Genomic DNA, 54,763 nt, shown 5'->3' with positions numbered 1-54,763 from the left:
GCCGACGCTGCAAGCGGGAAACTCTGGTCGGGCTACGCCCTCCCGACGTTCCCCGCTTGCAGCGCAAAGTGGACTACTTTTGCGCCGCCCAATGGCCGACTTTTACTCCGCCGTTGACAATCATGCAGGACTTCGCACCGGACGGGAAACAGATCCGTCCGGACACCAGTGTCGGCATGCTGTTTTCGAAGTGGCTTCGTGCCGAACACCCTTCTGTATCCGACAACTACAGTATGTATGTTCATGTTACGGAAGAGTGGGAGGGCGAAGTCAGGCAATATCCCAATAGTATGTTGCCGCTGTTTATCGAGTTTGTTGATACCGTCTGGATTCCAGAACACTCTGAAAGATACTTCAACACCCGGGATCCCGCCGCGCTTCCCTACCTTCCCCGCCTGATTGCAAATACCAACCACAAAGCAATTTCGGCAGCGTAACCTAATAGGGCGGCGATGAATAAGATCGCCGCCCTCCATCCTTCACATAGAATTGAAAACGCCTGTGCGTGGTAAAGCGCTAGTAAATTACGGACTCCGCAAACGAATTAGCACGCGTGTTCTGCATCTCAGCGAGAACTGCCGCGCAATACCGCGAGCAATTCGGCATTACTGGAGCGGATCGCGGCTAGATGCTCCACAATTGCGCCGAAACAATACAACACGGCACCAGATAAGATCACAGACAATCCAAATCCTAGCACCATTACAGACCCCGGACCGGCATCGGCCACAACCATGATGCCGAAGACCAAAGCCGCGAGACCTACAAGAACCGTAAGCCCACCAGCGAATTTCACTATGCCGTGCATGATTTCCCTCCCATTTTGCAAGGAAGGTGCAGCAACGGTCGAGGGCGGGTCAATTGCTCCAATGTATGCAAAGATCAGCGCACCAGCCGAGAGAGGCTCTGGCGAAAGCGCGCCGAGAAGCGGAAGAGTGCAAATTTGCCTACTTGAGGATCGGCAAAATTTTTCCTACCTCAAGCGCGCCACCGTTAGGCTCATTCCCATTTCAACTGCTGCTGCAATACTTGACGAGCGGTTTGGAATGCGGCGACTCGTAGTGCTCCCGACTTAACCAAATCGCTGCATCGTAAACTGGGTTACCAGAAAATGCTTGTTTAGCTTTTTTATTATTTTTCAGATCAAAATCACACGGGCCTGAGCCACCCTGTTGCTGTCTTCCTTTCTGGAACCTAGCAAAAAACCCCTCCCTACCCAGATAGAATGGGGTCCCATCAGCGTACTCTCGGTTGTCTGATTGCTTATTTTTTTCATCGCAAGCTGGCTCTATCGTAAGCAGCCAATCTGTGCCTAGCGAATTACATTCTTGTTGATTGGATAAACGTCGCCAACAAAACCCTCCATCCTCTCCTCCTTTCAGGAATCCGACAATGGAAGCCCCATCTGGTTCGTCTTCGATCTTTAAAATAAGCCCCCCTTCGAATATCGCGATCCCACCGACTTTTAGATCAGAGTGACTGACCAGCTCTTGAGAAAATAAAACTTCCATTTCTTTACCCATCAGTTGATTCGATCAACTAACGGTAGAAGAATCACGGGACAGCACAAAGTGATAAAAAGTGGTCTAAAATGCCCCACATGTTGCATCCATGTCGCGTGGAATAGCCGGGCATGACGGAAAATCCTTGAAAATCAAGGATAGTCAGTTGCAACATGACGCAACGTGAAATCGGAAGAAGAAAGCTCTAAGTCGTTGACTTTGCTGGCGATCCCGGCAGGATTCGAACCTGCGACCATCGGCTTAGAAGGCCGGTGCTCTATCCAACTGAGCTACGGGACCACGATGTGGAAGCAGAAATCAGTGCGTCCACGGGGTCTTGCGGTCATAGCGGAAATTGTCAGAGTAGGAAACCTGACGGCGCTTGGGCTGATGCGGTTCTTCCACACGGAAAGGAATGCCGTTACGCTCCGCATAGGCGACCGCCTCTTCCCGGCTCTCGAAAGTCAGGCGAACCTGGCTCTTCATGTCGGACGAAGAAGTATAGCCCATCAGCGGATCGATCTTGCGCGGTACTGCCGGATCGAATTCGAGAACCCAACGGCCGGTTTTGGCCTTGCCGGACTGCATGGCCGTCTTGGCCGGGCTGAAAATGCGCGCAGACACGTCTTGAACCTCGTTCCCTGCAGGCGTCGAAACGCCGAAACAAGCAACATGCCACACAGGGCAGCATGCGAAAAGATGGTCGGAGCGGCAGGATTCGAACCTGCGACCCTCTGGTCCCAAACCAGATGCGCTACCAGGCTGCGCTACGCTCCGAACGTTCGGCTTCATTAGGGTCTGCAGATATCGAAAGCAAGGGGGTGCAGCGCAAAATCGATAATTTGCCTCAGGTCAATGCGCCCTGCCCCCGAACTGTCAGGGTTCAGACATTCGAAGTGTTGGAGAAACCGGGCGTCTTGCCCTGAAACGAGGAGGAAAATCGATGTTCAAGAGAATCATGGTTCCCGTCGACCTCGCACATGCCGACAAGCTGGACAAAGCGCTTGATGCCGCATCCGGCCTCGCAAAACTCTACGGCGCGTCGCTGTGCTATGTGGGTGTGACGACCGCGCTGCCCAGCTCGGTGGCCCATGGCGAAGCGGATTTCGCGGCCAAGCTCACCCAATTTGCAGAAGCCCGCAGCAATGACGATGGCGTTGGCATAGAGGTCAAGACAGCGGTTAGCCACGATCCCGTGCGCGATCTCGATGACGTTCTGGGGCGCACCGTGGGAGAAATTGGCGCCGACCTTGTCGTGATGGCGTCGCACGTGCCGACATTTGCAGATCACATATTCGCGTCAAACGCCGGTTATCTTGCCTCCCACACGCCGGTTTCGGTCTTTATCGTGCGCTGAGCCTCTGGAGAGCGGGCAGCTCCGGGGCAAGCCCCGGGCGCCGCCCGCGCGCAGTTCATCATTCGGCAGGCTTGGGCGTCTCGATGGTCACCTTTTCGGGCACATCAATGTTGATGCCGCCATTTCCGCCGCCGCCGACAAAGCCGCCGAAGAAGAGGAAACCGCCCAGAATCAGCGCCACGATCAGGCCGCCGGCGATAAACCAGCCTGCCCCGCCGCCACCGCCGCTTCCGGTGGTCACAACGGTCGTGCGTTCTTTCTGTTCATGGTCCATCTGGCGCTCCTTCGCGTGTTGGTTCGCTTCGGGGAAACAAACCGACAGAGACGCAAATGGTTCCGACGCTGGCTGCGCGGCGCGCAAAGCCATTGATGGAACAGCGCTGTCACCAGGAGGCCGATTTTCACGTGGGGCGCAAATGGTCCGGCTTCAGGAAGCCTTTGCCTCAAGCGCGTTGATCACCTCGGCTGCCAGCGGCCTTGTGATGCGCGTCTTGCGCTCCAGTGCGGCGCGGTCGATGGCGTCGACGGCGCTGATCGCGCTCGACAGAGAGCGCTCGATGCGGCGCACCAGAAACTGCACCACATGCGGCTCCACATCCACCTGCCGGTCGGCGAAGAGCTTGGTGATGACGCCGGCAAGCAGCATGTCGTCGGGCTCGTCGATCTCGACGGTCGCAGCCGCCTTCAAACGCGACAGAAGATCCGGCAGCTTCACGCCCCACGCGCCAGGAAAGCTGCGCGCGGTGAGAAGCATGGGCTGTCCGCCGGCGCGCGCCGCATTGATCAGGTGAAAAAGACCGTTCTCGTCCACCGGGCCACGATCGGCGTTGTCGATCAGGATCGGCCGCTCCCCGGCCAGCTCGATGGCCTCCGCGCCAATGCCATCGGGCGCGATGACGGCGGCATCCGCCTCCTCGCACCAGATGGCCGCCAGATGCGATTTTCCGCTGCCGGCGGGGCCTGCAAGGATCACCACCGGCGCGGGCCAGGACGGCCAGTTCTCGATCAGCGCCGCCGCGCGCGCATTGGCGGGCGTCACCACGAGATCATCGCGTGTCAGCGCTTCTCCGGAAGGCAGGTCTAGCGGAAGCTGGCGGGAAGGCATTTCTTGTCGTCCTAGGATTCGGGCGTATTGCCCGGCTTCTGATGCCCGCTATAGAGCGGCGAAGCGAGATATTGCTTGATCGCAAAACGCACGAGCACGGCCACCGCCGCAGCCGCAGGAACGGCGATCAGAAGGCCTGCAAAGCCGAACAGATAACCAAAGGCGAACAGCGCGAACATCAGCCAGACAGGATGCAGGCCCACGCTCTTGCCCACCAGTTTGGGCTGCAGGATGTTGCCTTCGAGAAACTGGCCGGAGAAGAAGATTGCGGCCACCGCCAGCACCCACCACCATTCCGGCCAGAACTGCACCACGGCAATGCCGATGGACAGGCCGAAGCCGACCAGCGAGCCGACATAGGGAATGAAGCTGATAAGGCCGGCGAACAGACCGATCAGCAGGCCGAAATTGAGCCCGACCAGCGAAAGGCCGACCGCATAGAAGACGCCGAGGATAAGGCACAGCGTGCCCTGCCCGCGCACGAACCCTGCCGTCGCCACATTGATGTCGCGGGCGATCTGGCGCACCGTCTCCACATGGTCGCGCGGCACCCAGCTGTCCACCTTTTCCACCATGCGGTCCCAGTCGAGCAGCATGTAGAAGGCAACCACCGGCGTGACCACGAAAAGGCTCGCCACGTTGACGATGGCGACACCCGAACTCCATACGGATTTGAACAGCGTGCCCAGGAAGCTTGTGCCCTGCGCCAGGATGGAGGTCAGGTTTTCGCGCAGCGCTTCCGTCTCGCCGTTCAGCAGGCTGTCGACCCATTTCGGCTCCAGCCGGATCATCAGCTCATGAAGGCGTGTGAGATACTCCGGCAGGCGGCTGGCGAAATCCGCAAGCTGCTTGCCAAGCACCGGCACCACAATCATCAGCCCGACCGCCAAAACGACCACGAAGCCGATCAGGATCACCACCGTGGCCGAGGTGCGCGACAGGCCCATGCGCTCCAGCCGGTCGGCGACCGGGTCCAGAAAATAGGCCAGAACCATGCCGGCGAGGAAAGGCAGCAGGATCGAGCTGAACACGTAGAGGAACAGCACAAGCGCCAGCGCCGCCAACAGCCAGAAGGCAATGTTGCGTATCAATGGCGGGCGTTGGGGCGAGCGGGCGACCGCAGGCCCAGCGTTGCTGTCAGTGTCCTTCGGCGTCACTTTCTGCGTATCCACTCATGTGCTTGATCCAGGCGATGAGATAGGCCGCTCCGGAAGCCACGGTCAAGAGGCCGGTGGCCACGATCAGCCACAGTCGCACGGCACCGGAACTATATCCAAAGGCAAGTTCGGCCAGCACGAGAAGCGCCAGCAATATCTGCGCCAGCGTGTTGGCCTTGGAGACGAACAGCGGCTTCATGGCCACGGGATGCCCCATCACATTGGCCAACAGCACGCCGCCAATGATGAGCGCATCGCGCGACACCACGGCGATCACCAGCCACAGGGGCAGCTCCATCATGTAGCCCAGCACGACAAAGACGCTGACCAGCAGCAGCTTGTCGGCAATCGGGTCCAGATAAGCGCCCAGTTCCGTGCGCTGGTTGAAATGGCGCGCAATGAAACCGTCCACGCCATCGGAAATGCCGGCGATCAGGAACCCGGCAAACGCCCAGCCATTGTCACCGGTCAGAAGCGCAAACACCACACCCGGCACCAGAATAAAGCGCATCAATGTTATGACGTTGGGTATCGTCATGGTTCCTACTCCAGCCTCGCGCCCGTCTCGCGCCTCCTATCGGACCATTGCGGCCAGACCACGTTTCGGCGCACACTTATCGCAGGCTTTCTCAGATTGTGGGAGAGCCCCGCGCTTTCAATAGGCCAGCTTGTTGATATCTCGCGCCTTGCGGAAGCGCCGCCTTCATGCAAGAAGCCCAGAAAAACGCGGCGGCGAGAACGATATGGCTCAGGAACCCAAGAACGGCCTTACCTACGCGGATGCGGGCGTCGACATCGATGCGGGCAGCCGGCTGGTGGACAAGATCAAGCCCATGGTGCGCGCGACGCGCCGTCCGGGCGCTGACAGCGAGATCGGCGGCTTTGGCGGCCTGTTCGACCTCAAGGCGGCGGGCTTCACCGACCCGGTGCTGGTGGCTGCCAATGATGGCGTCGGCACCAAGCTCAAGATTGCCATCGAAGCGGACAAGCACGATACGGTCGGCATCGACCTTGTGGCCATGTGCGTGAACGATCTGGTCGTTCAGGGCGCAGAACCCCTCTTCTTCCTCGACTATTTCGCCACCGGCAAGCTCGATCCCGATCAGGGCGCGGCCATCGTTTCGGGCATTGCGGAAGGCTGCAAGCAGGCAGGCTGTGCGCTGATCGGCGGCGAAACGGCGGAAATGCCCGGCATGTATCACGGTGATGATTACGATCTCGCCGGCTTCGCCGTGGGCGCGGCCGAGCGTGGCAGGCTTCTGCCCACCGGCGACATTGCCGAGGGCGACGTTCTGCTCGGCCTCGCCTCCTCCGGCGTCCATTCCAACGGTTTCTCGCTTGTGCGCCGCATCGTTTCCGATGCCGGGCTCGAATGGAGCGACAAGGCTCCCTTCGCCCCCGGGCAGACGCTCGGCGAGGCGCTGCTGGAGCCGACGCGCATCTACGTCAAATCCCTGCTCGCGACGCTGAAAGCCGCCTGGGGCATCAAGGCGCTTGCCCATATCACCGGTGGCGGTTTCCCTGAAAACCTGCCGCGCGTTCTGCCTGATCATCTGGCAGCGGAGATCGACCTCGATGCGATCGACGTGCCGCCGGTCTTCTCCTGGCTTGCCGGGACGGGCGGCGTTGCCGAGCGCGAGATGCTTTCCACCTTCAACTGCGGCATCGGCATGGTTGTTGCCGTGGCTGCCGATGAGGCCGCGCAGATCGCAGCCCTGCTTCAGGAAGCGGGCGAGAGCGTCACCATGCTCGGCCAGATCGTGCCGCGTCAGGCAGCCGGCGTCACCTATCGCGGTGAACTCGACCTATGACCAGGCGCGCGCGCAAACGGGTTGCGATCCTCATCTCCGGCCGTGGTTCGAACATGGCGGCGCTGGTTGCCGCTGCCATCGACCCTGCCTTTCCCGCCGAGATCGTTGGTGTCATCTCCAACCGCGCCGATGCGCGCGGCCTCGAGATCGCCGAAACCCACAGCATCCCCACCAGGGTTGTGCCTTCGCGCGAGTATGACGGTCGTGCAGCGCATGACGCGGCAATCCACGAGGCGCTGACCGAACTGAAGGCCGAAATCGTCTGCCTTGCCGGTTACATGCGCCTTCTGACACCGGAATTCGTTCAGAAGTGGAAAGGCCGGATGATCAACATCCACCCGGCCCTTCTGCCCAGTTTCCGCGGGCTCGACACCCATGCCCGGGCGCTCGCAAATGGCGTGCGCGTTCATGGCTGCACCGTTCATTTCGTCACGCCGGAAATGGATGAGGGACCGATCATCGCGCAGGCAGCCGTGCCGGTTCTGAGCAACGACACCGAGGAAACGCTGGGCGCGCGCGTACTCAAGGTGGAGCACCGTCTCTATCCGCTGGCGCTTCGCTACCTCGTTGAAGGCAAGGTGCGCATGTCCGGCGGCGCAGCCGTATTCTCCGGCGTCGACGAGGAACGCGGCGATCTTGCCATCGTTTCACCCGGCCAGCGCCGGGACTAAGGGCGGCAGGTTGAGCGCAACCGAACCGCCCTTCCCTTCGCCTGCCATCGCGGCTGCCTTTGCAGCCTTTCCCGATGCCGTTCGGCCGCAATTGCTTCGCGTCCGTGAACTGATCTTCGAGACGGCCCGCCGCACCGCAGGCATTGGCCGGATCGAGGAAACGCTGAAATGGGGCCAGCCCGCCTATCTGACGCCGGAGACCAGGTCCGGCAGCACGATCCGGCTGGGCATTCCCAAATCTCCGTCAGATGGCTGGGCGCTTTTCGTCCACTGCCAGACATCGCTCATCCGGCAATTCCGCGAGCACTATCCCGACCGCTTCACTTTCGAAGGCAACCGCGCACTGCTCTTCCGGCCTGACGAAGTGATTCCGGAAGACGCCCTAAGCCATTGTCTTGCCTTGGCATTGACCTATCACCAGAAGCGCTCCTGACGTTCAAGCTGTGCGTGGTTCGACAGGCTCACCATGAGGGTGGCCGTGGCTGGCGAGAAGCTCTGAACAAAGGCACTGCGCCGCGTTTGACGACCAACGCCCTCCCTCATGGTGAGCCTGTCGAACCACGCACCGCGTTAATGCAATGCGGTGTCATGCATCGTCGCGTCTGGGCAGGCGCTGCCACCCAGAAACACGGACGAAGCCAGTGCATTGAGCGGCTTCGTCCTTTCTGACAGGTCTGAAAAACGCTTCAGACGGCCCGCACCCAGACCTTCGTGTCATGGAACGCTGCGCCGCCGTAAGGTGCGATGGAATCGGCTCCCGTCAGCACGTTGATGCCCTCACCGCGTTCATGAGCGGTGTTCGGCCAGATGCCTTCGGCGATCACCACGCCGCGCCGCACGCCATCGAACAGCTTGACGTGAAGCACCACCTCGCCGCGCTGATTGCCGATTTCCACGCGGTCTCCGACAGAAAGCCCAAGCCCGGCGGCGTCGTCGGGATGCAGCATCAGTTCCGGGCGTCCTTCCCGTTTGATCGAGCCCGGCGTCTCCGTAAAGCTCGAATTCAGGAAGGTGCGCGCGGGCGAAGTGGCGAGCCTGAAGGGATGCTCGGGATCGGCCGTCTCGATGAAATCCATATGGTCGGGGAATTCCGGCATACGCTGATGCGGCCCCTGCAATCCGATGGATGCGGGTGGACGATTGGGCGCGGGCGTGCCGGTCCAGTCCGGGCGGAAACGGAACTTGCCATCCGGATGACCGAACCCGTTGACGAAATGGGCTGTGTCGAAATCCGGCTGCACATCGGCCCAGCGCTCTTCCTTGAGACTGTCGAAATCACCGAGGCCACGGCGCTCCAGCATCCAGTCCACATGCGCACGCGCGGAGAGCCCGAAGCCGGGCTGATCGGCAACGCCGAGGCGTTTTGCCAGTTCTTCGATGACAAAGATGTTCTCGCGCGCCTCGCCCGGCGCATCCACCAGTTTGGGGCCGAGCACGATGTGCTGGTGGCCGCCGCCGCGATAGATGTCGTCATGCTCCAGGAACATGGTGGCCGGCAGAACCACATCGGCAAGCTTCGCCGTGTCGGTCATGAACTGCTCGTGCACACAGGTGAAGAGATCTTCGCGCAGGAAGCCCTCTTTCACCAGCCGTTGCTCCGGCGCGATGTTGGCCGGATTGGTGTTCTGGATCAGAAGCGCGGTGACCGGCGGGCCGCCACGCAGCGCCTCTTCATCATTGGTGAGAATGCGGCCGATCTGCGATTGATCGAGCGAGCGGATCGCGGGATCGCGCAGCGCCTCGCCCTCGATCAGTGACTTGTCCAGCCGAAAGATCGATGAATTGGAGTGGAACGCGCCACCACCCTCATATTGCCAGCAGCCGGTGACGGCGGCGACAGACAGGGCCGCGTGCATGTTCACCACGCCGTTGCGATTGCGCGTAAAGCCGTAGCCGAGGCGGAAGAAGGTGCGCTTCGTCTCGCCCACCAGCCGTGCGAAGGTCTCGATTTCCGCCACCGAAAGGCCGGTGATGGCAGACGCCCATTCGGGCGTGCGCGTTGCAAGATGCGCCTCGAGCCCGGCGGGGTCATCCGTGTATTTTGCGAGAAATGCCCGGTCCGCCAGCCCTTCACGGAAGAGAACATGCATCGTCGCGCAGGCCAGCGCGGCGTCCGTTCCCGGCTTAAGGACGAGGCCGATATCCGCCTGTTTCATGGTGGCGTTGTCGTAGACGTCGATCACCACGATCTTCGCGCCGCGCTCCTTGCGCGCGCGGATCGCGTGCGTCATCACATTGACCTGTGTGGCAACCGCGTTGGTGCCCCAGATCACCACGCAGTCGGATTTGGCCATCTCGCGCGGATCGGGACCGCGCAGATCGCCCGCCCCCATCACGAAACCCGTCCATGCCGCATTGGTGCAGACCGTGCCGAAGAAGCCCGAATAGCGCTTGGCGTGGCGCAGCCTGTCGATGGAGTCGCGCTGCACAAGCCCCATCGTCCCGGCATAGTAGTAAGGCCAGATGGCCTCGCTTCCATGCTTTTCCTCGGCCTTGAGGAAGGCTTCCGCCACCAGATCGAGCGCGGCGTCCCAGCTCGCTTCCTTCCAGTTGCCCTCACCCTTCGCGCCCGAACGCACCCGTGGCTTCAAAAGCCGGTCCGGGTGATGGATACGCTCCGAATAGCGCGCCACCTTGGCGCAGATCACGCCGGCGGTGTAGCTATTGTCCTTCGCGCCATAAACGCGACCGATGCGACCGTCCTTCACCTCAACGTCGAGCGCACAGGTCGAGGGGCAGTCATGCGGGCAGGCCGAATGTCCGATATGGATGTTTGCGTGTGTGTTCATGGCGGGGACACTAGCGATTTTCTCTGCACACGCGTAGAGCCAGTTTTCAGAAAATCAGGTGCAAACGCCACCGAAGTGGGTAACATGAACTATCGTCACGTCTATCACGCCGGAAACTTTGCGGATGTGGTCAAACACGCAGTGCTGGCGCGCATCGTCGAATATCTGAAGCGCAAGGACAAAGCCTTTCGCGTCATCGACACCCATGCCGGCATCGGCCTCTATGACCTTTCTTCCGAGGAGGCGCAGAAGACGGGTGAATGGCAGGGCGGCATCGGACGGCTGATGGAGGCTTCGCTCGACGCTGAAACCGCCAGCCTTTTGAATCCCTTGCTCGATGCCGTTCACGCAGTGAATCAGGAAGGCGGCATCCAGCGCTATCCGGGCTCGCCCCGCGTCACACGCCACCTCCTGCGCAAACAGGACCGCCTGACCGCCGTCGAGCTGCACCCGCAGGACGCCGCCCGTCTGAAAGAGGAATTCGCCGGCGATTTCCAGACACGCGTGATCGAGCTAGACGGCTGGCTGGCGCTCGGCGCGCATCTGCCGCCGAAGGAAAAGCGTGGACTGGTCCTCATTGACCCGCCCTTCGAGCAGGAAGGCGAGTTCACACGCATCGCGGCCAGGCTTCAGAAAGCACATGCGCGTTGGCCGGGCGGCATCTATGCCATCTGGTACCCGATCAAGGACCACAGGGCGGTCGACGCCTTCCGCAAGACGCTTGCCGACAGCGGCATCGCCGATGTGATCGACATCCGGCTGCAGCTGCGCGCGCCCTCATCCGAACCGCGCCTCGACGGCACGGGAATGATCATCGTCAACCCGCCCTTCGTGCTGCAGAAGGAAATGGAAACCGTCCTGCCGCCGCTCGCCAGCATACTCGGCGACAATGGCAAGGGACGCTGGAGCATCGAAAGGCTGGCGGCAGAATGACCCGCCCGCGCTTGACCCCGAAGACGGGCTGGCGCAAAACTCTACGCATTACACGGTAACACTCATCCGGGAGACAGTCTCATGGCGCGCTTCAAGGCTCTGGCAGCCAGCCTCGCCGCAATTTTCGCCACCGCATTCATTCCAATGCAGGCGCAAGCGGCCGATCCGGTTGGCGCCTATGGCGCGACCGGTGATGTCTGCGCGGATGCAGGCGTCCAGTCGACGATCCAGAAGCGTTTTCGCTATCAGGTCACCCACGTACCGAATCTGCCGAATGTCGACATCGTCGATTTCCACGGCGCCTATCAGACCCGCTACAACCCGTCTTCGGCAGACAGCCCCATCGAGCGGCGCTATTGCCGTGCGACGGCACGCCTCTCCGACGGACGCGACCGCGCCATCTGGTATCTGGTCGAATACGGTCAGGGCTTTGCCGGCCTCGGCAACAATGTGGAGTTTTGCGTTTCCGGCTTCGACCGCTGGAACGTCTATGACGGCGGCTGCCGCGTTCTGCGATAGGCAATTCAGTTCCGGGGCAATCCATGCGCATTGGCAAACGGCTGCGGGCCGCAGCTTTCGCCTGTCTGATTCTGTCAGGGGCTGCGCCGGCGCTTGCCGGCGAGCGCGGCGCGCCGACTGGGGTGTTCGACTTCTACGTCTTGTCTCTGAGCTGGTCGCCCAGCTATTGCGCCGCTGAAGGCGCAGACGCGAACCGGCAGCAATGCGGGCGCGAACGTCCCTATGCCTTCGTTGTCCACGGTCTGTGGCCGCAATATGAGGATGGCTATCCGGAGTATTGCCGCTCCAAACGCCCGCAGCGCGTGCCCAACGCGCTGGTAGACCGCTATCGCGACATCATGCCATCCGCCGGCCTGATGGGGCACCAGTGGCGCAAGCACGGCATGTGCACGGGCGTTGCGCAGGAAGACTATTTCGCCCTCACCCGCAAGGCGCGTGAGCGCGTAGAGACGCCGCCCGCATTCAGAAACCTGGAAAAACCGGTGATGGTCTCGCCTGAGGCCGTGGAGGAGGCTTTCCTTGCCGCCAATCCGGGGCTGGAGAAGGATGCGATCGCGGTCACCTGCGACAGGCGCTATCTGCGCGAGGTGCGCATCTGCATGACGAAGGACATGGAATTCCGCGCCTGCGAAGCGGTGGACCGCAAGGACTGCCGCAGCAAACGCGTTCTCCTGCCTCCGGCCCGCAGCAGATAAAGAAGCGGCAGATAAAGAAAAAGCCGGGCGCATGGCCCGGCTTTTCCCGATTGCTCTTCAGTTCGATTAGAACTGCATACCAAGGCCGAACATGACCTTGTTGGAGCTGTCGCTGACGTCCTGTGCACCGCTACCGGTGTTGAACGTCTCGCTGCCGAACTTCGTGTAGCGATACTCGACGCGACCGAAGACGCGCTCGGTCAGCTTGGCGTCGACACCTGCGCCGGCCGTCCAGCCGAGCATGGTGTTGGTGTCGGAACCGGCTGCATCGGAAACCTTCAGGCGCTCTGCAGCACCACCGGCCGTACCGTAGATCAGGATGTTGTCGGTCGCGGCAACACCAAGACGTGCGCGCAGCGTACCGTCGACGCCACCCTTGGATTCGACACCGGCATTGGTGCCCTTCATGCCGTTGTAACCGACATCACCTTCAACACCGTAGACAAAGCTACCGGACTGGAAGTTCCAACCGGCAAAACCGTTGCCGACGAAGCCATCGGTGCCGATGTCGTTGCCGACGACCGGCTGGTTGGCGGAGGTTTCGCCAGAGAAGCCGTAGCCGAGTGCGATACCGGCGTAGCCGCCTTCCCAATTGTTGATCGGGGTGGAGATCACCGGCGCTGCGGGCGGTGCCGGCGGCTGCTCGATGACCGCATCGGCTGCATTGGCAACGCCTGCGACTGCGACAAAACCAACGGCTGCGGCCGTCGACAGAATGACGTTCTTATGGGCTTTCATGGTCCATACTCCTTAAGCCACTAGCATTTTCAAAGCTGTGGTCGTCCCTCTTGAGCATCATGCCCGTAAAACGCACCACGCTGGCGAGGCCAGGAACCTTGGGAGGAAGCTATCCCGACGTCGCATGCCCTTATCTGGGCGTGAAATGAGGCTGAACGTGCCCCAAAAATAGGTCTTTCGGGGGCGCCAATGAGGCGGAAAATTGACGTTGCAATTTGGCAACAGAATTATTTCCGGGCCTTGGGGGCCGACAGGTGAGCACCTATATACCGCGAGAAATCGCGGATCACATGGGGACATTCATGCTTTTCAGTCTGCTTATGCTGGCAGTCGGCGTCACGCTTCTATTCTTCGCAGGCGACATCTTTGTGAAGGGCGCCGTCGGCCTTGCCGAGAATCTCGGAATTTCCCCTCTCATCATCGGCTTGACCGTGGTGGCGTTCGGAACCTCCGCACCTGAACTTTTCACATCCGTGCAGGCTGCGCTTTCCGGCGCGCCTGGCCTTGCCGTCGGCAACGTGGTTGGCTCCAACATCGCCAATGTGCTTCTGGTGCTGGGCGTGCCAGCGCTCATCTACCCCGTCATCTCCAATGAGAAGGGGCTGCGCCGCAATCTGGTCGCCATGCTGGGTACGACGGCAGTTTTCATGTGGATGCTTGCGGGGGGCGTCATCACCCGGCTTGAAGGCGCTGCACTCTTCGCAGGTCTTTGCGCCTTCATCGCCTGGCAGATTTACGATGCGAGAAGCAGCGGGGCTCCGGAAAACCACGACTTCCATGACGATATCGGGGAAGCACCGCATGACCGCAAACGGGTCATCATCTATCTTGTTGCCGGCGTCGTCGGCCTCCCCATCGCCGCGCAGCTGACTGTTGCCGGCGCCGTGCGGATTGCTGAGAGCTTCGGTGTCAGCGACGCCGCCATCGGCCTGACCATTGTCGCCATTGGCACTTCGCTGCCCGAGCTCGCAACCAGCGTGGCCGCAGCAATCAAGCGTCAGTCGACGATGGCGCTGGGCAACATTGTCGGCTCGAACATCTTCAACATCGCATGCATCATGGGACTGACGGCGCTGATCACACCGGTCGCAGTCGATCCGCGCATCATTTCCGTCGACATGTGGGTAATGCTGGGCGCGAGCCTTGCGCTGGCGCTTCTGGGTTTCCTGCGCCTGCCCGCCGGAAAGGCGGTTGGCGGCGCAATGCTGGCGGCGTTCGCCGGATACATCGCCACGGTGTTCTAGATCGCGGTCTTCTGGTTCGCGGCCTTCCGGATCGCGGCATTCCGGATCGCGGCCTTCTGGATCGCGCATGTCCAGCGACGAAAAGAAAATGATGAAGCCGGCCTCGCGCCGGCTTCATCTCTATTTAAGGACCAGATCAGTACATCTGGCCTGACTTTGATCGGGTGATCAGAAGCGCACGCCGAGACCGATGCGAAACTCGTTCATGCCGCCAGAGAGCTTTGCGGGGCCGCCTGCCGTCTCGAAGGTGTTGCTCCCGATGCTGCCGATATTCGTGTAGCGATACTCGCCACGGGCAAACACCTTGTCCGTCAGCGCCACGTCAGCGCCGACACCTGCCGTCCAGCCGGTAAGCATCCTGGAATCCGACACACTGCCGTCCTTTACGCTGTAGCGCCCGGCAGCCAGACCGGCGGCCGTGTAGATCAGCAGGCGGTCATTGACCGCGTAACCAAGGCGTCCGCGAACCGCACCATTGGCACCGCCCTTGATGTCAGCGCCCAAGCTGGAAGCCTTCAGGCCGTTATAGCCGAGCTCGCCCTCGACACCGTAAACAACTTTGCCTGTCTGGGCATTGTAGCCAGCGAACACGCCACCGATATAATCAGTGCTCGTCTTTGCGTCCCCGTCCTCATCGCCACGTGTGCGAACCACGCCGGACGTGGCGCCCAGATAGGTGCCTTCCCAACCGGGAAGCTGAATGACGGGATCCGGTGCTGCATTCGAACCCGAAAGGTCAGCAGCCAGGGCCGGACCAATGCCCATGGCGACTGCCAACACGGCAACCATGGTGCTCAAGCGAAGGATAAAACTCGATTTCATGAAATTTTCCCGTTTATAAAACAAAACATACGTAAACAATCTTCTTAACCCGAAGACAGCCCTCCATCATTTCCAATCTTGTCCGAATTTTGGCACTCTTCGGAAATTTCAGTTACATGTACGAATACGTAAACAACAGAAAATCAGCCTTATAATTCTTAGTCATCAAAACCAAAATCCCTGGCCTTTGCCCTCTCTGTCAGGAGAATACGCATGTCGCGGCTACGGGGTTGGAGACGCGCCTCATTCGGCCTAAATGACATCATGGAAATTCAGCTTTCAGACGCACAGGATTCGCGGCTGACTGACATGGACGGGAGCGACATGGCACAGACCAATGGAACGGCACTGATTACCGGCGGCGCAAAACGCATCGGCGCGGCCATCGCGCGCGATCTGGGCCGTCACGGCTTTTCCGTCGCCATCCATTGCAGCCATTCGCGCGACGCTGCCGACCGGCTCGCTGCCGAAATCATCGAGGCAGGCGGACGGGCCGCCGTTCTGCAGGCCGACCTGCGCGACGGCAAGGCGACACGGGCGCTGATCGGCCAGACAGAAGAGGCGCTGGGCCTGCCGTCCATCGTGATCAACAATGCCTCGATCTTCGAGGATGATGCAGTCTCCGACTTTACCGACGAAGGCTGGGACGCCCATTTCGACCTTCACGTCAAAGCCCCTGCGCTGATCGCGCAGGCGCTGACACAGGCTTTGCCCGACGATGCGCAGGCCCTGATCGTCAACATGATCGACCAGCGCGTATGGCGACTGAACCCGCGCTTCTTCAGCTACACGCTTTCCAAATCCGCGCTCTGGACCGCGACACGCACCATGGCGCAGGCGCTTGGCCCGAACATCCGCGTCAACGCCATCGGCCCCGGCCCCACCCTGCCCAACCAGCGCCAGCAGCAGGAAGATTTCGACCGTCAGACCGATGGCCTCATTCTGGGGCGCGCGCCGGATCTGGACGATTTCGGCCGCACGGTGCGCTATCTCTGGGAGACGCGCTCGATCACCGGCCAGATGATCGCGCTCGACGGCGGCCAGCACCTGGCCTGGGAAACGCCTGACGTGGCGGGAGTGCCCGAGTGAACGCCAAAACCGTCCTCAAGGAGACTGCCCTCAAGGAACCGGCAAACCTCGCCCTCGACTGGGACAGCGGCGAGACCACCGATGGCGTGGTCGGCATCGAGGTCATCCAGTCTGCGGTAAAGCGGCTACCGAACGCACCCGGCGTCTACCGGATGATGAACGCCGAGGGCGATGTTCTCTATGTGGGCAAGGCCCGCAGCCTGAAGAAGCGCGTCACCAACTACGCGCAGGGGCGCGGCCACACCAACCGCATTGGCCGGATGGTGCGCGAAACGGCGTCGATGGAGTTCGTGGTCACGCGAACGGAAACCGAAGCGCTGCTTCTGGAAGCCAATCTGATCAAGCGTCTGCGCCCGCGTTTCAACGTGCTGCTGCGCGACGACAAATCGTTTCCCTATATCCTTCTGACCGGCGACCATTCCGCACCCGGCATCTTCAAGCATCGCGGCGCGCGCTCCAAGAAGGGCGATTATTTCGGCCCCTTCGCCTCCGCCGGCGCCGTCAGCCGCACCATCAACTCGCTGCAACGCGCCTTTTTGCTGCGCACCTGCACGGATTCCGTGTTCGAAAGCCGTACCCGCCCCTGCCTGCTCTATCAGATCAAGCGTTGCTCCGGCCCCTGCACCGGCGAAATCAGCGAAGACGATTACGGCGATCTTGTTTCGGAAGCGAAGGCTTTCCTCTCCGGTCGCTCCAGCAGGGTGAAGGCGGAGATCGCCAAATCCATGCAGGAAGCCTCCGAGGCGCTCGATTTCGAGCGTGCCGCGATCTATCGCGACCGGCTTTCCGCCCTTAGCCACGTGCAGAGCCATCAGGGCATCAACCCGCAGGGTGTTGAGGAAGCCGATGTGTTCGCCATCCATCAGGAAGGCGGGCAGAACTGCATTCAGGTCTTCTTCTTCCGCACCGGGCAGAACTGGGGCAACCGCGCCTATTTCCCCAAGGCGGACCCGGCGCTTGAGGCCAATGAGGTGCTCGGCGCGTTCCTCGCCCAGTTCTATGACGACAAGCCCTGCCCGCGCATGGTGCTTCTGTCGCATGAAGTCGAAGAGCAGGAACTTCTCACCGAGGCGCTTTCCACCCGCGCCGGCCGCAAGGTTCAGGTGCTGTGCCCGCAGCGCGGCGAGAAGAAGGACCTGACCGACCACGCGCTTCAAAACGCCCGCGAGGCGCTTGGACGGCGACTGGCGGAAACCTCTTCGCAGGCGCGCCTGATGGAGGGGTTTGCCGAAACCTTCGGACTGGAAGAAGCCCCGCGCCGCATCGAGGTCTACGACAACTCGCACATCATGGGCACCAACGCGGTGGGCGGCATGATCGTCGCCGGAGCGGAAGGCTTCGCCAAGAACCAGTATCGCAAGTTCAACATCCGTTCGACCGACATCACCCCCGGCGATGACTACGGCATGATGCGCGAGGTGATGCAGAGGCGCTTCTCCCGCCTCATCAAGGAGAACGGTCTCCCGATTGCCGGGGACGCACAGAAGACCGGTGATGACGAGGCCGACGCTCCCGAGATGGCGGACATCCCCGCCTGGCCCGATGTCATTCTGATCGATGGTGGTCAGGGACAGCTGGCGGCCGCCGCGCAGATCCTCGAGGAACTCGGCATCACGGAAATGGTGACAGCCATCGGCGTCGCCAAGGGCGTCGACCGCGATGCCGGACGCGAGCGCTTCTTCATGGCCGGCAAAAGCTCGTTCACCCTGCCGGTGCGTGATCCCGTGCTTTATTTCATCCAGCGGCTGCGCGACGAGGCGCACCGTTTCGCCATCGGCTCGCACCGGGCGCGCCGCAAGAAGGAGATGGTGAAGAACCCGCTTGATGAGATCAGCGGCATCGGCCCCGGCCGCAAGCGCGCATTGCTGCATCACTTCGGCACGGCCAAGGCTGTCAGCCGCGCCGGCATTGATGACCTGATCGCCGTGGACGGCATCTCCGAGGCAATTGCCCGCCAGATCTACAATCATTTCCACGAAAACGGCTGAAGCGGCGTTCTTTCGTCGCGGTTACCCCGGTTGGCGCTTGCCGTTCGCTCCCGGTTCTGATTTGACAGGTAACGATTGGTATTTGCCAGTCGAGCCCGACGGGCGTGTGTTCGTCGTGTCCTCGCGCTTGGGACGCGGTGATTTTAAAATCAATGGGTTGGAATGTGTCCGCACATTCCGGGGCAGACCTGAGCAGGATTGCGCTTCATGGCCAGACGCAGAACGCCGGCATTCAACATCCCGAACCTCCTGACCTATGGCCGCATTCTTGCGGTGCCGGCAATCGTGCTGTGCTTTTTCCTGGAGGGGCGGCTGCAATCGAGCGACTTCGCCCGCTGGTCGGCGCTGGCGCTCTTCATCCTCGCCAGCATTACCGATTACTTCGATGGCTACCTGGCGCGCATCTGGAAGCAGACCTCGAATATCGGCAAGATGCTTGATCCCATCGCCGACAAGCTCCTCGTTTCCACCTGCCTTCTGCTTCTGGCAGCCGACACGGACCGCACCATCGCCGGATGGTCGCTCTGGGCGGCGATCATCATCCTGTGCCGCGAAATTCTCGTTTCTGGCCTGCGCGAATATCTCGCCGCACTCAAGGTCAGCGTTCCCGTGACGCAGCTCGCCAAATGGAAGACGACGATCCAGATGGTCGCCATCGCCTTCCTGCTGGCCGGCCCCGCCGGTGACAAGATCCTGCCCTACACCACCGAGATGGGCATTGTGCTTCTTTGGATCTCGGCCGTCGTGACGCTTTACACCGGTTATGACTATTTCCGCGCCGGGCTGAAGCATATTGTGGAGGAATGACCGTGAAACTCGTCTATTTCGCCTGGGTTCGTGAGCGCATCGGCCTGCCGGAAGAGACCGTTGACCTGCCCGCCGACGTCAAGACAGTGACGGACCTGCTCGCCTGGCTGAAAACCCGTGGCGAAAACTACGAAACCGCCCTTGAGCGGTCCGACGTGATCCGCGTCGCAATCAATCAGGAGCATGCCGAACACACGGCCGCCCTGCCCCGGAACGGTGAAGTGGCGCTCTTTCCGCCCATGACCGGGGGCTGACCATGACTGCGCCTTGTGAGCCTCTGGTGCGTGTTCAGGCAGAGGATTTCGACCCTGCCGCCGAAAGCCGCCGCCTGACCGAAGGCCGCCGCGACGTTGGCGCGGTGGTGAGCTTCACCGGGCTTTGCCGCGATGAGAACGGGCGGCTTGATGCGCTCGAACTCGAACACTATCCGGGCATGGCCGAGGCCGAGATCGCGCGCATCGCTGCCGAGGCGGCCGAGCGCTGGCCCCTGACCGGCCTGACGGTTATCCACCGGTTTGGCCGCATTGCCCCTGGGGAAAACATCGTGCTCGTGGTCGCTGCCTCCTCGCACCGCCGGGCTGCCTTCGAATCTGCCGATTTCCTCATGGATTTCCTCAAATCCCGCGCTCCTTTCTGGAAAAAAGAGCATGTTTCCGAGAAAAACAGCGGAGACTGGGTCGAGGCCAGGGCGGGCGATCTGGAAGACATGAAACGCTGGCAGCGCTGAGCGGACCTCTTCCTTTTACCCTTCACTAACGATAGCCGGCTTTTCTCCCGTTCCTAGACATTTGGGCAAGCCGTTACAGGTTATAGCTTTCCCCTGAGTTATCTTGGTGGGAGAGCAATGTCTGAGAATATCCAGACGATGCTGGCGACGCAGGCGGGCCTCGCCTGGTGGATCGCAGCTGGCGGCCTTCTTGGCTGTCTTGCGCTGGCCTATTGCCTGTTTCGCATGCGCTCACTCTATCGCGCGGTTCGTGACGAGCAGGTGAACCATCAGGAGCTGATCGACAATCTTTCCGAGGGCATCTACCGCTCGCTGCCCAACGGTCGCCAGCTGAGCGCCAACCCGGCGCTCGTACGCCTCAATGGCTATGACAGCGAAGCCGAGCTCCTGGCCGGCGTCACGGATATTGGCAGCGAATGGTATGTGGACCCGGCCCGCCGCGACGCGTTTCGCGCGGAGCTGGAGAAGAACGGCAAGGTCGAGAACTTCATCTCGGAGATCTATCGCCACAAGACGCGCGAGCGCATCTGGATCAGTGAATCGGCGCGTCTCGTGCGCGACCGCCGCACCGGCAAACCGCTCTATTATGAAGGATCGGTCCGCGAGATCACCGAAACCGTGAAGCGCCTGCGACTGCAGGACATGTTCGAAAAGCTGACATCGCAGCTTCCCGGCGGCCTGTTCCAGATGCTGCGGCGTAATGGCGGCCGGTTTTCCGTACTCTACACCTCGCGCGGTTTCCGTGATCTGCTCGGTTATGAGTATAATGCGGTGCCCGGCGACCCCAATTCGATCCTCCACATGGTGCATGCTGAAGACCGCGCACGGTATCTGGAGACGCTGCGCCAATCGGGCATGAACCTCTCCGCCTGGGAGTGCGAGTTCCGCCTGCATGCCGTCGATGGTTCGGAGAAATGGCTGCGCGTCGCCGCGATGCCCGAAAGCACCGAGGACGGCATCGTCTGGCACGGCTACCTCTCCGACACGTCTGCGCGCAGAAAAAACGAGCTCGAAATCGAGCGGCTTGCCTTCTTTGATCCGCTAACGGGCCTTCCCAACCGCCGCTGCCTTTTTGATGCGGTCGGCAAACAGATGGAGGCATGCAGCAGGAACGGCAATCGCGGCGCGATCCTCTTCATCGACCTCGACAATTTCAAGACGCTCAATGACACGATGGGGCACGATGTCGGCGACATCTTCCTCAAGCAGGTCGCCACGCGCCTGCAGGCAGCCGTCGCCCCGGGCGACACGGTCGGGCGTATCGGCGGCGACGAGTTCGTCATCGTCCTCTCTCTGAGCGATACCACCGCCGCCAGCGCCACGCGCAACGCGATTGTGGCGGCCAACCGTGTGCTTGCCGCCCTGCGCCAGGAGTTTACGCTTGGGCAGATGACCCATCGCACCTCCGCAAGCGTTGGCGTGCTCGTTTTCGATGGCAGCGAGCGCGGTCCCGAAGTTTTGATGAAGAATGCCGACATGGCCATGTATCAGGCCAAGAGTTCGGGCCGGAACAATGTCGCGCTGTTCGACCCGCGCGTTCTGCAAAAGGAGCGCAAACGCTTCCGCCTCCTGAGCGACATGCGCGGCGCGCTGGTAGAGAACAATCTGGAGCTCCACTACCAGCCGCAGGTGAACATGGCGGGGCATGTGGTGGGGGCCGAGGCGCTGTTGCGCTGGAACCACGCCGATCACGGCGCCCTGTCGCCAAGCGATTTCGTGGGACTGGCCGAACAGCACGGTCTCTCGGAGCTTCTGGGCCGCGGTGTCATCGAAACCAGTGTTCGAACCCTGGCTGAATGGAAGAAGAACCCGCGGCTGGAAGGGCTGCGCATGGCGGTGAACATCAGCCTCAAATCGCTGCGCGATCCGGATTTCGTCGCCTTCCTGCATGACCGGCTGGAAGAGCATGGGCTCAATCCGCAGCTTCTAACACTGGAGATGACGGAGCGTGTACTGACCAGCGACCAGATGCAGATCCAGCGCCGCATGAACGAGCTGAAGGCGCTTGGCGTGCGGCTATCGCTGGACGATTTCGGAACCGGCTATTCCTCCATCGCCTATCTGAAGAAACTGCCTTTCGACGAATTGAAGGTGGATGGCAGCTTCATCGCCGATATCGAAGCGAGCGAAAACAACCGCGCACTGGTGCAGAGCATGCTCGACATGGCCTCCACGCTCGGCCTTTCGGCCGTGGCGGAGCATGTTCAGACGGCCCGGCAGGAAGCGCTTCTGAAAGCATCCGGCTGCGCCTTCTTCCAGGGCTGGCTCTACGGGCGCGCCATGACGGGCGAGGACTTTGCCAGGTTCGTTCTCGACCGCAACCCCACCTCCATTCTGCGCTTTCCCGGCTCCACCCGGCAGGGCGCATAAAAAAACCGGGGCCTGAGCCCCGGTTTTCAAACTGGTGGTTCGTGATGAACCCTCAGAATTAGCCGACGATCTCGAGATCGGAGAACCAGTAACGGATCTCTTCAGCAGCCGTTTCCGGAGCATCGGAACCGTGGACGGAGTTTTCGCCGATCGAAGTGGCGAATTCCTTGCGGATGGTGCCCTCGTCAGCGTCTGCCGGGTTGGTGGCGCCCATCACTTCGCGGTTCTTCAGGATTGCGTTCTCGCCTTCGAGAACCTGAACGACGGTCGGGCCGGAAGACATGAACTCGCACAGTTCGTCAAAGAACGGACGCTCTTTGTGAACGGCGTAGAAGCCTTCTGCCTGACGGCGGCTCATCCACACGCGCTTGGAAGCGACGACGCGCAGGCCGGCGTCCTCGAGCTTCTTGGTGATTGCGCCGGTCAGGTTGCGCCTCGTTGCGTCCGGCTTGATCATAGAGAAAGTGCGTTCGATCGCCATGGTCTGTCCTTCGATTGTCTGGATTTAGGGCCTTGGCCCATGTTTGAAGATGGCGCGGTCTATAACCGGCCAGAGCCCACATGGGAAGGGCCAACGCCGCCTTGCATGATTTCAGCCCGCTGAACGGCGGTTTTCACACCCGATCCGTTATCTCTCCTTCATCGAAACGCGCCGACGCCGCTCATGCAGCCGGCACGCGACGGCCCAGACCGTCATGCAGCTCCAGACACCGCTCGAACCAGTGTGCGACGGGATCGTCCTCCACGATGAAAGGGAACGGCGATATGACGCGCGCCCACTGGAAAACGCCGGCCACGATATAATCGGCGAAGAGCGGTCCCTCCCCGCCCAGGAATGGTTGCCGCTTGACCACGGCGCGCAGCGGCACGAGCGCATCGCGAAACGCTTCAAGCCGCTCCTCGCGCCCCCGGGCGACATCCTCGAGCGCACCACCGAAGCGCGCCTCGCGGGTCTGGCGGAAATAGGCCTGGTCATCTTCTTCCAGAGCCGCGTGTATCTCCGGCAGAAGAGACGCGCCGACGAACGGGACAAGCGTTGCATTGGCCCATTTCTCGATGAAACGGGACAGCACCACGCCGCCCTCTCCGCCAAACAGGCTTGGCCGGTCCGGGTAGGCTTCTTCCAGATGGAGCGCGATGGCGAAGGAATCGCCGACCAGCGTTTCGCCATCCCGGATCAGCGGAACCGTTTTCGTGGCCCCGCCCTCGATTGCGCCGATCTGCGTGAAGGGCACTGGTACGGTCGTGAAATCGCGTCCCTTATGCGCCAGAGCAAACGCCACTTTCCAGCAATGCGGGCTGAAAGGACGCGCTGCATCCACGCCCACCAGTTCATAAAGTGTAATGGTCACAACTCGTCCTCTCGATTGCGATTGGCGCTGTCAGGTGCGAGAGGATTTCATAATCCGTTCGCCATGCAATACGCTGGGGCGAGATTCTCTTGTTCCAGCCTCCCGGACAAAGCAATGAAACAGCAATTTCAAATGTTGGCCGCCTACAATCTCTGGGCCAACGCCCGGATCTACGATGCAGCCGAGACGCTGGACCCCGACGCGCTTGATCGCGATATCGGCCTCTACTTCAAATCGCTGCTCAGAACCCTCAATCACATTCTGGTGGGCGACCTGATCTGGATGAAGCGCTTCACCGGCGAAGGCGCATCCCCCGGTGCGCTCGACACCATCCTGCACAGCGCGCTGCCCGCCCTGCGGATTGCCCGTGACGACGAAGACAAACGCATTGTGGAATGGATCGATAGTCTGGACGAGGCTGCGTTTTCAGGACGTTTTACCTATGTGACCGTTACGGATGTTCGCACGGTTTCACAGCGTCTTGCGCCCGCACTTGTGCATTTCTTCAATCACCAGACGCATCATCGCGGTCAGGCGCATGCCGCATTGTCGATACTGGGCGTGGAAGCACCGTCACTGGATCTCATATATTTCCACCGCACAAAAGACGGAGCAAGGTTCGCCTGACAAGCGACCACTCATTACAGACTTAAAGCAATAAAATTGATTATATATTTCACAAACTTCGACTCTACAATTAAACCTTCAACCCAATAGTACCCTTCACTTTTTCATATTGCCCCTACCATCCTTGAATGGACGAAAGCCGCCATCAAGGAGGAGAACCATGAACAAAGTGCAGAATGGAATTCTCGCAGGCGTGGCCAGCGGGGTCATTGCATTGGCCATGATCACCCCAAGTCAGGCGATTGATGTCAGCGTCGGCGGCATCTCCGCATCGGTAGATACGGATAACGGCCTTGGCGCCAGCGTCGGTGTGGATCAGGGCGGCACAAGCGCCGGTGTGGGCGCGTCAGTGGGCGGTGGCAGTGTGGCAGGCGTTGACGCCAATGCCTCTGTCGGCGGCGCGGCGAGCGTCTCCAGCAGCACGAGCGTGGGCGGAAGCGGCGGCGTGGTCGATTCCGGCACGACGGCTTCCCTCGGCGGCACCGGCGGCGTGAATGCCGGTGTCGACGCCAATATTGGCGGCGGCGGTGGCGGGATTGGTGTTGGCGTTGGTGTCGGCATTGGCCCGGGCGGCACAGGAACGCCCGGCACAGGAACACCCCGCGCGGGACGACCGGGCAGCACCAATACCGGCATTTTCAGCAGCGGCAACAATATCGGCCAGCGCGCGCTGAGCAGCATGAGCAATCAGCAGATCGCCGTCTATCGCAAACGCTGCGTCAGCATTCTGCGTGATCCGAACGCCTGGGATTATGCGCTGGTGCAGATGTGCAAGGCGCTTCGCCAGGCTGCGGCCCGCTAGGGTCAGAACCCGTTAATATGGCTGCAACAGGGGCTCCGCGTGCGGCCTAAATTCCATGGGCCACACCTGTCTGCTTTTGGCAACACTGAGGCGGTTCTGTTGCGTCAAGTCAGCTGCTTTTACAGTGACGTCTTGCCAGCCAGACGGCGAACCGTCAAAACGCCGTCATGTTGACGATTTCAAACCTTTCGCTGCGCATTGCCGGCCGCCTTCTGATCGACCAGGCATCGCTCTCCCTCCCCGCTGGCACCAAGGCGGGCATTGTCGGCCGCAATGGCACCGGCAAGACGACCCTTTTCCGCGCCATCACCGGAGACCTTGCCTCCGAGTCCGGCACGATCAGCCTGCCCAGGGGCATGCGCATCGGCCAGGTTGCGCAGGAAGCGCCGGGGACGGAAGAGCCGCTGATCGACATCGTTCTGCGTGCAGACACCGAACGCGAAGCGCTTCTGGCCGAGGCACAGACGGCAACCGACGCGCATCGCATCGCCGAGATCCAGACCCGGCTGACCGATATCGACGCCCACTCGGCGGAAGCGCGGGCAGCCGCGATCCTTTCCGGCCTGGGTTTCGACGCCGAAGCGCAGAAGCGCCCGGCCTCGTCGTTTTCCGGCGGCTGGCGCATGCGCGTGGCGCTGGCGGCGGTTCTCTTCACCCAGCCCGATCTTCTGTTGCTCGACGAACCGACCAACTATCTGGATCTGGAAGGCACGCTGTGGCTCGAGAACTATCTCTCGCGCTATCCGCATACCGTGCTCCTCATCAGCCATGATCGCGACCTGCTCAACCGGGCGGTCTCGTCCATCGTGCATCTGGAACACAAGAAGCTGACGTTCTGGCGCGGCGGCTACGACCAGTTCGCCAAGCAGTATGCCGAGAAGGCGGAGCTGCAGGAGAAGATGCGCGTCAAGCAGGACGCCCAGCGCAAGCACATGCAGGCCTTTGTCGACCGCTTCCGCTACAAGGCGTCGAAGGCGCGCCAGGCGCAGTCGCGCCTGAAGGCGCTGGAGCGCATGTCGCCCATGGCCGCCGTGCTGAACGAGACGGTGTTGCCTTTCCGTTTTCCCAATCCGGAGAAGGCCGTCGCCTCCCCGATCATCGCCCTTGATGGCGGAACGGTCGGCTACACGCCCGGCAAACCCGTTCTGCGTGGGCTCACGCTGCGCATCGACAATGATGACCGGATCGCGCTTCTCGGCTCCAACGGCAACGGCAAATCGACCTTCGCCAAACTGATCGCCGACCGGCTCACGCTCGAAAAGGGCACCAAGACCGTCGCGCCGGGGCTGAAGGTTTCGATCTTCGCGCAGCACCAGCTCGACGATCTGCGTCCCGATGAAGACGCCTATCAGCATCTGCGCCGGCTGATGCCGGATGCACCGGAGGCGAAGGTGCGGGCGCGGGTCGCGCAGTTCGGCCTGACGACGGAAAAGATGTCGACGCCGGCGCGCGATCTGTCGGGTGGCGAGAAGGCGCGGCTTCTGATGGGGCTTGCCACATTCGAGGCCCCGCACCTGCTCATCCTCGACGAACCGACCAACCATCTAGACATCGACAGCCGTGAAGCGCTGGTCGAGGCGCTCAACATGTTCGAGGGCGCGGTGATCCTCATCAGCCATGACCGGCACCTGATCGAGGCCACGGCCGACCGGCTGTGGATCGTGGGCGGCGGGACCGTATCGCCTTTCGACGGCGACATGGACGATTACCGCAGCCAGATGACCGGAGGCGCGAGCCGCAACCGGGAAAAGCGGGAAAGCGACAAGGCCTCCAAGGCCGACAAGCGCAAGGAGGCTGCGCGCAAGCGCGCCGCTCTCGAGCCCTTGTCCAAGGAGATCAAGGCGACCGAGGGACTGATCGACCGAACGCGCAAGCGGATCGAAGCCATTGAGGCGCGGCTTGCCGATACAAGCCTCTACGACAAGGAGCCGGAAAAGGTCTCTTCGCTCGCCAAGGAGCGTTCGGACCTTGCCGACATGCTTTCAAAGCATGAAGATCGCTGGCTGACGCTTTCCACCGAGTATGAGGAGGAAATGGCCTCGTGACACGCGCGCTTACCATCGGCTTCGATGCGGATGACACGCTCTGGCAGAATGAGCGCTTCTTCCGCATAACCGAAGCGCGCTTCGCCGAACTGCTTGGCGACTATGCCGATCCCGATCACCTGACGGAGCGGCTTCTCGATGCCGAGAAGCGCAATCTCGGAAAGTATGGTTTCGGCATCAAGGGCTTTACCCTGTCGATGATCGAAACCGCGATCGAGGTGACCGGGGGCCGTGTGCCGGTGGCGACCATTCAAAACATTCTCGACGCGGGGCGCGAGATGCTCGACCACCCGGTCGAGACCCTGCCCCATGCCCGCGAGGCGCTGGAGCGGCTTGTCGGTCGGCACCGGCTGGTGCTGATCACCAAGGGCGACCTCTTCGATCAGGAGCGCAAGCTGGCGGCTTCGGGTCTCGGCGACTGGTTCGACGCGGTCGAGATCGTCAGCGACAAATCACGCACGACCTATGAGCGGGTTTTTGCGGCCCATGGCGATGGCCCCGAACACGCGATGATGATCGGCAATTCGCTGAAGTCCGATGTGATTCCGGCCATTGAGGCCGGTTCGTGGGGTGTTTTCGTGCCGCATGACCTCACCTGGTCGCACGAGCATGCGGAAGCGCCGGAAGACGCGCCGCGCTTTCGCGAGATCGCGCATCTGGGCGAACTGGAAGAATTGCTCGCGGAGATCGGTTAGAGCGCCGTGCGTCCATTCGGGCGCACAAAGGGCACTCTAACCTCTTGAATCCACGCATCGTGCTTTCCGAAAATCGACCCCGATTTTCGGCCGATGCCTTAGCCCGGCTGAACATTCTGAAACGAAAAAGGGCTGCGCAAGGCAGCCCTTTTCGTATTGGTTCGACAAATGGACGGGAGGCCTCAGGCCTTCTTCTGCCAGCGCCGATCCGGCCCCTGCTGCCAGTAGGTGACGGCGTGGCCTGCCGATTTCAGCATCTTCCAGTGCTGGCGCGCGGCGTTGAGCTGGTCGGCATCGTGGCCATCGAACATGAGAACCGCACGTTCATAACCATCCACCGCGCCCGGATCCGCACCATCCACGAAAAATCGGATCTGCGCACCGTTTGGGTTGGCCGACACGTCGGTCAGAAGCACGGGCTGGTGTTCGGGATGCTCGTCCCGATCCGTGCCATGGGCGAGAAAGGCCTCCTCGCGCCATGTCCAAAGCCAGTTGTCGAGCGCCTCGCAGCGCTCCCGGCTTCCGGTCTGGATGGCCACCCTCCATCCCCTCTCGAGGCTTTTCTCCACCAGAGGAGGCAGCGCCTCCTCCAGCGTCGATTCGGTGAGGTGATAGAAGAGAACGTCCATCGACCTATTCGTAGCTGTCGGCCACGAGGCGGTCGAGCAGACGCACGCCGTAGCCCGAGCCCCAGGAGCGGTTGATCTCGCTGAGCGGCGCGCCCATGGCGGTTCCGGCGATATCCAGATGCGCCCATGCGCCGTCCTTGACGAAACGCTGGAGGAACTGGGCGGCCGTGATCGAGCCGGCCATGCGGCCGGACGAGTTCTTCATGTCGGCATTCTTCGAATCGATCAGCTTGTCGTATTCCTCGCCGAGCGGCATGCGCCACACCTTCTCGCCCGTCGTCTCGCCGGCGGCGGAGAGACGTTCGGCCAGCGTGTCGTCATTGCTGAAGAGACCCGCGCGGTGATGACCGAGCGCCACCATGATCGCGCCCGTCAGCGTGGCGAGATCGATCATGAACTGCGGCTTGTAGCGGTCATTGCAGTACCAGAGCACATCCGCGAGCACGAGACGGCCTTCCGCGTCCGTGTTGATGACCTCAATGGTCTGACCGGACATGGAGGTGACGATGTCGCCGGGGCGCTGGGCATTGCCGTCGGGCATGTTTTCCACGAGGCCGATCATGCCGATGGCGTTGACCTTCGCCTTGCGGGCGGCCAGCGCATGCATGACGCCGACAACGGCAGCCGCACCGCCCATGTCGCCCTTCATCTCTTCCATGCCGCCTGCCGGCTTGATGGAAATGCCGCCTGTGTCGAAGACGACGCCTTTGCCGATGAAGGCGACCGGCTTGTCCTTGGACTTGCCGCCGTTCCACTCGATGACCGCCAGACGCGGCGGACGCACGGAACCCTGCGCAACGCCGAGCAGCGAGCCCATGCCGAGCTTCTTCATCTCTTTTTCGGTGAGGATCTCGACCTTTGCGCCGAGCTTTTCGAGCTCCTTGGCCTTCGCGGCGAACTCGACCGGTCCCAGCACATTGGCGGGCTCATTGACGAGATCGCGGGCGACAAGAACGCCGTTCGCCACGGCCTCTGCCCGCACGAACGCCTTCTTGGCGGCGGACGGGTCAGCGCACTGAATGGTGATCTTGAGCTTCTTCGACGGCTTGTCATTGCCGTTGTCACGGCTCTTCGTCTTGTATTTGTCAAAACTGTAGGTGCGCAGCAGCATGCCGAGCGCGATATTGGCGGCATCCTCGGCGCTGACCTCGGCACCATCGAGATCGGCGACAACGCTGACAGCATCGGCAGATTTCGCGGCGGCAAGGGCGGCGCCCCCGATCTTCACCCAGCTTTCCTCGCCGAGTTCGTCCGTCTTGCCTGCGCCGATCGCGGTCAACCGGTCAAGATGCGAGCCGGCCGGCGCCAGAACCTCAACGCTCTTTGCCAGTTTCCCGGAAAAGCCGGACACCTCGAAGGCGCGCGCCAGAACGCCTTCCGGATCGCAGGCCTTCGCATTGTCTCCCAGTCCGCCACCCTGCGAAGCCAGGACAATGGCGGTGCCCTTTTCGGGCATTGCGAACTTGGCGAAAGAGACGCTCGGTCTGTCGGTCATGATAATTCCCAGATTTGCGTGATTTCTCGTTTTGAGAGATGCCGGCGATCTTGGAGGTTTTATGAAGATTGGCAAGGGCTGTGCCGAGGCGCATTCTGTTTTTTCGCGCGCGCAATCATTGATTGCGGTGCGGCTATTGGGCAGTAAGCAATCTGTTAACTGCGTTTGTTTCGCTTTTTCTAACCAATCCCGCCCACTGTCACCCCTGGGACAAGAAATGGTGGGCCGCCCTTCAAAGCCGGCAGTTGAGCATTGTGCACGTGGAAGCGGGCCGTTAGGTTCGCGCGCGCCGGTTGAGGGCTGTTCCAACGAAACGGATTGCCGATTTCCATGCGGGTAATCGAACTTTACATCATGCGCCGTACCTTCGCGCTGTTCGCAGCCGCGTTGCTGTGGGTGCTCGCGCTGGTGTGGACCACCCAGGTCCTGAACCGCATCGACCTTGTGACCGATAGCGGCCAGTCGGCCGGCACGTTCTTCATGGTCGCCGCCCTTGTCCTGCCTGCCGTCATTCCCATCGTGATCCCCTTCGCGCTCGGCATTGCCGTGGCGCAGACGCTCGCCACCATGAATTCCGATTCGGAACTGGTCGTCATCAATGCGTCGGGCGCGCCGCGCGCCACCATCATCCGGCCGATCCTGATCATCGCCATCGGCGCCAGCGTTGCATCCTTCCTGATCAACAACACGGTTGAGCCCGCGTCCCGCCAGGCCTTTCGCACGCTGCTTGCCAATGCCCGCGCCGACCTGATCACCACGGTTCTTCAGGAAGGCAGCTTCCAGAAAGTGGATGACGGTCTCTTCGTTCAGGTATCGGAACGCCTTCCCAACGGTCTTCTGGGCGGAATTTTCGTCGCCGATTCGCGCGAAGAGAACACCAAGCTCATTTATCATGCGCGCACAGGTGCTGCCGTTGAACGCGATGGCGGCTCCATTCTGGTCATGCAGGACGGCATGGTGCAGCGGCAGTCGGCGAATGGCGACGTCTCGACGATCCGCTTTGATTCCTACGCCTTCGACCTCTCGCAGTTTTCCAGCAGCGGCGGCGGTGAACCCACCCTGCACCCCAAGGACCGTTCCCTCGCCTTCCTCCTGAATCCCGACCCGGACGACCAGTTCTACAAGAAGTCGCCACAGATCTTCCGGGCGGAACTTCACATGCGCTTCTCCGAATGGCTCTACCCGCTGGTCTTCGCCATGATCGGGCTGGCCGTGGCCGGCGATGCGCGCTCCTTCCGCGAGGCCCGGCTGCACCCGATGGTGACCACGATGGTGATCGCGCTGCTTGTGCGGTGGGTCGGGTTCTATTCGGGCACCGAGGCCGAAAGCTCGCGCGTTTTCTCCTTCGTGCTCTATGCCGCCCCGCTTTTGATGATTGGCGTATGCGCATTCTTCATCTTCACAAATCGTGTGATGGAACTGCCGACACACTGGGTTGAGAAGCTCAACGCACGGACACAGAAACTGACCGAGGCAATGACCCGCCTTCGCATCAAGCTGGCCAGCAAGCGCTCGCCCGAAGGAGGTCGCGGATGATCGGCCTGACACTTGGCGGCTATTTCTTCCGCCGCTACGCCTCGATTGCAGCCTGGAACTTTTTCGGCATCGGTCTTCTGATCTTCATCGTGACCTTTGCCGAGGTTTCGAGCCGCTCGGCGGGATTGCCGGGCTACACGCCGCAATGGGCTTTTTCGCTGGCCGCGCTGCAGACACCGATCATCCTTTTGCAGGCGATCCCCTTCATCGGTCTGATTGCGGCCATGGCCACGCTCATCAGTCTCAACCGCAAGTATGAGCTTGTGGTGGCGCGTGCGGCGGGCGTTTCAGCCTGGCAGTTCCTCACGCCCATCGCATTCGGCTCCTTCGTTTTCGGCGTGATCGCCGTTGCCGCGCTGAACCCGCTGGCAGCCAACGGCTTTGCCCAAGCGCAGCTTGTCGAGGCCGAGGTGCGCGGGGCAAAGAGCACAACCAATTCCGAAGCCGAACAGTGGCTCAAACAGCGTACGGGCAATGAGGAAACCATCATCGGTTCCACCTCTGTCCTCAGCGGCGGGCAGACCCTGATTCGCCCGACTTTCTTCCGAATCGATGCCGATGGACGCATCTATGAGCGACTCGACGCCGAACGCGCATTTCTGCGCGATGGTTTCTGGGAATTGCAGGACGTGTCACGTCGCCGCGGTACCGCTGCGGCAGAACGTATCGCAACGCTGCAGATCGAAACGAATCTCCAGCCAGAATTCGTTGGCGAGCAGCTTGCGCGCCCTGAAGCGACATCCATCTATGCACTGCCTGGAAAGATCGAAGTCGCGCGCTCCTTCGGGCTCAAGGCAAACGCCTTTGCCACGCATTTTCATTCACTTGTAGTATTACCCCTCCTGCTCGTCGCCATGACGCTGATTGCCGCTACGGTATCCATGAGATTTACGCGAATGGGACAGTCAGCAACGGTGATTCTGGGTGGAATCCTCGCCGGCTTTCTGCTTTATGTGGTTTCGGTCCTGGTCAAGGCGTTCGGTAGCGCCGGAGTTGTACCTCCGGTTGTAGCTGCCTGGACGCCTGTGGTCGTGGCGATGTTCTATGGGGTGACTTTCCTATTGTACAAGGAGGACGGTTAGTGGGGGTTTCGGCAAACAGAGCCGGCATGTCCGCACGGTTAGCGCATTTGATGGGCGCGACCGCGTTGGCGACCTTGTGCACCTATGCATTGCTTCCGCAGGTCACTGCCCTGGCGCAGACCGGCGGGCTGGACGTATCGGACCTTCCGCAAGACGCACAGATGCTGCTGACGGCGGACAATCTCATTTACGACAACGATCAGAGCACGATCACTGCCGCCGGCGGTGTGCAGATCGAATATGCCGGAAACAATCTCGTTGCAGACCGGGTCGTCTATGACCGGGCAACGTCCCGCGTTGTTGCGCGCGGCCGTGTGCAAATCATCGAGAAAGACGGCAACAAGATCTACGCAGACGAGATCGACGTCACGGACGACTTCCGCGACGGCTTCGTCAATGCGCTGCGCGTCGAGACTGTCGACAAGACCTATTTTGCCGCCGAGAGCGCCGAGCGCTCAGGCGGTCGGCTGACCACCTTCAACAATGGTGTCTACACCGCGTGCGAACCCTGCCGCGACAAACCCGGCAAACCGCCGATCTGGCAGATCAAGGCACAGAAGATCATCTGGAACGGTGAATCCAAGACAGTTCGTTTTGAGCGTTCGCGATTCGAATTCTTCGGCATGCCGATTGCCTACCTCCCCTATCTCGAGGTGGCGGACCCGACGGTGAAGCGCAAAACGGGCTTCCTGATTCCTAGCGCTTCATACAATGACGAGCTCGGCTTCGGCGTCAGCGTTCCCTATTACCTTGCGCTCTCGCCTACGTATGACCTTACGGTAACAGGCACCTACTATACGAATCAGGGCTTCCTTGGCGAAGCCGAGTGGCGTCAGCGTTTCGACAACGGCCAGTACAGCGTCAAGATTGCCGGCATCAAGCAGCAGGACCCCGAGGCCTGGAGCCCGAACACGGTCAATGGCAGCGAAGACGGCCGCGGCATGATCGGCTCCAAGGGCCAGTTCCGCGTCAATCCGCGCTGGACCTTCGGCTGGGACGTGCTTGCGCAGACCGACAAGAACTTCTCGCGCACCTATGGCATCGGCGGGTTCTCGGACACTGTTCAGACATCCCAGCTTTATCTGACCGGCCTTGATGACCGGAACTTCTTCGACCTGCGCGCCTACCATTTCGACATTCAGGAAGACGTTCTGGACTCGTCACCGAGATCGCGTGACGATCAGCAGCCCTGGGTTCTGCCGACCTTTGACTATTCCTATACACCGGACATGTCGGTGGCTGGCGGCGAACTCAATCTCGATATCAATGTTCAGAACATCTATCGTGATCAGCTGAGCCTCAACAAGGTCAACGGCATCAACCCGAACGACACGTCACGCATCGACGGTATGGATGGGCTTGCCAGCCGCATGACCGCCGAAGCCGAGTGGAAGCGCTCTTTCGTCACGTCGGGCGGTCTCGTCGTGACCCCGCTTCTGCAGGCCCGTGGCGACGCGATCTATACCGATTATGATGCCACCACGGTCAATGGCATCACCAGCTTCGAGCTGAATGGCACCCCGGTCGGCAGCGATATGCGCTCCTCCTACTATCGCTACATGGCGACGGCAGGTCTGGAAGCGCGCTGGCCGATCCTTTTCTCGACCACGAGCGCCAGCCACGTGCTGGAACCCGTGGCGCAGATCTTCGTCCGGCCCGACGCTCCCTATCAGGACAAGCTCGGCATTCCGAACGAAGATGCGCAGTCGCTCGTGTTCGACGCGACGACGCTGTTCGAGCGTGACAAGTTCTCCGGCTATGACCGCATTGAGGGTGGTACGCGCGCCAATGTCGGCATCCGCTACTCCGGCAGTTTCGCCAATGGCTGGACTGCTCAGGGCCTCTTCGGTCAGTCCTACCAGATTGCCGGCGCGAACCCCTATGCGGCTCCTGATCTGGTCAATGTCGGCGCCTATTCCGGCCTTGAGACGGACGTCTCCGACTTTGTCGGCATGATCGGTTTCGCCAGCCCGGGCGGCTTTGCATTCTCCGCCGGTGCACGGTTCGACGAGGAGACCTTCGACGTACGCCGTACCGACCTGAAGACCGCCGCCACCGTTGGCGCTGTCACCGGTTCGTTGCAGTACGCCTATATCGAAGCTCAGCCACAATACGGGTTTGAAACCGACCGACAGGAAGTGACGGGCGTCGCGAGGATCAAGTTCGACGAGAACTGGAGCGGTTTTGCTTCGGGCACTTACGACATCGAGAGCGAGACGGTCGTCAAGAACGACTACGGGTTCTCCTATGGCGATGAGTGCTTCATCTATTCGATGACCTATTCGCGCAGCGAAAACCGCGTGACCAAGGAAACCGACCATTCGTTCGGCTTCCGCGTGTCGCTGCGCACCATCGGCGATTTCGGCACCAGCAGCGGCGACTTCGGTTCGAGCTTCTGAGGCTGTGAGCCTTTGAACAGGCAGGCCGGGAGCTTCGCTTCCGGCCTCATTTGGACATGACCTCCCCTAAAGTCATGATTTTGCCCCAGGCTGGCGGATAAAACGGTCCAAGGGACTGTAGCTCCAGTGCATTTGCTGTTATCCCAGACGCAATTGCGGGGTGCAAAAGTGAGAAATGTGACGATGTTTAGCAATTGCAGGCGTATTGTGCGCGCGAGCGTGTTGACGTTGGCCGTGGCGACGGCAATGCCCATTCTCGGCGGTACCAGTGCCATGGCGACCGAAATTCGCTATGTGGTCAACAATCTTCCGGTGACCAGCTACGATATCGACCGGCGCGTCGCATTTCTGCGACTGCAGCGCGAGGGTGGCAATCTGCGCCAGAAAGCCACCGATCAGATGATCGAGCAGACGCTCAAGCTGCAGGAAATGCAGCGGCGCAACATCAACATCCCCAAAGAGATGGTGGATCAGGCCTATCAGCGCTTCGCCAGCGGAAACCGGATGACCACCAGCCAGTTGAACCAGGTGATGGCGCAGTCGGGCGTGACGGCAGCGCACTTCAAGGATTTCATCCGTTCGCAGATCGGCTGGAGCCGCGTCATGCAGGCGCGCAACAGCTCTTCCGGCGGCATGAGCGAGCAGGATGTTGTCGCCAAGATGCTTCAGCAGGGTGGCAACAAACCGAGCGCGACCGAATACATGCTTCAGCAGGTCATCTTCGTCGTTCCGTCTGCCGAGCGCTCGAAGTTACTTGGCAAGCGCCAGCGCGAGGCACAGGCGCTGCGTGGCCGCTTCCGGGGCTGCGATTCGACCCGTGAGTTCGCCAAGGGGCTGATCGACGTGACCGTGCGTGACCTTGGCCGTATTCTTGAACCGGAGCTGCCGGGCGACTGGAAAGACCAGATCAAGAAGACGTCCCCCGGCAACGCCACCGGCGTGCGCACGACAGAGCGCGGCGTCGAGTTCATCGGCGTTTGCAGCACGCGCGAAGTTTCCGACGACCGTGTCGCTCAGATGATGTTCCAGAGTGAAGGCTCGGGCGGCGAGGACATGGAAAAGGCCTCGCAGGAATATCTCGCCGAGCTGCGCAAGAACGCGCGCATCACCAAGCGCTGATTGTTCTTCATGAGCCCGGCCTTGCCGGGCTCATCTTTCTTCGACCCTAGATCCAACGAGGTGGCTCTTGCGCCCGCTCGCGCTCAGCATTGGCGATCCGTCCGGAATCGGCCCGGAGGTCATTCTTCAGGCCTGGCTTCGGCGCGACCAGGATAAGCTGTCGCCCTTCTATGTTCTCGGCGACCCTGCCCTTCTGGCCGCACGCGCGCGCCATCTGGGGCTCGACGTACCGCTGTGCGAGGCTGAGCCCGAGGCCGCAGAGAGCGCTTTTGACAATCGGCTGCCGGTCGCACCGCTCGAAAACCGTTTGACCGACAGCGCAGGCCAGCCCGAGACGGTGAATGCGGCGGGTGTCATCGAGGCCATATCACGCGCCGTGACGGATACGGTGGAAAGCCGTGCGGCGGCCGTGGTCACCGCGCCCATCGCCAAGAAGCCACTCTATGATGCAGGCTTTCGTTTTCCGGGCCACACGGAGTTTCTGGGCCATCTGGCGGAGGAGCTGACCGGAAGGCCGGCCACGCCTGTCATGATGCTTGCAGGCCCCGATCTGCGGACCGTTCCGGTGACCGTTCATCAGGCGCTGGCAGGGGTTCCTGAAACCCTGACGCAGGCGCTCGTGGAAGAGATCGCGCGGATCACGCATCGGGAGCTGCGTCAGCGCTTCGGCATAGCAGAACCGCGCCTTGCCATTGCCGGGCTCAACCCGCATGCCGGCGAAGGTGGGGCCATGGGCACGGAAGACCGTGACGTCATCGCGCCGGCGATCCACGCGCTTCAGGAAGACGGGATCAACGCATTCGGCCCCCTGCCCGCCGACACGATGTTTCACGCCCGCGCCCGCGCTGGCTATGACGCCGCACTTTGCATGTATCACGATCAGGCGCTGATCCCCGTGAAGACCATTGCCTTTGACGAGACGGTGAACGTCACGCTCGGCCTTCCCTTCATCCGCACATCGCCGGATCATGGCACGGCATTCGACATTGCCGGACGCGGCATTGCGCGACCCGACAGCCTGATTGCGGCGATCAGGCTTGCGCGCCGGCTCTCAGACAATACGGACACCATAAAATGACGGCCGATGGCCTGCCACCACTCAGAGAGGTCATCGCCAGGCATGGCCTCGCCGCCAAGAAATCGCTCGGCCAGAACTTTCTTCTGGATCTGAACCTGACGGCCAAGGTCGCCCGGGCTGCGGGCGATCTTGAAGGCGCGACGGTGATCGAGGTCGGCCCCGGACCGGGCGGTCTGACGCGCGCCCTGCTGATGGCCGGCGCAGAACGCGTGATCGCCATCGAACGTGACGAGCGCTGTCTCGATGCGCTGGCGGAGATTGCCGCGCACTATCCGGGCCGGCTCGACGTGGTGAATGGCGACGCCATGGAAACGGACTTCTCAGCCCTCGCCCCGGAGGCGCACGGCAAGGTGCGGATTGTCGCCAACCTGCCCTACAATATCGGAACGGAGCTTCTCGTACGCTGGCTGACGCCCGACGCATGGCCGCCCTTCTACGCCTCGATGACGCTGATGTTCCAGCGCGAAGTGGCGCAGCGCATCGTCGCCGAACCCGGCGACAAGGCCTATGGTCGGCTTGGCGTTCTGGCCGGCTGGCGCACCGTCTCCAAGATCGCCTTTGACCTGCCTCCGCAGGCCTTTACGCCCCCGCCGAAAGTGACGTCGTCCGTGGTGCATATCGTGCCGCGCGCCGAGCCGCTGGCGGTCGAGCCCAAAAGGCTGGCGAAGATCACGGAAGCAGCCTTTGGCCAGCGCCGCAAGATGCTGCGCCAGAGCGTCAAATCGCTGGGTGGTGAAGCGCTTCTGGCGCGCGCAGGGATCGATGCGACGCGACGTGCGGAAACGCTCTCAGTGGCCGAATTCGTGGCGCTGGCCAACGCTTCCCAGACCGGTTCATCCTGACGGATTTTGCAGATGGTCGGGTAAGGCAGCCCGACCATGAAATGCAAATGAAGCTCAGTTGCCGTCCTCGCTGAGCAGGCCCGAAACGAAATCGAACAGGCCGGGGCGGCGGTCGCGCCGCAGGCGCTCTGCCTCTACGATGGAGCGCACCGACGAAAAGGCGTGATCGAGCTCTTCATTGATCACGACATAATCGTAATCCAGCCATTTCTCGATTTCCGTCCGCGCATTCTTCAGACGCGTCTGGATGATCTCGGGCGTATCCTCGGCGCGCCGCGTCAGACGGCCAAGCAGCTCCTTCATGCTGGGCGGCAGAATGAAGATGGAGACCACATCCCCACGCATTTTCTCGCGCAGCTGCTCCGCGCCCTGCCAGTCGATGTCGAACAGCATGTCGCGCCCCTCGGTCAGCGCCTTTTCGACAGGCGCGCGGGGGGTACCGTAGAAATTGCCGTGAACCTCGGCCCACTCCAGCAATTCGTCATTGTCGCGCATGATCTCGAATTCGCGCTGCGTCTTGAAGTGGTAGTGCACCCCTTCAATTTCGCTGGCGCGGCGGGGGCGCGTGGTAACGCTTACCGAAAGTTCAAACCCCTTCACCTCGGCCAGAAGCGTGCGTGCGATGGTCGACTTGCCTGCACCCGAAGGTGAAGACAGGACGAGCATAAGGCCGCGGCGCGCGACTTCGGTCGAAACGGCAGGAGACGTCTGCGAGGACATGGTCTACTCCAGATTTTGGACCTGCTCGCGGAACTGATCGACGACGGCCTTTAATTCAAGGCCGATGGCCGTGACGGTTGTCGCGTTGGACTTTGAGCAAAGCGTGTTGGATTCGCGGTTGAACTCCTGACCGAGGAAGTCAAGCTTTCGACCTATGGGGCCGCCGGAGGCGATCAGAGCCCGGGCCGATGCGATATGTGCGCGCAAACGGTCGATCTCTTCACGGATATCCGCCTTGCCTGCAAGGATGGCGGCCTCGGCGTGGAGGCGGGCTTCATCGAAGCCGGTGGTCGCATCCATGAGGCGGGCGACCTGCTCGCTCAGACGCTGGCGTATGGCCTCGGGCGAGCGGGAGGAATCATTTTCGACCTGATCGGTCAGCGTCTCGATGCGCGCCACCTGGTCAAGCAGGATGCGTTCGAGCGCCGCGCCCTCATCCCGCCGCGCGCTCTCAAGGCTGACAAGCGCCTCATCGAAGGTCGAAAGAATGGCTTCATCGAGCGAGGCGCGAACCTCTTCATCCGCCACGGGATCGGCATAGTCGAGCACACCGCGCAGGCCCAGCAGCCCGTCTGCCGATGCAGGAGCAGCGCCGAACTGCTCGTGCAGGCGACCGGCCAGTTCTGCGAGCTCTTTCAGGAACTCTTCATCGACAACCGGGCGGCGCAGAGCGCCATTCTGCGTAAAATTCAGCGAAGCCTGCACATTGCCGCGCGAGAAGCGCTTCTGCAGACGCTGGCGCGCGCCCTGCTCGATCCGTTCAAAACCGGGAGGGAGGCGAAAGCGGGTTTCAAGGCTGCGCCCGTTTACCGATTTCAGCTCCCAGGCGATGCCACCGGCATCATGGTCGCGCGAAGCACGGGCAAAGCCCGTCATGCTTTGAAGCCTGCTCATGCGTCCCCCTCTTCGCGCGACGGTCCGGCTCAGTTGGAGCCGGCCTCGTCTTCCGTCTGGCGCTCGCGCTCCAGCTTGCGCCAGCGTGCGACGTTCTCATTGTGCTCTTTGAGCGTCTTGGCAAAGGCGTGACCGCCCGTACCGTCCGCGACGAAGTAAAGTTCGTCGGTCTGCGACGGGTTTGCCACGGCCTCAAGCGCCGCACGGCCCGGATTGGCGATCGGTGTGGGCGGAAGCCCATCGATCTGATAGGTGTTGTAAGGCGTCTTCTTGTCGATGTCGGACCGGTAGATCGGGCGATCAGCCGGTTTGCCCTGGCCGCCAAACAGACCATAGATGATGGTCGGGTCCGACTGCAGACGCATGCCCTTGTTCAGACGGTTGATGAAGACGGCTGCAACGCGCGGGCGCTCGTCGGCAATGCCGGTTTCCTTCTCCACGATGGAGGCCAGCGTTACGAACTCGTTCTTGTCCTTGACCGGAAGTCCCTCGTCGCGGCGCTCCCAGATGCTGTCGACCAGCTCGCGCTGATCCTCAAGGAGCTTCTCGACGACCGCCGTGCGGTCCATGCCGCGCGTAAAGCGCAGCGTGTCGGCTGCAAGACTGCCTTCCGGCGGCATCTCATCCGGCAGCTTGCCGGAGAGTTCCGGGGTATCCTGAATACGCTGGAACACCTCGACGACGGTCCGCCCTTCCGGGATGGTGAGCGAGTAAAGAACGCTCTTGCCGCTCTTCAGAAGCTCCATGACGTCATGCATCGAAGCGCGGGCGTCGATGGCGTACTCACCGGCCTTGAGCTCGGAATCGGCGCCATAGGCGCGCACACCGATGGAGAAGATGCGCGCATCGCTGATCACGCCCTCGCGCTCGAGCAGGCTGGCGATCTGGTTCACACCGGTGTTCGGTTTGATGAGAACGGTCTCGGCCGTGCTTGACGGGCCGGGCTGATGGAATTCGCGCTTGCCGAAATAGAAGGCGAAGCCGGCCAGAACCACCAGAAAGACGATGGAAGAGAAGACGAAGTTGAAGAACACCACGAACTGGCTGCGCGCGCGCCTGGAGCGCTTCGGTGGCGGGGTTCCCGCCTCCGGTCGTAATGTCTGGCTGGCCGGTTTGAAAGTACGGCCGCGCTCTTCGTCTGGCTGGCGGCCATAGCCGCTGGAATTATCGCCGGAAGTCCCTGTCATGCTTCTTGGACCGCTCCCTTTCAGAACGGCGCCAATTGCCGCCGGTCCTGTCCTATTCTGTGTTCGCGTTATGAACGTTTACGCAAGTTTCGAAAATTGCGTCACCGGAGCTTGCCGCGCGCCATTTCGATTCGTGTCAGAACAGAATGAATTGCGAAAATGGCAAAACTGCAAGCCCGCTATCGGAAACGTTCAGGCCTCATAACGCTTGAATACGAGAGACGCGTTGGTGCCGCCAAAGCCAAAGGAGTTGGAGAGCGCTACGTCAACCTGACGTTCGCGCGGCTTGTTGGGCACCAGATCGATGGCCGTTTCAACCTGTGGATTGTCCAGATTGATGGTCGGCGGCACGATGTTGTCGCGAATGGCCAGAACCGAGAAGATCGCTTCTGCTGCACCCGCGGCACCAAGCAGATGGCCGATGGCCGACTTGGTGGACGACATCGAAACATTGCCTGCGGCATCGCCCATGAGGCGCTCCACGGCTCCAAGCTCGATGGTGTCCGCCATGGTCGAAGTGCCATGTGCGTTGATGTAGTCCAGATCGGCAGGTGTCATGCCGGCGCGCTTCAACGCTGCCTTCATGCAGCGATAGGCACCGTCGCCATCTTCCGCCGGTGCCGTGATGTGATAGGCGTCGCCAGTCAGGCCATAGCCAACCACTTCGGCGTAAATCTTGGCGCCACGCGCCTTTGCATGCTCCAGCTCTTCCAGCACGAGCACGCCTGCGCCCTCGCCCATGACGAAACCGTCGCGGTCGCGGTCATAGGGCCTGGAAGCGATTTCCGGCGTATCGTTGAAGCTGGTGGAGAGAGCCTTGCATGCGGAGAAGCCGGCGATCGACAGACGGGTGATCGGTGCTTCCGCACCACCCGCAAGCATGACGTCGGCGTCACCAAGCATGATGAGGCGCGCGGCATCGCCAATGGCGTGCGCGCCGGTGGAGCAAGCGGTCACGACCGCATGGTTCGGCCCCTTCAGTCCGTGCCGGATCGACACCTGGCCGGACACCATGTTGATGATGTTGCCGGGGATGAAGAAGGGGCTGATGCGGCGCGGACCGCGCTGCTCCAGCGTCAAGGCGTTTTCAGCAATGCCTTCGATGCCGCCGATACCCGAACCGATCAGAACGCCGGTGGCGTATCTGTCGTCTTCGGTTTCCGGCTTCCAGCCGGAATCTTCCAGCGCCTGGTCTGCCGCAGCAATGCCGTAGGTGATGAACTCACCGATCTTGCGCTGCTCGCGGGGTTCCAGAAAGGCGTCGGGGTTGAACGCCCCTTCGCCTTCACGCGGGATCGTATTGGCGATCTTGCACGGCAGATCATCGACCTCAAAACTGTCGATGCGGCTGGCCGCACTCTTGCCCGAAAGCAGGCTCTTCCACCCATGCTCAACACCGAGGCCGAACGGTGAAAGAAGCCCCATACCGGTGACGACAACACGTCTCATATGCTGAATATCCGCCTTGACTACGTTTTTGTAGCGATAACGCCGGAGGCGTTAGGCGGTCGCCTTGTCGATGTACTTCACTGCGTCGCCGACGGTGAGGATCGTCTCGGCAGCGTCGTCCGGGATTTCAACGCCGAACTCTTCTTCAAAGGCCATGACCAGCTCGACGGTGTCGAGGCTGTCTGCGCCAAGATCATCAATGAAGCTTGCGCCTTCGTTCACCTTGTCGCCTTCGACGCCCAGATGCTCGACAACGATTTTCTTAACGCGTTCTGCAGTATCGCTCATGAGAGAACCCTCGACTTTCTGAATTTCCGATCTTCGTTAGCCGCACGATTGCCGCTAATCAAGCTAAATGACGACTAACCCGCTGACATGGCCAGCGCGAAGCCTTCGTTATTCCGTCCTCGATACACGGGTTACGCGCGGCTCGTGGAACGGCTTTCGGCGGGCGCATATCACGATTTAACTGCGCGAGCCAAGCGTTAATCACCCGACATCCACTTTGGACGAGCCCCCGGACGCGATCCATCCCGTGCCCGCCATGCCTTGTGCGAGAACCGCCATCGGACAGGCGCTGAACCGCTTTCCTCACCTTGCTTTGCGGCTGCTTCGACGGTTTCCGGCTGTGCGCCCAGAAACGAGGCGAGCCGGGCCGCCTGATGATTTTCAGCAGTGGTGTCGCCGAATATTTCCACCAGGCCGAGCTCTGAGAAGCCGAAATCGAGCAATGCGCCTGCGATCTCGGCAGCGCTGCCATAACGTCCCCAGAGGTCGGGAGAGAGTTCGATTCCGAGTTCGCCACTGTCCTGTGGACAATTCGCCGCGCGCAGCCCCGCACAGCCGACAAGGCGGCCGGTTTTACGACAGATCACTGCAAACTGGTGGTTTTTGCGCGGATTCTCCGCTGCCCACTGGCGAAAGAGCGCAACAAGCTCTGCCGGATCGCCTGCGGCCTGTCCGGCCTTGCGGCGTGCGGAAACGAAACGCGGATCCGCCTGATAGGCCGCAAGGGCGGCCACATCGGCGGGCTCGAAATCCCGCAGAACAAAGCGTTTTGTCTCGAGCCCGCTCATCGTGTCGACCGGTGTGAACCGATCAGATCATTGCCATGCCGCCATTCACGTGCACGGTCTGGCCGGTCACGTAGGAAGCCTCGTTGGATGCGAGATAGGCGACAGCCGATGCGACTTCCGCACCATTGCCCATGCGCTTCATCGGAATGGCGCCCATGATGGCGTCACGCTGCTTGTCGTTGAGCTTGTCGGTCATGGCCGATTCGATGAAGCCCGGAGCAACGCAGTTGACCGTGATCGAGCGGCTGGCGATTTCCTGCGCCAGCGACTTGGAGAAGCCGATCAGACCCGCCTTGGAGGCGCAGTAATTCGCCTGGCCGGGATTGCCGGTGACGCCCACCACGGAGGTGATGTTGATGATGCGGCCGAATCGGCGGCGCATCATCGGGTGCGTCAGCTCGCGGGTCAGACGGAAAACCGAGCCGAGATTGATCTCGAGGACCGAATCCCAGTCTTCGTCGCTCATGCGCACGAACAGGCCATCGCGGGTGATGCCCGCATTGTTGACCAGAATGTCGACACCTTCGAGTTCAGATTCCGCCTTCTCGGCCAACTGCTTGACTTCACTGCGATCCGACAGGTTCGCCGGCAGAAGCTTTACGCGGTCGCCCAGATCGGCGGCGAGCGCCTCGAGCTTCTCGACGCGCGTGCCATGCAGGCCGACAATGGCGCCCTGCGCATGCAGGATGCGCGCAATCGCCTCGCCAATGCCGCCGGTGGCGCCCGTCACCAGTGCCTTGCGGCCGCTCAGATCAAACATGACGTTGTCCTTTTCAGTCACCTGATTCATTGTTTGGGCACGATTGCCCATCGTGGCGCTGCAGCTCAGACGAGCGCAGCCATTGCCGTTTCGATATCGGCCGGCGTGTTGACCGGAACCGCCTTGAGATCGCGGTTGATGCGGCGCGCCAGCCCCGACAGGACCTTGCCCGAACCGATCTCGTAAAGCGTGTCGACGCCATTCTCGCCGAACCAGCCAACCGTTTCGCGCCAGCGCACGCGGCCCGTCACCTGCTCGACCAGCCGCTCGGCAATCTCTTCGGGATCGCTCAGCGACGACACCGTGACATTGGCCACGACAGGCACGACCGGCGCGTTTTTCTTCACATCGGCCAGTGCTTCGCGCATGGCGTCTGCGGCCGGCTTCATGAGCGCGGAGTGGAACGGCGCGGACACCGGCAGCATGATCGCGCGCTTCGCGCCCTTCTCCGTGGCAAACGCCGCTGCCTGCTCAACAGCCGCCTTTGCGCCGGAAATCACCAGCTGTCCGCCGCCATTGTCATTGGCGATCTGGCATACGCCGCTCCCGGCGGCCGCCTTGCAGATCTCTTCGACGTCTGCCGCCTCAAGGCCGATGATCGCCGCCATCGCACCCTCGCCAACCGGAACAGCTGCCTGCATGGCGTTGCCGCGAATGCGCAGGAGGCGCGCCGTATCGGCCAGCGAGAACATGCCGGCAGCGCAGAGCGCGGAGTATTCGCCGAGCGAATGACCGGCCACGCAGGACACCTTGTCCTTCAGCGACAGACCACCCTTTTCCATGACACGCATTGCGGCAATGGAAACCGCCATCAGCGCCGGCTGCGCATTGGCCGTGAGCGTCAGCTCATCCTCGGGGCCTTCCCACATGATGCTGGAAAGCTTCTGCTCCAGCGCGTCGTCGACCTCGTGGAACACATCCCGTGCTTCCGGAAACGCATCCGCCAGATCGCGTCCCATGCCGACAGCCTGGCTGCCCTGTCCCGGAAAGGTGAAAGCGATGCCCATCGCCAAATCTCCAAAATAACATCGTTATCGGGCGCATCTGGTGACGCAACACAACTGGCGCGTCAAGCTTTTTGGGCATTTCGGGTCTTGCACCTGCCCTGACATGAAAACTCCACAATTGAGGAGAGTAGTTGCCGGGCTCCGCCCCAATTCCGGTGGCGTGCAGGGGTATTTTCAGACATGTCTTTTGGAACTGAACAGCCGCAGGTGAAGACGCCGGCGCGCAAGGTCACACTTCTCCAGATGCTTGGCTTTGTTTCGGTGACGCTTTTTGTGTCCACCGAAGTGGCCGTGGCATCAGCTGCGGGCGTGTGGGGACTTTCCGGTCTTCTGCACCTCAACTCGGTCGGAGAAATCGTACTTGCGGTGATCGTCGGGCTGCCGGCGCTTTATGCAATGGTGCGCTGCGGACAGCTCGCCTTCGAGGCGGAGACGGACCCGGAAAACAATTAGGTCTGTCCCGAGGAGCGTTCGCCCCTCACCTTTCCATCCGGACGATGTCAGGGTTTGTCAGCGGGCATGGCGGTCCGCTGGCATGATGACGGCTTATTGCCTATATCTGCGCGGCTCCCCTTTTCCGATCTCACGGACGCGCTTCCATGACGACAGCCCTTTCCATAAAGAATCTATCCAAGACCTATAAAGGCGGCGTCACCGCGCTCAAATCGGTCGATCTCGACATCGAACGCGGTGAAATCCTCGCCCTGCTCGGCCCCAATGGCGCCGGCAAGACGACGATGATCTCCATCATCTGCGGGCTTGTGCGCCCTTCCACCGGCACGGTGACGGTGGAAGGCAATGACATTGTCAGCCAGTACCGCGAGGCGCGAAAGCTGATCGGCCTCGTGCCGCAGGAACTGCACACCGAAACCTTCGAGACGGTCTGGGCCACGGTGAGTTACAGCCGCGGCCTGTTCGGTAAGAAGCCGAACCCGGCGCTCGTCGAGCAGATTTTGCGCGACCTCTCGCTCTACGAAAAGAAAGACAGCCAGATCATCGCGCTTTCAGGCGGCATGAAGCGGCGTGTCATGATCGCCAAGGCTCTGGCCCATGAGCCGCGCATCCTCTTTCTGGACGAGCCGACTGCCGGCGTCGACGTGGAGCTGCGCAAGGATATGTGGCGGCTGGTCAAACGCCTGCGCGACACGGGCGTCACCATCATCCTGACCACGCATTACATCGAGGAGGCAGAGGAAATCGCCGACCGGGTGGGCGTCATCCGGAAGGGTGAGCTTCTTCTGGTCGAGGACAAGGCCGAACTGATGCGCAAGCTTGGCCAGAAGCAACTGACGCTCGACCTGCAAAAGCCGCTAGAGAGCCTGCCCGAGACGCTCTCCCATTTTGATCTGAAGCTGACCGACGACGGCCAGCAGATCATCTATTCCTATGACACGCAGGCAAACCGGACAGGCATCGCCACGCTTCTCTCGGCGCTTGGCGAGGCCGACATCATCGTCAAGGATCTCGATACACAGCAGCGCTCGCTTGAAGACATCTTCGTGAGCCTGGTGGTGGAGGAAAAGCAGTGAATTTCGAAGCCGTCAAATCCATCTATCTCTTCGAGATGGCGCGCATGAAGCGCACGCTCCTGCAAAGCGTGATCTCGCCGGTGCTCTCCACCTCTCTCTATTTCATCGTCTTCGGCGCGGCCATCGGCTCGCGCATCGAGGAGATCGACGGCGTGCAGTATGGCGCGTTCATCGTGCCGGGCCTGATGATGCTCACCCTGTTGCAGAACTCGATCTCCAACGCGTCCTTCGGCATCTATTTCCCAAAATTCATCGGCACGATCTATGAGGTTTTGTCGGCGCCGATTTCGTTCTTCGAGATCGTCCTCGGCTATGTGGGGGCTGCGGCCACCAAATCGATCATTCTGGGCCTGATCATTCTGGCCACGGCGCATCTCTTCGTGCCCATCGAGATCAGGCACCCCTTCTGGATGCTCTTCTTTCTGGTGATGACGGCAGTGACTTTCAGCCTGTTCGGCTTCATCATCGGCATCTGGGCCGACAATTTCGAGAAACTGCAGCTCATTCCGCTGCTGGTGATCACGCCGCTCGTGTTTCTGGGCGGCTCGTTCTACTCGATCCAGATGCTGCCGGAATTCTGGCAGAAGGTGACGCTCGCCAACCCTGTTCTCTATCTCATCAGCGGCTTCCGCTGGAGCTTCTACGAGACCTCGGATGTGGGGATCGGCGTGAGCATCGGCATGATCTCGTTCTTCCTGGTTCTGTGCCTCGGCGCGATCTGGTGGATCTTCAGAACCGGCTACCGCCTGAAGACCTGACGGCTAACGCAGGGTCTTCAGGTAATCCCTGAATTCCCTGCCCGCCTGCGGTGCAAACCGCTCTCCGGTTTCGGTCACGGTCGCCAGCCGGTCTACGCGAAAATTGCGGAAATCGTCACGCTCGTCGCACCATGCCGTCAATAGCCAGACCTGGTCGAAAGCGGTCAGCCCCAGCGGGCGGACCCGACGGGTGCTCTGCTGGTCCTTGAGGTCGAGATAGACGATTTCCAGACGCCTGCGCTCCCGCACAGCCCTGCGCAGCGCCGCCAGATGGCGCTGTGCCTCCGACGCCTTCGAATAGGCGATCATGTCGCCCTGACGCACACGCCCATTCGCACCGCCCGGCGCAATCGCGTCGACTTTCGCCGCCACCCGCGCGGCAGCCTTCTTGATATCACTGTCACCGCGCGCCGAAATCAGCTGCATGCCGAGCGTGATCGCATCCAGCTCATCGGCATCGAAATGCAGAGGCGGCAGAAAATAACCACGCTCGATCTGATAACCGACACCACCCTCACCCCGGATCGGCGCGCCCATGGACTGAAGCGTCGCGATATCGCGGTAGATCGTGCGCACCGAAACACCCAGCGTTTCGGCAAGCACGGCGGCGCTCACCGGCTGGCGGTGCATCCGCAGCTGCTCCAGAAGCCCAAAAAGACGTGATGCGCGCATTCGCTCGCCCCTGACAGAAATTGTCAATCCAGTACCGTAACTACGTCTCCGCAACAGGCCCGGCAAGCCCGACCGGAGCTGGCTGGCGCGTATGAAAGGAAGACGATCCATGTTGAGAAAACCCGATGGCCCTTTGAGCATGATGGGCTTTGCCCGTTACGAGAAACGCGAGGACGTGGAGACCGAACGCCTGATCGACAGGGCGCTCACCTGGCAGGAAACATTTCTGCGCCCCATGGAAGGCATTCTCTTTCATGCCTTTCTGGGCAATCTGAAAGGCGGCTTTGCCGACATCATCTTCGCCCGCGATGCCGAAAGCTTCGATGCAATGGGAGCTGCATATGCGGATGCACTGAGCAGCAGCGCGCTGATGGAGCTTCTGTCACCCGGAACCATCCGCCTTTCGCGCAACCGCGTTCTAAAGCCTGTCACGGCCCCGCCGAGCGACTTTTCCTGCGTTGAGTTCGGGACGTTCGAGATTGCAAAGGGCACGGATGCGGGCGAAAGAGATTTGCTCGCCATCTCAGAACGGATCGAAACCGAATATCTCAACCGGTCCGACAACACACGACTGCATTTCATCGGACACGGCGGAGAGAATCGCTTCTGCGAAGTGACCTTCGGCCGCTCACTTGGAAAGACAAAGCGTCTGTGCGATGGTTATGTCGGGCACCCGGTCTGCCAGCCGCTTCTGGATCTGTGCGATCCGGCCAGTCTGGACCTCGATTTCTGGTATGTGCTCGCCTGAGGCAATCGCCTTGCATCTTTGCCCAGAACCTGTATAAGCGCGCGGTCTGCCGGTTTCAGCTGGGGGCTGAACGGAGGGCCGTGCGCCTGTGCGTGCGTTGTGAAGGCAAGTCCTTCCGCCTCCCGTGTCTCCGCTCTCGACCGTCTCGTCCAAGCGCCTTTCTTCGTCGGGCTTGCCCGCAAAGAGGTGTCGCTGAGGCTTTAGCCGCTGGGATCCGGTGTGACACAAAAGGAAGAAAGGCAAGACAATGGCACTTTACGAACACGTGTTCCTTGCCCGGCAGGATCTCTCGCCGCAGCAGGTTGACGCTCTTGTAGAACAGTTCAAGGGCATCATCGAGGCTGGTGGCGGCTCCGTCGGTCGGGTCGAGAACTGGGGACAGAAGTCCCTCGCCTACCGGATCAAGAAGAACCGCAAGGCTTATTTCACGCTCATGGACATCGACTCCCCGGCCGCAGCCGTGAAGGAAGTCGAGCGCCAGATGGGTCTGTCGGAAGACATCCTCCGCTTCATGACCGTTCGCGTCGAAGCACACGAGGAAGGCCCGTCCGCAATGATGCAGCGCCGTGATGACCGTGGCCCGCGTCGTGACGACCGTGGCCCGCGCGGCCCGCGCCGTGACGACCGTGGTCCCCGTCGCGAATTTGACCGCGACAACAAGAAGGAAGGCTCCGAATAATGGTCGATATCAACCAGATCCCGACGCGGCGCCCGTTCCATCGTCGTCGCAAGACCTGCCCGTTCTCCGGCGCCAACGCTCCGAAGATCGATTACAAGGACGTAAAGCTCCTGCAGCGCTACATTTCCGAGCGCGGCAAGATCGTCCCCTCCCGCATCACCGCGGTGAGCCAGAAGAAGCAGCGCGAGCTGGCCAAGGCCATCAAGCGCGCTCGTTTCCTGGGCCTTCTCCCCTACGTGGTGAAGTAAGATTCGGCGCGGGCGGTTTATCCGCCCGCCCACTCTCCGCGGCGGGCGCGGAAGAGTTCTTTCAAATCCCGAGTTGGGGCCTTTGCCCCTAACTGCCACCGGCAGGACAGCGACCCTGGTGCCGCACAGACCGGCATTTTCCGTTTCTGACCTGCCCTGATTTGTTTTCCGGCTTCAAAAGCCGATGAAGAAGGACAGAAACGATGGACGTCATTCTCCTTGAACGCATTGCCAAGCTCGGCCAGATGGGCGACGAGGTAAAGGTCAAAGACGGTTACGCACGCAACTTCCTGCTGCCGCGCGGCAAGGCTCTGCGCGCCAACGCTGCCAACCGCAAGAAGTTCGAAGGCCAGCGCGTTGAGCTCGAGGCCCGCAACCTCGAACAGAAGAAGGAAGCCGAAAGCGTTGCAGAGCAGCTCGACGGCAAGTCCTTCGTGGTTGTGCGCTCCGCAGCCGAGACCGGTCAGCTTTACGGTTCTGTTGCAGCCCGCGACATCGTCGAGTTCCTGGCCGAAGAAGGCTTCAAGATCGGCCGCAGCCAGGTTGAGCTCAACCACCCGATCAAGACGATCGGTCTGGTCAACGTCGCCATCGCCCTGCATGCAGAGGTCGAGGCAACCGTGACGCTGAACATCGCTCGCTCGAGCGACGAGGCAGAGCGCCAGGCACGCGGCGAGACGCTCGATTCCGCTGAAGCCATTTACGGCGACGACATCAACGACACCGCGCGCCCGGACGAGTTCTTCGATCCGGAAGCCGAGTACGATGATGAAGCTTCGGAAGCCGGCGCAGAAGCAGCCGAAGGCGACGAAGAAGAGAACGCGTAAGTCAACGCGCCTCATCGGTTTGAAGCCGGGCGGAAACGCCCGGCTTTTTTATTGCCTGAAAGCGGTGATGGACTGCTTGCCGGTTTCAGAGCGCCTGTTTCGCAGCGAATGCTGCGGGATCAGTCGGCTTCGTCTCAATCGAATGCTTCATGTCAACAGACGGCAGGAATAATCATCTGGCTAAAGACAGGATGAGGTCTGGCCCTTTTCAATCCTCATAAAATTGTTTCATAATCACACCCTCCCGAGACTTTTGGGGGTGTTGCGATGAACTGGTTGCTTGAGAAATTCGTTTTTCGCCTGGTCCGCAAAGGCACGCTTTCAATAACCGACGCGGCCGGCAAAACGCATGTCTTCGGTGACGGGACAGGGTGTCCCGTCCATATCGTTATTCGCACAGCGGCGGCAGAGCGCGCCATGGCGCTCGACCCCATGCTTGCCGTGCCGGAGCGATACATGGAAGGCGACGTGGATATCGTCGAAGGCGATATCCTGACCTTTCTGCAAATAGTCTACACCAATATGGATGAGACGCAGACCCAGCCTTTCCTGCTCAGGCTGGGCGAGATGCTTCGCTACCCGTTGCGGCGTCTGCATCAATTCAACACACAGGCGCGCTCCAGGCGCAATGTGCGGCGGCATTACGATCTTTCCGAAGAGCTCTACCGCCTCTTCCTCGATGAGGACATGCAGTATTCCTGCGCCTATTTCGAGACGCCGGACGTTTCTCTGGAAGAGGCGCAACGCGCCAAGAAGCGCCACATCATGGCGAAGCTCGCGCTACAGCCCGGCCACCGGGTGCTGGACATAGGGTCTGGCTGGGGTGGTCTCGGTCTCGACATTGCCCGCCAGTTCGACGCGCAGCTCCTTGGCGTAACGCTTTCAGAAGAACAGCACCGGGTTTCGAGCGCGCGCGCACGGGAAGCGGGGCTTGCAGACAAGGCCCGGTTCGAGATCGTCGATTATCGCTCGCTGACGGGTCCGTTCGACCGGATTGTCTCGGTCGGCATGTTCGAACATGTGGGCATCAACCATTACCGCACCTATTTCGACCAGTGTGCGCGGCTTCTGGCCGATGATGGCGTGATGCTTCTGCACACGATCGGCCGGTCGACCGGCCCTTCGATCACCAATGCCTTCATCCGCAAATACATCTTCCCGGGCGGCTACATTCCCGCCCTTTCGGAAATGCTCCCCCCGATCGAGAAGTCGGGGCTGATCGTGACCGATGTGGAGATCCTGCGCATTCACTATGCGGATACGCTGAAGCACTGGCAGGAGCGTTTTCAGAAGAACCGCGCCAGGGCGGTGGAGATTTATGACGAGCGCTTCGCCAGAATGTGGGAATTCTACCTGGCAGGCTCCGAGGCCTCATTCCGCTGGCAGGAAATGGTGGTGTTCCAGATCCAGCTGACCAAGAGGCGGGAAACGCTGCCGGTGACCCGCGACTATATCGGAGAGACGGAGAAGCGGCTTGCGAACCCCAATGGCAAGCGGCCCGGAAAATTCAAGCAGGCAGCGGAGTAAAAAGCGCCTCTCCCGTCCCAAAGATAGATGCGTGGCTGTCAAGCGAATCATCTAATATGGATGGCATTTCTGGACGCTGTGGTTTTCATGTCGCGACTGGCGGTGGATTACGGGGGTTGCGGGGGTTGCTAACTTGATCCGCCTCCCGCCTCTTATCCTCAAAGCCTGCAGCGTCTAGGAGATATGACTGGGGTAGCCTGGACGTTTCACATTGCGTCTGTCCGGGCCAAGTGACACTGAAACACCGGAAGAGCTCAGATGGCAGAGGCGGCAGTCCGCAAGCTCGAAACAGCGGAAACAAAGCTTTATCGCGAAGCACCGAACAACATTGAGGCAGAGCAGGCATTGCTGGGCGCAATCCTGGTCAACAATGATGCCCTTTACCGTGTCTCGGACTTTCTGAAAGCGGAGCATTTCTATGAGCCGCTTCACCGCAACATCTTCGAGGTCGCCGGCGATCTGATCCGCATGGGCAAGACGGCCAACCCCGTCACCATCAAGACGTTTCTCCCTGCCGAGGAGAAAGTCGGCGAACTGACCGTGGCGCAGTATCTTGCGCGTCTGGCGGCCGAAGCCGTGACGATCATCAACGCTTCCGACTATGGCCGCGCCATCTACGATCTGGCGGTCCGGCGTTCGCTGATCACGGTCGGCGAAGACATGGTCAACATCGCCTATGACGCGCCGGTGGACATGGCGCCCAACAAGCAGATCGAGGACGCCGAGCGACGCCTCTTCGAACTGGCCGAGACCGGCCGCTACGATGGCGGCTTCGAGAGCTTCGGCGATGCGACCAAGACCGCCGTGGACATGGCCAATGCTGCCTTCATGCGTGACGGCCACCTTTCGGGCATTTCGACGGGCCTGCGCGACCTCGACGGGCGCATGGGCGGACTGCAGCCCTCTGACCTTATTATCCTCGCCGGACGTCCTGCCATGGGTAAGACGTCGCTTGTGACCAACATCGCCTTCAACATTGCTGCGGCCTATGAGCCTGAGCAGCAGGCCGACGGCTCCTTTGCGGCTGCCAATGGCGGCGTGGTCGGCTTCTTCTCGCTCGAAATGTCGTCCGAACAGCTCGCCACGCGTATCATTTCCGAGCAGACCGAAATCCCCTCCTCCAAGATCCGCCGCGGTGAGATCACCGAGACCGATTTCGAGAAGCTTGTGGCCTGCGCCCAGACGATGCAGAAGATCCCGCTCTTCATCGACCAGACGGGTGGTATTTCCATCGCCCAGCTTGCTGCCCGTGCGCGCCGTCTGAAGCGCCAGCGCGGCCTCGACATCATCATCATCGACTATGTGCAGCTGATGCAGGGTTCTTCCAAGAACTCGCAGAACCGCGTGCAGGAAATCACCGAAATCACCACCGGCCTGAAGGCGCTGGCCAAGGAGCTTTCGACGCCGATCATCGCGCTGTCACAGCTCTCCCGTCAGGTGGAAGCGCGTGACGACAAGCGCCCGCAGCTCGCCGACCTTCGTGAATCGGGCTCGATCGAGCAGGACGCCGACGTGGTTCTGTTCGTTTATCGTGACGAGTACTATCTGAAGAACAAGGAGCCGAAGCCCGGCACCGAAGAGTACATGCAGTGGGAAGCCGAGATGAACGAGGTGCGCGGCAAGGCCGAGGTCATCATCGCCAAGCAGCGTCACGGTCCGACAGGCACGGTTCAGCTCGCGTTCCACGGCGAATTCACCCGCTTCTCCGATCTTGCCGAAGAAGATCGGATGCCCGAACGTTTTGAGTAGTAAAGACATGACTTCAATCGATCCGCAGATGCGCGGCGCAGACCCCCGCGTTGCCGGTGGCCGCCTGACAGTCGACCTGGATGCTCTGGTCGCCAATTACCGGCAGATGGCCGAACGCTCGACCCCGGCGGAAGCAGCCGCCGTGGTGAAGGCCGACGCCTATGGGCTGGGCGCAGGTCCGGTGGTCGCAGCGCTGGTCGCCGAGGGCTGCCGAAAGTTCTTCGTCGCCCTGCCCGAAGAGGGTCTTGCCGTGCGGGCTGCCGCGCCCGATGCCGAGATCTATGTCTTCAACGGACTGTTCAGCCCCGAGGCAGCTTCCTTCTACCGCGAAGGGCGTCTCATCCCGGTGCTCAACTCGCAGACGGATCTGGCGATCTGGGAAGCCCATGGCTGGGATGATGGCGACACGCCACGCCCCTGTGCGCTGCATGTGGAGACGGGCATGAACCGGCTCGGCCTGACGCCGGAGCGAACCCGCATTCTGGCGCAGGAGAACGCCCTGACCGGAGCGCTGACGCCCCGGCTGATCCTCAGCCACCTCGCCTGCGCCGACACGCCGGACCATCCGATGAACCGGCAACAACTGGAATCATTTCAGGCGCTTTGCGCACTTTTCCCAGATGCAGAATCAAGTCTGGCGAACTCCGCCGGCATCTTTCTGGGCGGGGAATTCCTGTGCGATGTGACGCGCCCGGGCGTGTCGCTTTACGGTAGCAATCCCGTAAACGATACGGAAAATCCGATGCAGCCCGTGGCCACGGTTCAGGCGCGCATTGCGCAACTGCGTCAGGTGCCCGCCGGCGGCACGGTCAGCTACGGTGCGACACCTGTAACCCGCGACACGCTTCTGGCGGTCACCGCAACCGGCTATGCCGATGGCTACCATCGCTCCGGCTCTGGTGCGGGCG

General features: G+C 61.1%; 58 protein-coding genes and 2 tRNA genes (1 of these 60 only partly in view). 35 read left to right on the top strand and 25 right to left on the bottom strand.

Annotated elements, in window-relative coordinates:
- The coding region (locus JYP46_RS04685; RefSeq protein WP_477507002.1) for a BstA C-terminal domain-containing protein at positions 1-437 on the top strand (437 nt) is incomplete at its 5' end.
- Between the two features lie 128 nt (positions 438-565).
- On the opposite strand, the gene JYP46_RS04680 is transcribed toward JYP46_RS04685, so the two are convergent.
- From JYP46_RS04680 to JYP46_RS04660, 5 genes are all read right to left on the bottom strand, one after another.
- Positions 566-808 carry a hypothetical protein gene (locus tag JYP46_RS04680; protein ID WP_206547401.1) on the bottom strand — a complete coding sequence of 81 codons (243 nt, stop codon included), beginning with the start codon at positions 806-808 and terminating at the stop codon, positions 566-568.
- A 202-nt stretch (positions 809-1,010) separates the two neighbouring features.
- On the bottom strand, positions 1,011-1,523 hold the full coding sequence (locus JYP46_RS04675) for a hypothetical protein (protein ID WP_206547400.1): 513 nt from the start codon (positions 1,521-1,523) through the stop codon (positions 1,011-1,013).
- 202 nt (positions 1,524-1,725) lie between these two features.
- A tRNA-Arg gene (locus JYP46_RS04670) sits at positions 1,726-1,802 on the bottom strand.
- 18 nt (positions 1,803-1,820) lie between these two features.
- A complete protein-coding gene (locus JYP46_RS22220) occupies positions 1,821-2,126 on the bottom strand; it encodes an ETC complex I subunit (RefSeq protein ID WP_113154809.1) in 306 nt (101 codons plus the stop codon).
- Between the two features lie 76 nt (positions 2,127-2,202).
- Positions 2,203-2,279: transfer RNA gene (locus JYP46_RS04660), tRNA-Pro, on the bottom strand.
- A 166-nt stretch (positions 2,280-2,445) separates the two neighbouring features.
- Between JYP46_RS04660 and JYP46_RS04655 the strand changes: the two genes are divergently transcribed.
- Positions 2,446-2,859 carry a universal stress protein gene (locus JYP46_RS04655; protein ID WP_206547399.1) on the top strand — a complete coding sequence of 138 codons (414 nt, stop codon included), beginning with the start codon at positions 2,446-2,448 and terminating at the stop codon, positions 2,857-2,859.
- A gap of 58 nt (positions 2,860-2,917) precedes the next feature.
- Here the strand turns inward: JYP46_RS04655 and JYP46_RS04650 are convergent, their stop codons facing one another.
- From JYP46_RS04650 to JYP46_RS04635, 4 genes are all read right to left on the bottom strand, one after another.
- A complete protein-coding gene (locus JYP46_RS04650; RefSeq protein ID WP_206547398.1) occupies positions 2,918-3,133 on the bottom strand; it encodes a hypothetical protein in 216 nt (71 codons plus the stop codon).
- 153 nt (positions 3,134-3,286) lie between these two features.
- Complete coding sequence (gene hdaA, locus JYP46_RS04645; protein ID WP_206547397.1) at positions 3,287-3,964, bottom strand: DnaA regulatory inactivator HdaA; 678 nt, start codon at positions 3,962-3,964, stop codon at positions 3,287-3,289.
- 11 nt (positions 3,965-3,975) lie between these two features.
- Positions 3,976-5,136, bottom strand: a complete 1,161-nt coding sequence (locus tag JYP46_RS04640) for an AI-2E family transporter (RefSeq protein WP_328850064.1) — start codon at positions 5,134-5,136, stop codon at positions 3,976-3,978.
- Entirely contained in the window at positions 5,102-5,659 is a 558-nt protein-coding gene (locus JYP46_RS04635; RefSeq protein WP_113154745.1) for a CDP-alcohol phosphatidyltransferase family protein, read from the bottom strand. The genes JYP46_RS04640 and JYP46_RS04635 overlap by 35 nt, the downstream gene beginning before the upstream one ends.
- 205 nt (positions 5,660-5,864) lie before the next feature.
- Between JYP46_RS04635 and purM the strand changes: the two genes are divergently transcribed.
- From purM to JYP46_RS04620, 3 genes are read left to right on the top strand one after another with little or no spacing between them, the layout of a single operon-like run.
- Positions 5,865-6,932 carry a phosphoribosylformylglycinamidine cyclo-ligase gene (gene purM, locus JYP46_RS04630; protein WP_113154744.1) on the top strand — a complete coding sequence of 356 codons (1,068 nt, stop codon included), beginning with the start codon at positions 5,865-5,867 and terminating at the stop codon, positions 6,930-6,932.
- Positions 6,929-7,603 carry a phosphoribosylglycinamide formyltransferase gene (gene purN, locus JYP46_RS04625; RefSeq protein WP_113154743.1) on the top strand — a complete coding sequence of 225 codons (675 nt, stop codon included), beginning with the start codon at positions 6,929-6,931 and terminating at the stop codon, positions 7,601-7,603. The genes purM and purN overlap by 4 nt, the downstream gene beginning before the upstream one ends.
- 10 nt (positions 7,604-7,613) lie before the next feature.
- Entirely contained in the window at positions 7,614-8,036 is a 423-nt protein-coding gene (locus JYP46_RS04620) for a DUF1801 domain-containing protein (RefSeq protein ID WP_206546664.1), read from the top strand.
- Positions 8,037-8,289: 253 nt separating this feature from the next.
- Here the strand turns inward: JYP46_RS04620 and JYP46_RS04615 are convergent, their stop codons facing one another.
- On the bottom strand, positions 8,290-10,392 hold the full coding sequence (locus tag JYP46_RS04615; RefSeq protein ID WP_206547396.1) for a molybdopterin-containing oxidoreductase family protein: 2,103 nt from the start codon (positions 10,390-10,392) through the stop codon (positions 8,290-8,292).
- An 84-nt stretch (positions 10,393-10,476) separates the two neighbouring features.
- Here JYP46_RS04615 and JYP46_RS04610 point away from each other — a divergent pair, with 84 nt between their 5' ends.
- The 3 genes from JYP46_RS04610 to JYP46_RS04600 all read left to right on the top strand — a co-directional run bounded on the left by JYP46_RS04610 (position 10,477) and on the right by JYP46_RS04600 (position 12,539).
- A complete protein-coding gene (locus tag JYP46_RS04610) occupies positions 10,477-11,325 on the top strand; it encodes a 23S rRNA (adenine(2030)-N(6))-methyltransferase RlmJ (protein WP_206547395.1) in 849 nt (282 codons plus the stop codon).
- An 81-nt stretch (positions 11,326-11,406) separates the two neighbouring features.
- Positions 11,407-11,844 carry a hypothetical protein gene (locus tag JYP46_RS04605; protein ID WP_113154739.1) on the top strand — a complete coding sequence of 146 codons (438 nt, stop codon included), beginning with the start codon at positions 11,407-11,409 and terminating at the stop codon, positions 11,842-11,844.
- Between the two features lie 23 nt (positions 11,845-11,867).
- Positions 11,868-12,539, top strand: a complete 672-nt coding sequence (locus tag JYP46_RS04600; protein ID WP_206547394.1) for a ribonuclease T2 family protein — start codon at positions 11,868-11,870, stop codon at positions 12,537-12,539.
- Between the two features lie 66 nt (positions 12,540-12,605).
- Here the strand turns inward: JYP46_RS04600 and JYP46_RS04595 are convergent, their stop codons facing one another.
- Positions 12,606-13,277, bottom strand: a complete 672-nt coding sequence (locus JYP46_RS04595; protein ID WP_113154737.1) for an outer membrane protein — start codon at positions 13,275-13,277, stop codon at positions 12,606-12,608.
- Between the two features lie 302 nt (positions 13,278-13,579).
- On the opposite strand from JYP46_RS04595, the gene JYP46_RS04590 reads away from it, so the two are divergent.
- Entirely contained in the window at positions 13,580-14,521 is a 942-nt protein-coding gene (locus tag JYP46_RS04590; RefSeq protein WP_206547393.1) for a calcium/sodium antiporter, read from the top strand.
- Between the two features lie 168 nt (positions 14,522-14,689).
- Here the strand turns inward: JYP46_RS04590 and JYP46_RS04585 are convergent, their stop codons facing one another.
- Entirely contained in the window at positions 14,690-15,343 is a 654-nt protein-coding gene (locus JYP46_RS04585; RefSeq protein WP_206547392.1) for an outer membrane protein, read from the bottom strand.
- Between the two features lie 324 nt (positions 15,344-15,667).
- On the opposite strand from JYP46_RS04585, the gene JYP46_RS04580 reads away from it, so the two are divergent.
- The 6 genes from JYP46_RS04580 to JYP46_RS04555 all read left to right on the top strand — a co-directional run bounded on the left by JYP46_RS04580 (position 15,668) and on the right by JYP46_RS04555 (position 22,324).
- Positions 15,668-16,432 (top strand): SDR family oxidoreductase, encoded by a 765-nt coding sequence (locus JYP46_RS04580; protein WP_206546658.1) that lies wholly within the window; start codon positions 15,668-15,670, stop codon positions 16,430-16,432.
- Positions 16,429-18,420 (top strand): excinuclease ABC subunit UvrC, encoded by a 1,992-nt coding sequence (uvrC, locus tag JYP46_RS04575; RefSeq protein ID WP_206547391.1) that lies wholly within the window; start codon positions 16,429-16,431, stop codon positions 18,418-18,420. The genes JYP46_RS04580 and uvrC overlap by 4 nt, the downstream gene beginning before the upstream one ends.
- A 207-nt stretch (positions 18,421-18,627) precedes the next feature.
- Positions 18,628-19,227: a CDP-diacylglycerol--glycerol-3-phosphate 3-phosphatidyltransferase gene (gene pgsA, locus JYP46_RS04570; RefSeq protein WP_113154734.1), complete on the top strand. Its 600-nt coding sequence runs from the start codon at positions 18,628-18,630 to the stop codon at positions 19,225-19,227.
- Positions 19,224-19,481, top strand: a complete 258-nt coding sequence (gene moaD / locus JYP46_RS04565; protein ID WP_206546656.1) for a molybdopterin converting factor subunit 1 — start codon at positions 19,224-19,226, stop codon at positions 19,479-19,481. Before pgsA ends, moaD begins: the two co-directional genes overlap by 4 nt.
- Before the next feature lie 2 nt (positions 19,482-19,483).
- Positions 19,484-19,954, top strand: coding sequence for a molybdenum cofactor biosynthesis protein MoaE (locus JYP46_RS04560; protein WP_206546655.1), 471 nt, complete (start codon positions 19,484-19,486; stop codon positions 19,952-19,954).
- Between the two features lie 117 nt (positions 19,955-20,071).
- Complete coding sequence (locus JYP46_RS04555; RefSeq protein ID WP_206547390.1) at positions 20,072-22,324, top strand: putative bifunctional diguanylate cyclase/phosphodiesterase; 2,253 nt, start codon at positions 20,072-20,074, stop codon at positions 22,322-22,324.
- 58 nt (positions 22,325-22,382) lie between these two features.
- Here JYP46_RS04555 and ndk read toward each other — a convergent pair whose 3' ends face one another.
- Both ndk and JYP46_RS04545 read right to left on the bottom strand, forming a co-directional pair.
- Positions 22,383-22,805, bottom strand: a complete 423-nt coding sequence (gene ndk, locus JYP46_RS04550) for a nucleoside-diphosphate kinase (protein WP_206547389.1) — start codon at positions 22,803-22,805, stop codon at positions 22,383-22,385.
- Between the two features lie 181 nt (positions 22,806-22,986).
- Positions 22,987-23,676, bottom strand: a complete 690-nt coding sequence (locus JYP46_RS04545) for a glutathione S-transferase family protein (RefSeq protein ID WP_206547388.1) — start codon at positions 23,674-23,676, stop codon at positions 22,987-22,989.
- A 114-nt stretch (positions 23,677-23,790) separates the two neighbouring features.
- Between JYP46_RS04545 and JYP46_RS04540 the strand changes: the two genes are divergently transcribed.
- The 4 genes from JYP46_RS04540 (at position 23,791) to JYP46_RS04525 (ending at position 27,845) form a co-directional block, all read left to right on the top strand.
- A complete protein-coding gene (locus JYP46_RS04540; protein ID WP_206547387.1) occupies positions 23,791-24,303 on the top strand; it encodes a DinB family protein in 513 nt (170 codons plus the stop codon).
- 160 nt (positions 24,304-24,463) lie between these two features.
- A complete protein-coding gene (locus tag JYP46_RS04535) occupies positions 24,464-25,105 on the top strand; it encodes a hypothetical protein (protein ID WP_206547386.1) in 642 nt (213 codons plus the stop codon).
- 167 nt (positions 25,106-25,272) lie between these two features.
- On the top strand, positions 25,273-27,150 hold the full coding sequence (locus JYP46_RS04530; RefSeq protein WP_113154726.1) for an ABC-F family ATP-binding cassette domain-containing protein: 1,878 nt from the start codon (positions 25,273-25,275) through the stop codon (positions 27,148-27,150).
- On the top strand, positions 27,147-27,845 hold the full coding sequence (locus tag JYP46_RS04525; RefSeq protein ID WP_206547385.1) for an HAD family hydrolase: 699 nt from the start codon (positions 27,147-27,149) through the stop codon (positions 27,843-27,845). The genes JYP46_RS04530 and JYP46_RS04525 overlap by 4 nt, the downstream gene beginning before the upstream one ends.
- A gap of 182 nt (positions 27,846-28,027) precedes the next feature.
- Here the strand turns inward: JYP46_RS04525 and JYP46_RS04520 are convergent, their stop codons facing one another.
- Positions 28,028-28,474 (bottom strand): DNA polymerase III subunit chi, encoded by a 447-nt coding sequence (locus JYP46_RS04520; RefSeq protein ID WP_206547384.1) that lies wholly within the window; start codon positions 28,472-28,474, stop codon positions 28,028-28,030.
- 4 nt (positions 28,475-28,478) lie between these two features.
- A complete protein-coding gene (locus JYP46_RS04515) occupies positions 28,479-29,969 on the bottom strand; it encodes a leucyl aminopeptidase (protein ID WP_206547383.1) in 1,491 nt (496 codons plus the stop codon).
- A gap of 330 nt (positions 29,970-30,299) precedes the next feature.
- Between JYP46_RS04515 and lptF the strand changes: the two genes are divergently transcribed.
- From lptF to rsmA, 6 genes are all read left to right on the top strand, one after another.
- On the top strand, positions 30,300-31,505 hold the full coding sequence (lptF, locus tag JYP46_RS04510) for an LPS export ABC transporter permease LptF (RefSeq protein ID WP_113154723.1): 1,206 nt from the start codon (positions 30,300-30,302) through the stop codon (positions 31,503-31,505).
- A complete protein-coding gene (gene lptG / locus JYP46_RS04505; protein WP_113154722.1) occupies positions 31,502-32,587 on the top strand; it encodes an LPS export ABC transporter permease LptG in 1,086 nt (361 codons plus the stop codon). Before lptF ends, lptG begins: the two co-directional genes overlap by 4 nt.
- Before the next feature lie 26 nt (positions 32,588-32,613).
- The gene (locus JYP46_RS04500) at positions 32,614-34,986 is read left to right on the top strand and encodes an LPS-assembly protein LptD (protein WP_222473871.1); all 2,373 of its coding nucleotides are present in this window, start codon (positions 32,614-32,616) and stop codon (positions 34,984-34,986) included.
- Positions 34,987-35,169: 183 nt separating this feature from the next.
- Positions 35,170-36,105 carry a peptidylprolyl isomerase gene (locus JYP46_RS04495; protein WP_113154720.1) on the top strand — a complete coding sequence of 312 codons (936 nt, stop codon included), beginning with the start codon at positions 35,170-35,172 and terminating at the stop codon, positions 36,103-36,105.
- Between the two features lie 67 nt (positions 36,106-36,172).
- A complete protein-coding gene (pdxA, locus tag JYP46_RS04490) occupies positions 36,173-37,183 on the top strand; it encodes a 4-hydroxythreonine-4-phosphate dehydrogenase PdxA (RefSeq protein ID WP_206547382.1) in 1,011 nt (336 codons plus the stop codon).
- On the top strand, positions 37,180-38,025 hold the full coding sequence (rsmA, locus tag JYP46_RS04485; protein WP_206547381.1) for a 16S rRNA (adenine(1518)-N(6)/adenine(1519)-N(6))-dimethyltransferase RsmA: 846 nt from the start codon (positions 37,180-37,182) through the stop codon (positions 38,023-38,025). Before pdxA ends, rsmA begins: the two co-directional genes overlap by 4 nt.
- Before the next feature lie 54 nt (positions 38,026-38,079).
- Here rsmA and gmk read toward each other — a convergent pair whose 3' ends face one another.
- The 8 genes from gmk to fabD form a co-directional block, all read right to left on the bottom strand.
- Positions 38,080-38,745, bottom strand: a complete 666-nt coding sequence (gene gmk, locus JYP46_RS04480) for a guanylate kinase (RefSeq protein ID WP_113154717.1) — start codon at positions 38,743-38,745, stop codon at positions 38,080-38,082.
- A 3-nt stretch (positions 38,746-38,748) separates the two neighbouring features.
- The gene (locus JYP46_RS04475; protein WP_206547380.1) at positions 38,749-39,639 is read right to left on the bottom strand and encodes a YicC/YloC family endoribonuclease; all 891 of its coding nucleotides are present in this window, start codon (positions 39,637-39,639) and stop codon (positions 38,749-38,751) included.
- Between the two features lie 29 nt (positions 39,640-39,668).
- Positions 39,669-40,826, bottom strand: a complete 1,158-nt coding sequence (mltG, locus tag JYP46_RS04470; protein WP_113154715.1) for an endolytic transglycosylase MltG — start codon at positions 40,824-40,826, stop codon at positions 39,669-39,671.
- A gap of 192 nt (positions 40,827-41,018) precedes the next feature.
- Positions 41,019-42,275: a beta-ketoacyl-ACP synthase II gene (fabF, locus tag JYP46_RS04465; RefSeq protein ID WP_206546643.1), complete on the bottom strand. Its 1,257-nt coding sequence runs from the start codon at positions 42,273-42,275 to the stop codon at positions 41,019-41,021.
- 51 nt (positions 42,276-42,326) lie between these two features.
- Positions 42,327-42,563 (bottom strand): acyl carrier protein, encoded by a 237-nt coding sequence (locus tag JYP46_RS04460; RefSeq protein ID WP_113154713.1) that lies wholly within the window; start codon positions 42,561-42,563, stop codon positions 42,327-42,329.
- A 197-nt stretch (positions 42,564-42,760) separates the two neighbouring features.
- Positions 42,761-43,351 (bottom strand): GNAT family N-acetyltransferase, encoded by a 591-nt coding sequence (locus tag JYP46_RS04455; protein WP_206546642.1) that lies wholly within the window; start codon positions 43,349-43,351, stop codon positions 42,761-42,763.
- Positions 43,352-43,373: 22 nt separating this feature from the next.
- A complete protein-coding gene (gene fabG / locus JYP46_RS04450) occupies positions 43,374-44,111 on the bottom strand; it encodes a 3-oxoacyl-[acyl-carrier-protein] reductase (protein ID WP_206546641.1) in 738 nt (245 codons plus the stop codon).
- A 65-nt stretch (positions 44,112-44,176) separates the two neighbouring features.
- Positions 44,177-45,118: an ACP S-malonyltransferase gene (gene fabD, locus JYP46_RS04445; RefSeq protein ID WP_206547379.1), complete on the bottom strand. Its 942-nt coding sequence runs from the start codon at positions 45,116-45,118 to the stop codon at positions 44,177-44,179.
- Between the two features lie 180 nt (positions 45,119-45,298).
- Between fabD and JYP46_RS04440 the strand changes: the two genes are divergently transcribed.
- The 3 genes from JYP46_RS04440 to JYP46_RS04430 all read left to right on the top strand — a co-directional run bounded on the left by JYP46_RS04440 (position 45,299) and on the right by JYP46_RS04430 (position 47,405).
- Positions 45,299-45,571: a hypothetical protein gene (locus tag JYP46_RS04440; protein ID WP_206547378.1), complete on the top strand. Its 273-nt coding sequence runs from the start codon at positions 45,299-45,301 to the stop codon at positions 45,569-45,571.
- A 146-nt stretch (positions 45,572-45,717) separates the two neighbouring features.
- Positions 45,718-46,647 (top strand): ABC transporter ATP-binding protein, encoded by a 930-nt coding sequence (locus tag JYP46_RS04435; RefSeq protein ID WP_206547377.1) that lies wholly within the window; start codon positions 45,718-45,720, stop codon positions 46,645-46,647.
- Entirely contained in the window at positions 46,644-47,405 is a 762-nt protein-coding gene (locus JYP46_RS04430) for an ABC transporter permease (protein ID WP_206547376.1), read from the top strand. Before JYP46_RS04435 ends, JYP46_RS04430 begins: the two co-directional genes overlap by 4 nt.
- 3 nt (positions 47,406-47,408) lie before the next feature.
- Here the strand turns inward: JYP46_RS04430 and JYP46_RS04425 are convergent, their stop codons facing one another.
- Entirely contained in the window at positions 47,409-48,077 is a 669-nt protein-coding gene (locus JYP46_RS04425; protein ID WP_206546636.1) for a helix-turn-helix transcriptional regulator, read from the bottom strand.
- 109 nt (positions 48,078-48,186) lie between these two features.
- Here JYP46_RS04425 and JYP46_RS04420 point away from each other — a divergent pair, with 109 nt between their 5' ends.
- The 7 genes from JYP46_RS04420 to alr form a co-directional block, all read left to right on the top strand.
- Positions 48,187-48,825: a hypothetical protein gene (locus JYP46_RS04420; RefSeq protein WP_206547375.1), complete on the top strand. Its 639-nt coding sequence runs from the start codon at positions 48,187-48,189 to the stop codon at positions 48,823-48,825.
- Between the two features lie 247 nt (positions 48,826-49,072).
- Positions 49,073-49,504, top strand: coding sequence for a 30S ribosomal protein S6 (rpsF, locus tag JYP46_RS04415; protein ID WP_113154705.1), 432 nt, complete (start codon positions 49,073-49,075; stop codon positions 49,502-49,504).
- On the top strand, positions 49,504-49,752 hold the full coding sequence (rpsR, locus tag JYP46_RS04410; protein ID WP_002963610.1) for a 30S ribosomal protein S18: 249 nt from the start codon (positions 49,504-49,506) through the stop codon (positions 49,750-49,752). The genes rpsF and rpsR overlap by 1 nt, the downstream gene beginning before the upstream one ends.
- A 203-nt stretch (positions 49,753-49,955) precedes the next feature.
- Positions 49,956-50,579 (top strand): 50S ribosomal protein L9, encoded by a 624-nt coding sequence (rplI, locus tag JYP46_RS04405; RefSeq protein WP_113154704.1) that lies wholly within the window; start codon positions 49,956-49,958, stop codon positions 50,577-50,579.
- Between the two features lie 267 nt (positions 50,580-50,846).
- Positions 50,847-52,106 carry an SAM-dependent methyltransferase gene (locus tag JYP46_RS04400; protein ID WP_206547374.1) on the top strand — a complete coding sequence of 420 codons (1,260 nt, stop codon included), beginning with the start codon at positions 50,847-50,849 and terminating at the stop codon, positions 52,104-52,106.
- 258 nt (positions 52,107-52,364) lie between these two features.
- On the top strand, positions 52,365-53,855 hold the full coding sequence (locus JYP46_RS04395) for a replicative DNA helicase (protein WP_113154702.1): 1,491 nt from the start codon (positions 52,365-52,367) through the stop codon (positions 53,853-53,855).
- Positions 53,856-53,862: 7 nt separating this feature from the next.
- Positions 53,863-54,763: the 5' portion of an alanine racemase gene (gene alr, locus JYP46_RS04390; RefSeq protein ID WP_206547373.1), read on the top strand. 275 nt of this gene lie beyond the right edge of the window; only the first 901 of its 1,176 coding nucleotides appear in the window; the start codon lies at positions 53,863-53,865; the stop codon falls past the right edge of the window.

This window comes from Nitratireductor aquimarinus, assembly GCF_017255295.1.
GTDB lineage: Bacteria > Pseudomonadota > Alphaproteobacteria > Rhizobiales > Rhizobiaceae > Nitratireductor > Nitratireductor aquimarinus.
Note: the sequence above shows the minus strand (reverse complement) of the source record. Positions and strands in the feature narration are given on the sequence as shown.

Excerpts from the sequence above, each read along its gene's own strand:
- JYP46_RS04680 (WP_206547401.1), bottom strand. The coding sequence starts at position 808 with ATGCACGGCATAGTGAAATTCGCTGGTGGGCTTACGGTTCTTGTAGGT.
- JYP46_RS04675 (WP_206547400.1), bottom strand. The coding sequence starts at position 1,523 with ATGGGTAAAGAAATGGAAGTTTTATTTTCTCAAGAGCTGGTCAGTCAC.
- JYP46_RS04655 (WP_206547399.1), top strand. The coding sequence starts at position 2,446 with ATGTTCAAGAGAATCATGGTTCCCGTCGACCTCGCACATGCCGACAAG.
- JYP46_RS04650 (WP_206547398.1), bottom strand. The coding sequence starts at position 3,133 with ATGGACCATGAACAGAAAGAACGCACGACCGTTGTGACCACCGGAAGC.
- hdaA (WP_206547397.1), bottom strand. The coding sequence starts at position 3,964 with ATGCCTTCCCGCCAGCTTCCGCTAGACCTGCCTTCCGGAGAAGCGCTG.
- JYP46_RS04635 (WP_113154745.1), bottom strand. The coding sequence starts at position 5,659 with ATGACGATACCCAACGTCATAACATTGATGCGCTTTATTCTGGTGCCG.
- purM (WP_113154744.1), top strand. The coding sequence starts at position 5,865 with ATGGCTCAGGAACCCAAGAACGGCCTTACCTACGCGGATGCGGGCGTC.
- purN (WP_113154743.1), top strand. The coding sequence starts at position 6,929 with ATGACCAGGCGCGCGCGCAAACGGGTTGCGATCCTCATCTCCGGCCGT.
- JYP46_RS04615 (WP_206547396.1), bottom strand. The coding sequence starts at position 10,392 with ATGAACACACACGCAAACATCCATATCGGACATTCGGCCTGCCCGCAT.
- JYP46_RS04610 (WP_206547395.1), top strand. The coding sequence starts at position 10,477 with ATGAACTATCGTCACGTCTATCACGCCGGAAACTTTGCGGATGTGGTC.
- JYP46_RS04605 (WP_113154739.1), top strand. The coding sequence starts at position 11,407 with ATGGCGCGCTTCAAGGCTCTGGCAGCCAGCCTCGCCGCAATTTTCGCC.
- JYP46_RS04600 (WP_206547394.1), top strand. The coding sequence starts at position 11,868 with ATGCGCATTGGCAAACGGCTGCGGGCCGCAGCTTTCGCCTGTCTGATT.
- JYP46_RS04595 (WP_113154737.1), bottom strand. The coding sequence starts at position 13,277 with ATGAAAGCCCATAAGAACGTCATTCTGTCGACGGCCGCAGCCGTTGGT.
- JYP46_RS04590 (WP_206547393.1), top strand. The coding sequence starts at position 13,580 with ATGCTTTTCAGTCTGCTTATGCTGGCAGTCGGCGTCACGCTTCTATTC.
- JYP46_RS04585 (WP_206547392.1), bottom strand. The coding sequence starts at position 15,343 with ATGAAATCGAGTTTTATCCTTCGCTTGAGCACCATGGTTGCCGTGTTG.
- JYP46_RS04580 (WP_206546658.1), top strand. The coding sequence starts at position 15,668 with ATGGCACAGACCAATGGAACGGCACTGATTACCGGCGGCGCAAAACGC.
- pgsA (WP_113154734.1), top strand. The coding sequence starts at position 18,628 with ATGGCCAGACGCAGAACGCCGGCATTCAACATCCCGAACCTCCTGACC.
- moaD (WP_206546656.1), top strand. The coding sequence starts at position 19,224 with ATGACCGTGAAACTCGTCTATTTCGCCTGGGTTCGTGAGCGCATCGGC.
- JYP46_RS04560 (WP_206546655.1), top strand. The coding sequence starts at position 19,484 with ATGACTGCGCCTTGTGAGCCTCTGGTGCGTGTTCAGGCAGAGGATTTC.
- JYP46_RS04555 (WP_206547390.1), top strand. The coding sequence starts at position 20,072 with ATGTCTGAGAATATCCAGACGATGCTGGCGACGCAGGCGGGCCTCGCC.
- ndk (WP_206547389.1), bottom strand. The coding sequence starts at position 22,805 with ATGGCGATCGAACGCACTTTCTCTATGATCAAGCCGGACGCAACGAGG.
- JYP46_RS04540 (WP_206547387.1), top strand. The coding sequence starts at position 23,791 with ATGAAACAGCAATTTCAAATGTTGGCCGCCTACAATCTCTGGGCCAAC.
- JYP46_RS04535 (WP_206547386.1), top strand. The coding sequence starts at position 24,464 with ATGAACAAAGTGCAGAATGGAATTCTCGCAGGCGTGGCCAGCGGGGTC.
- JYP46_RS04530 (WP_113154726.1), top strand. The coding sequence starts at position 25,273 with ATGTTGACGATTTCAAACCTTTCGCTGCGCATTGCCGGCCGCCTTCTG.
- JYP46_RS04520 (WP_206547384.1), bottom strand. The coding sequence starts at position 28,474 with ATGGACGTTCTCTTCTATCACCTCACCGAATCGACGCTGGAGGAGGCG.
- JYP46_RS04515 (WP_206547383.1), bottom strand. The coding sequence starts at position 29,969 with ATGACCGACAGACCGAGCGTCTCTTTCGCCAAGTTCGCAATGCCCGAA.
- lptF (WP_113154723.1), top strand. The coding sequence starts at position 30,300 with ATGCGGGTAATCGAACTTTACATCATGCGCCGTACCTTCGCGCTGTTC.
- lptG (WP_113154722.1), top strand. The coding sequence starts at position 31,502 with ATGATCGGCCTGACACTTGGCGGCTATTTCTTCCGCCGCTACGCCTCG.
- JYP46_RS04500 (WP_222473871.1), top strand. The coding sequence starts at position 32,614 with ATGTCCGCACGGTTAGCGCATTTGATGGGCGCGACCGCGTTGGCGACC.
- JYP46_RS04495 (WP_113154720.1), top strand. The coding sequence starts at position 35,170 with ATGTTTAGCAATTGCAGGCGTATTGTGCGCGCGAGCGTGTTGACGTTG.
- rsmA (WP_206547381.1), top strand. The coding sequence starts at position 37,180 with ATGACGGCCGATGGCCTGCCACCACTCAGAGAGGTCATCGCCAGGCAT.
- gmk (WP_113154717.1), bottom strand. The coding sequence starts at position 38,745 with ATGTCCTCGCAGACGTCTCCTGCCGTTTCGACCGAAGTCGCGCGCCGC.
- JYP46_RS04475 (WP_206547380.1), bottom strand. The coding sequence starts at position 39,639 with ATGAGCAGGCTTCAAAGCATGACGGGCTTTGCCCGTGCTTCGCGCGAC.
- mltG (WP_113154715.1), bottom strand. The coding sequence starts at position 40,826 with ATGACAGGGACTTCCGGCGATAATTCCAGCGGCTATGGCCGCCAGCCA.
- fabF (WP_206546643.1), bottom strand. The coding sequence starts at position 42,275 with ATGAGACGTGTTGTCGTCACCGGTATGGGGCTTCTTTCACCGTTCGGC.
- JYP46_RS04460 (WP_113154713.1), bottom strand. The coding sequence starts at position 42,563 with ATGAGCGATACTGCAGAACGCGTTAAGAAAATCGTTGTCGAGCATCTG.
- JYP46_RS04455 (WP_206546642.1), bottom strand. The coding sequence starts at position 43,351 with ATGAGCGGGCTCGAGACAAAACGCTTTGTTCTGCGGGATTTCGAGCCC.
- fabG (WP_206546641.1), bottom strand. The coding sequence starts at position 44,111 with ATGTTTGATCTGAGCGGCCGCAAGGCACTGGTGACGGGCGCCACCGGC.
- fabD (WP_206547379.1), bottom strand. The coding sequence starts at position 45,118 with ATGGGCATCGCTTTCACCTTTCCGGGACAGGGCAGCCAGGCTGTCGGC.
- JYP46_RS04440 (WP_206547378.1), top strand. The coding sequence starts at position 45,299 with ATGTCTTTTGGAACTGAACAGCCGCAGGTGAAGACGCCGGCGCGCAAG.
- JYP46_RS04435 (WP_206547377.1), top strand. The coding sequence starts at position 45,718 with ATGACGACAGCCCTTTCCATAAAGAATCTATCCAAGACCTATAAAGGC.
- JYP46_RS04425 (WP_206546636.1), bottom strand. The coding sequence starts at position 48,077 with ATGCGCGCATCACGTCTTTTTGGGCTTCTGGAGCAGCTGCGGATGCAC.
- JYP46_RS04420 (WP_206547375.1), top strand. The coding sequence starts at position 48,187 with ATGTTGAGAAAACCCGATGGCCCTTTGAGCATGATGGGCTTTGCCCGT.
- rpsF (WP_113154705.1), top strand. The coding sequence starts at position 49,073 with ATGGCACTTTACGAACACGTGTTCCTTGCCCGGCAGGATCTCTCGCCG.
- rpsR (WP_002963610.1), top strand. The coding sequence starts at position 49,504 with ATGGTCGATATCAACCAGATCCCGACGCGGCGCCCGTTCCATCGTCGT.
- rplI (WP_113154704.1), top strand. The coding sequence starts at position 49,956 with ATGGACGTCATTCTCCTTGAACGCATTGCCAAGCTCGGCCAGATGGGC.
- JYP46_RS04400 (WP_206547374.1), top strand. The coding sequence starts at position 50,847 with ATGAACTGGTTGCTTGAGAAATTCGTTTTTCGCCTGGTCCGCAAAGGC.
- JYP46_RS04395 (WP_113154702.1), top strand. The coding sequence starts at position 52,365 with ATGGCAGAGGCGGCAGTCCGCAAGCTCGAAACAGCGGAAACAAAGCTT.